Origin of the sequence: Saccharopolyspora terrae (assembly GCF_004348435.1) — a bacterium.
In the GTDB taxonomy this organism is placed as follows: domain Bacteria; phylum Actinomycetota; class Actinomycetes; order Mycobacteriales; family Pseudonocardiaceae; genus Saccharopolyspora; species Saccharopolyspora endophytica.
The window spans coordinates 1-41,174 of the sequence record NZ_SMKS01000054.1 but is presented as its reverse complement, the minus strand read 5'-3'; the positions used below and the strand labels follow the sequence as shown (position 1 = coordinate 41,174).

At 71.2% G+C, this 41,174-nt stretch carries 38 protein-coding genes and 3 riboswitches; of the genes, 26 read left to right on the top strand and 12 right to left on the bottom strand.

From position 1 onward, the window contains the following. Positions 1-112: 112 nt before the first annotated feature. From E1181_RS23955 to E1181_RS23945, 3 genes are read right to left on the bottom strand one after another with little or no spacing between them, the layout of a single operon-like run. The gene (locus E1181_RS23955; RefSeq protein ID WP_132678050.1) at positions 113-298 is read right to left on the bottom strand and encodes a hypothetical protein; all 186 of its coding nucleotides are present in this window, start codon (positions 296-298) and stop codon (positions 113-115) included. Further along, positions 282-599: a type VII secretion target gene (locus E1181_RS23950; RefSeq protein ID WP_132678049.1), complete on the bottom strand. Its 318-nt coding sequence runs from the start codon at positions 597-599 to the stop codon at positions 282-284. Before E1181_RS23950 ends, E1181_RS23955 begins: the two co-directional genes overlap by 17 nt. Further along, positions 596-1,039 carry a YbaB/EbfC family nucleoid-associated protein gene (locus tag E1181_RS23945; protein ID WP_132678047.1) on the bottom strand — a complete coding sequence of 148 codons (444 nt, stop codon included), beginning with the start codon at positions 1,037-1,039 and terminating at the stop codon, positions 596-598. The genes E1181_RS23950 and E1181_RS23945 overlap by 4 nt, the downstream gene beginning before the upstream one ends. 116 nt (positions 1,040-1,155) lie before the next feature. Between E1181_RS23945 and E1181_RS23940 the strand changes: the two genes are divergently transcribed. The 3 genes from E1181_RS23940 to E1181_RS23930 all read left to right on the top strand — a co-directional run bounded on the left by E1181_RS23940 (position 1,156) and on the right by E1181_RS23930 (position 3,835). Then, a complete protein-coding gene (locus E1181_RS23940) occupies positions 1,156-2,676 on the top strand; it encodes a cobyric acid synthase (protein WP_132678045.1) in 1,521 nt (506 codons plus the stop codon). Positions 2,677-2,797: 121 nt separating this feature from the next. Further along, complete coding sequence (locus E1181_RS23935; RefSeq protein WP_132678043.1) at positions 2,798-3,058, top strand: type II toxin-antitoxin system Phd/YefM family antitoxin; 261 nt, start codon at positions 2,798-2,800, stop codon at positions 3,056-3,058. 45 nt (positions 3,059-3,103) lie between these two features. After that, positions 3,104-3,835 carry a Type 1 glutamine amidotransferase-like domain-containing protein gene (locus E1181_RS23930; protein ID WP_132678041.1) on the top strand — a complete coding sequence of 244 codons (732 nt, stop codon included), beginning with the start codon at positions 3,104-3,106 and terminating at the stop codon, positions 3,833-3,835. Here the strand turns inward: E1181_RS23930 and E1181_RS23925 are convergent. The 3 genes from E1181_RS23925 to E1181_RS23915 form a co-directional block, all read right to left on the bottom strand. Then, positions 3,828-5,225, bottom strand: a complete 1,398-nt coding sequence (locus E1181_RS23925) for a mycothione reductase (RefSeq protein ID WP_132678040.1) — start codon at positions 5,223-5,225, stop codon at positions 3,828-3,830. The genes E1181_RS23930 and E1181_RS23925 overlap by 8 nt on opposite strands. 14 nt (positions 5,226-5,239) lie before the next feature. Continuing rightward, on the bottom strand, positions 5,240-6,229 hold the full coding sequence (locus tag E1181_RS23920) for a VanZ family protein (RefSeq protein ID WP_165944727.1): 990 nt from the start codon (positions 6,227-6,229) through the stop codon (positions 5,240-5,242). Positions 6,230-6,349: 120 nt separating this feature from the next. After that, positions 6,350-6,895 (bottom strand): YbhB/YbcL family Raf kinase inhibitor-like protein, encoded by a 546-nt coding sequence (locus E1181_RS23915; RefSeq protein ID WP_132678036.1) that lies wholly within the window; start codon positions 6,893-6,895, stop codon positions 6,350-6,352. A gap of 175 nt (positions 6,896-7,070) precedes the next feature. Here E1181_RS23915 and E1181_RS23910 point away from each other — a divergent pair, with 175 nt between their 5' ends. The 5 genes from E1181_RS23910 (at position 7,071) to E1181_RS23890 (ending at position 14,795) form a co-directional block, all read left to right on the top strand. Further along, on the top strand, positions 7,071-8,057 hold the full coding sequence (locus E1181_RS23910; RefSeq protein ID WP_132678034.1) for a sugar kinase: 987 nt from the start codon (positions 7,071-7,073) through the stop codon (positions 8,055-8,057). 3 nt (positions 8,058-8,060) lie between these two features. Then, positions 8,061-8,654, top strand: coding sequence for a bifunctional 4-hydroxy-2-oxoglutarate aldolase/2-dehydro-3-deoxy-phosphogluconate aldolase (locus E1181_RS23905; RefSeq protein ID WP_235876997.1), 594 nt, complete (start codon positions 8,061-8,063; stop codon positions 8,652-8,654). Positions 8,655-8,698: 44 nt separating this feature from the next. Continuing rightward, positions 8,699-9,610: a D-isomer specific 2-hydroxyacid dehydrogenase family protein gene (locus E1181_RS23900; RefSeq protein WP_132678032.1), complete on the top strand. Its 912-nt coding sequence runs from the start codon at positions 8,699-8,701 to the stop codon at positions 9,608-9,610. 292 nt (positions 9,611-9,902) lie between these two features. Then, positions 9,903-10,021: riboswitch (cobalamin riboswitch) on the top strand. 49 nt (positions 10,022-10,070) lie between these two features. Further along, positions 10,071-13,748 (top strand): cobaltochelatase subunit CobN, encoded by a 3,678-nt coding sequence (gene cobN / locus E1181_RS23895; protein WP_132678031.1) that lies wholly within the window; start codon positions 10,071-10,073, stop codon positions 13,746-13,748. A gap of 243 nt (positions 13,749-13,991) precedes the next feature. Continuing rightward, a complete protein-coding gene (locus E1181_RS23890; RefSeq protein ID WP_132678029.1) occupies positions 13,992-14,795 on the top strand; it encodes a S1 family peptidase in 804 nt (267 codons plus the stop codon). Positions 14,796-14,812: 17 nt separating this feature from the next. Here E1181_RS23890 and E1181_RS23885 read toward each other — a convergent pair whose 3' ends face one another. Together E1181_RS23885 and E1181_RS23880 are read right to left on the bottom strand one after the other, a co-directional pair. After that, positions 14,813-15,724 (bottom strand): LysR family transcriptional regulator, encoded by a 912-nt coding sequence (locus E1181_RS23885; RefSeq protein ID WP_132678027.1) that lies wholly within the window; start codon positions 15,722-15,724, stop codon positions 14,813-14,815. Between the two features lie 225 nt (positions 15,725-15,949). Next, the gene (locus tag E1181_RS23880) at positions 15,950-16,543 is read right to left on the bottom strand and encodes a hypothetical protein (protein ID WP_132678025.1); all 594 of its coding nucleotides are present in this window, start codon (positions 16,541-16,543) and stop codon (positions 15,950-15,952) included. Between the two features lie 305 nt (positions 16,544-16,848). Between E1181_RS23880 and E1181_RS23875 the strand changes: the two genes are divergently transcribed. Beyond that, positions 16,849-18,069 carry an MFS transporter gene (locus E1181_RS23875; RefSeq protein WP_235876996.1) on the top strand — a complete coding sequence of 407 codons (1,221 nt, stop codon included), beginning with the start codon at positions 16,849-16,851 and terminating at the stop codon, positions 18,067-18,069. Here the strand turns inward: E1181_RS23875 and E1181_RS23870 are convergent. Next, entirely contained in the window at positions 17,983-18,609 is a 627-nt protein-coding gene (locus E1181_RS23870; protein ID WP_132678023.1) for a LysE family translocator, read from the bottom strand. The two genes, E1181_RS23875 and E1181_RS23870, sit on opposite strands and share 87 nt — an antisense overlap. Positions 18,610-18,908: 299 nt before the next feature. Between E1181_RS23870 and E1181_RS23865 the strand changes: the two genes are divergently transcribed. From E1181_RS23865 to E1181_RS23855, 3 genes are all read left to right on the top strand, one after another. Further along, positions 18,909-19,727, top strand: coding sequence for a S1 family peptidase (locus E1181_RS23865; protein WP_132678022.1), 819 nt, complete (start codon positions 18,909-18,911; stop codon positions 19,725-19,727). 79 nt (positions 19,728-19,806) lie between these two features. Beyond that, positions 19,807-20,289 (top strand): GNAT family N-acetyltransferase, encoded by a 483-nt coding sequence (locus tag E1181_RS23860; RefSeq protein ID WP_132678020.1) that lies wholly within the window; start codon positions 19,807-19,809, stop codon positions 20,287-20,289. 253 nt (positions 20,290-20,542) lie between these two features. Continuing rightward, positions 20,543-20,715: riboswitch (cobalamin riboswitch) on the top strand. A 35-nt stretch (positions 20,716-20,750) separates the two neighbouring features. Then, complete coding sequence (locus E1181_RS23855; RefSeq protein ID WP_132678018.1) at positions 20,751-22,778, top strand: putative cobaltochelatase; 2,028 nt, start codon at positions 20,751-20,753, stop codon at positions 22,776-22,778. A 351-nt stretch (positions 22,779-23,129) separates the two neighbouring features. On the opposite strand, the gene E1181_RS23850 is transcribed toward E1181_RS23855, so the two are convergent. After that, positions 23,130-24,290, bottom strand: coding sequence for an MFS transporter (locus E1181_RS23850; protein WP_132678016.1), 1,161 nt, complete (start codon positions 24,288-24,290; stop codon positions 23,130-23,132). Between the two features lie 285 nt (positions 24,291-24,575). On the opposite strand from E1181_RS23850, the gene cobO reads away from it, so the two are divergent. The 9 genes from cobO (at position 24,576) to E1181_RS23805 (ending at position 34,384) form a co-directional block, all read left to right on the top strand. Beyond that, entirely contained in the window at positions 24,576-25,190 is a 615-nt protein-coding gene (gene cobO / locus E1181_RS23845) for a cob(I)yrinic acid a,c-diamide adenosyltransferase (protein ID WP_132678014.1), read from the top strand. After that, positions 25,184-26,542, top strand: a complete 1,359-nt coding sequence (locus E1181_RS23840) for a cobyrinate a,c-diamide synthase (protein ID WP_165944726.1) — start codon at positions 25,184-25,186, stop codon at positions 26,540-26,542. The genes cobO and E1181_RS23840 overlap by 7 nt, the downstream gene beginning before the upstream one ends. After that, complete coding sequence (gene cobI / locus E1181_RS23835) at positions 26,539-27,276, top strand: precorrin-2 C(20)-methyltransferase (protein WP_132678012.1); 738 nt, start codon at positions 26,539-26,541, stop codon at positions 27,274-27,276. Before E1181_RS23840 ends, cobI begins: the two co-directional genes overlap by 4 nt. Then, on the top strand, positions 27,270-28,508 hold the full coding sequence (cobM, locus tag E1181_RS23830) for a precorrin-4 C(11)-methyltransferase (RefSeq protein WP_132678010.1): 1,239 nt from the start codon (positions 27,270-27,272) through the stop codon (positions 28,506-28,508). Before cobI ends, cobM begins: the two co-directional genes overlap by 7 nt. Further along, a complete protein-coding gene (locus E1181_RS23825) occupies positions 28,492-29,655 on the top strand; it encodes a cobalt-precorrin-5B (C(1))-methyltransferase (RefSeq protein ID WP_132678008.1) in 1,164 nt (387 codons plus the stop codon). The genes cobM and E1181_RS23825 overlap by 17 nt, the downstream gene beginning before the upstream one ends. Continuing rightward, a complete protein-coding gene (gene cbiE / locus E1181_RS23820; protein ID WP_132678007.1) occupies positions 29,640-30,839 on the top strand; it encodes a precorrin-6y C5,15-methyltransferase (decarboxylating) subunit CbiE in 1,200 nt (399 codons plus the stop codon). The genes E1181_RS23825 and cbiE overlap by 16 nt, the downstream gene beginning before the upstream one ends. Positions 30,840-30,990: 151 nt before the next feature. Beyond that, a complete protein-coding gene (gene cobJ / locus E1181_RS23815) occupies positions 30,991-32,748 on the top strand; it encodes a precorrin-3B C(17)-methyltransferase (RefSeq protein ID WP_132678005.1) in 1,758 nt (585 codons plus the stop codon). Beyond that, positions 32,738-32,920, top strand: coding sequence for a DUF362 domain-containing protein (locus E1181_RS23810; protein WP_132620780.1), 183 nt, complete (start codon positions 32,738-32,740; stop codon positions 32,918-32,920). The genes cobJ and E1181_RS23810 overlap by 11 nt, the downstream gene beginning before the upstream one ends. A gap of 39 nt (positions 32,921-32,959) precedes the next feature. Beyond that, positions 32,960-34,384, top strand: coding sequence for an aminotransferase class I/II-fold pyridoxal phosphate-dependent enzyme (locus E1181_RS23805; protein WP_132678052.1), 1,425 nt, complete (start codon positions 32,960-32,962; stop codon positions 34,382-34,384). Positions 34,385-34,544: 160 nt separating this feature from the next. Here the strand turns inward: E1181_RS23805 and E1181_RS23800 are convergent, their stop codons facing one another. After that, positions 34,545-35,432, bottom strand: coding sequence for a DMT family transporter (locus E1181_RS23800; protein WP_132678003.1), 888 nt, complete (start codon positions 35,430-35,432; stop codon positions 34,545-34,547). A 92-nt stretch (positions 35,433-35,524) separates the two neighbouring features. Between E1181_RS23800 and E1181_RS23795 the strand changes: the two genes are divergently transcribed. Beyond that, positions 35,525-36,379, top strand: a complete 855-nt coding sequence (locus E1181_RS23795; RefSeq protein WP_132678001.1) for a LysR substrate-binding domain-containing protein — start codon at positions 35,525-35,527, stop codon at positions 36,377-36,379. Between the two features lie 100 nt (positions 36,380-36,479). On the opposite strand, the gene E1181_RS23790 is transcribed toward E1181_RS23795, so the two are convergent. Further along, positions 36,480-36,749 carry a DUF1876 domain-containing protein gene (locus E1181_RS23790; protein WP_132677999.1) on the bottom strand — a complete coding sequence of 90 codons (270 nt, stop codon included), beginning with the start codon at positions 36,747-36,749 and terminating at the stop codon, positions 36,480-36,482. A gap of 183 nt (positions 36,750-36,932) precedes the next feature. Then, positions 36,933-37,057: riboswitch (cobalamin riboswitch) on the top strand. A 79-nt stretch (positions 37,058-37,136) separates the two neighbouring features. Here E1181_RS23790 and E1181_RS23785 point away from each other — a divergent pair. From E1181_RS23785 to cobA, 4 genes are read left to right on the top strand one after another with little or no spacing between them, the layout of a single operon-like run. Continuing rightward, entirely contained in the window at positions 37,137-38,189 is a 1,053-nt protein-coding gene (locus tag E1181_RS23785; RefSeq protein ID WP_132677997.1) for a HoxN/HupN/NixA family nickel/cobalt transporter, read from the top strand. A gap of 15 nt (positions 38,190-38,204) precedes the next feature. After that, a complete protein-coding gene (locus E1181_RS23780) occupies positions 38,205-38,816 on the top strand; it encodes a precorrin-8X methylmutase (RefSeq protein ID WP_132677996.1) in 612 nt (203 codons plus the stop codon). Beyond that, positions 38,813-39,718 carry a sirohydrochlorin chelatase gene (locus tag E1181_RS23775; protein WP_132677994.1) on the top strand — a complete coding sequence of 302 codons (906 nt, stop codon included), beginning with the start codon at positions 38,813-38,815 and terminating at the stop codon, positions 39,716-39,718. The genes E1181_RS23780 and E1181_RS23775 overlap by 4 nt, the downstream gene beginning before the upstream one ends. Beyond that, on the top strand, positions 39,699-40,910 hold the full coding sequence (gene cobA / locus E1181_RS23770) for a uroporphyrinogen-III C-methyltransferase (protein WP_132677993.1): 1,212 nt from the start codon (positions 39,699-39,701) through the stop codon (positions 40,908-40,910). The genes E1181_RS23775 and cobA overlap by 20 nt, the downstream gene beginning before the upstream one ends. Positions 40,911-41,174 lie beyond the last annotated feature (264 nt).

Sequence of the window (41,174 nt, the reverse complement as noted above, 5' to 3'; positions counted from 1 at the left end):
AACACCACCGTGCCGTGGCCTGCCGGTACGACAAACTCGCCCTCCGCTACGAAGCCACCGTGCACGTCGCCACCATCGACATCTGGCTCCGCAGCCTCACCAAGATCGGTTCCTAAACAGCTCCTAGGCCGATTGCATTCAGGCCGAGGGTGTCCCAATCGTTGTTCTGGATCGCCAAACTTGCGCCGATGAAGTTCTCGACGCCGCCGGCACCGCTCGCCGCGTTGAAGGTGTTCTTTTCCTTCGCGTCGGCCTCCGACTCGTCGGCTGTGACGACCAGGTCACTTTCCGAACTCAACCTTGACCCCCTCGATGATGCTGGTGCACTCCTCGTCGGTGCGCTGGTACTCCGCTGCTGTCTCGTCGAGGGCGGACTTCAGTTCGCCGAGGGCTTTGGCACCGGATTCGATGACGGACTTGGTCATCTCGCCCTGGGCGATGCATTGCATGGCGATGAACTGGCCGAAGATGCCGAAGGCGTTGGTGTCCATGGTGGTTTCGGCTGCGCTGTGCGCTGTGTTGACGCGGTCTGCGAAGCCTTGGACCTGGTTGCTGTGCTGCTTGATGACCGGGACGTCCGCCCGGAAGCCGTCGCTCATCGCAGGAAGCTCCCGTTGGAGTAGTCGTCATCGTCGTCGGGCGGGGTGGACGGGCGACCGGGCGTCTGCTGCTGGTCCTCGTCGGTGCCATCGCCCGCGTAGCCGTGCGGGAGGTTGCTCTTGACGAAGTCGAGGGCCGCGCCGTCGCCGACGAACTGCTGCATGACCTCGACCATCTGGCCTGCGGCCTGGCGCTGGGCTTCGCGGACGCAGGTCATGATCGCGGCGGCGACCTGATCTGGTTTCGGATGCTGGAAGCCGTTGCCGAAGCGGATGTCCTCCAGGACGCCGCTGCTGTTGACCCGCACCGTGATCTGCCCGTCCGGGGAGCTCGCGGATGCGCCGACCTGCGTGAGTTCTTCCTGCGCGCGGTCGGTGTCGGCTTTGATCTTCTGCAGCTTGGCGTTGTAGTCGCTCAGCCAGTCGTCAGGTGTCGTCATCGGAGTCCGTTGGTCGCGGTGGTCGGGCCAGTCGGGAGCGTAGTTGAGGGGGTTCGTTCCATGTCCGGGTTTCGGGTGTCGGTTCCCACAGCTGGGGCATGGGGTAGGAACGGGGTGTGAATGCGCTGCTGATCGCTGGGACGACGTCGGATGCCGGGAAGAGCGTGGTGACCGCTGGAATCTGCCGGTGGTTGGCGCGGTCGGGGGCGCGGGTGGCGCCGTTCAAGGCGCAGAACATGTCGAACAACTCGGTGGTCACGCCGGACGGCGGTGAGATCGGGCGGGCGCAGGCGGTGCAGGCGGCGGCGTGCGGTGTCGAGCCGTCGGTGCGGTTCAACCCCGTGCTGCTCAAGCCCGGCAGCGACCGGCAGTCGCAGGTCGTGGTGCTCGGACGCGTCGACGGCGAGGTGACCGCGTTGTCCTACCGCGAGCGCAAGGCGGCGCTGCTCGACACCGTCGCGTCCACTTTGGACGAGTTGCGGCGCGACCACGACTACGTCGTGTGCGAGGGCGCCGGATCGCCTGCGGAGATCAACCTGCGGGCCAGTGACATCGCCAACATGGGGCTCGCGCAGGCCGCGAAGCTGCCGGTCGTCGTGGTCGGCGACATCGACCGTGGAGGGGTGTTCGCGCAGCTCTTCGGCACCCTGTCGCTGCTGGACGCCGCCGATCAGGCGCTGGTCGCCGGGTTCGTGATCAACAAGTTCCGGGGTGATCCCGAGCTGCTGCGACCGGGTCTCGACCAGCTGCGGGAGTTGACCGGCAGGCCCGTGCACGGAGTGCTCCCGTGGGCCGAGGACCTGTGGCTCGACGCCGAGGACTCGCTGTCCTACGTCGCCGACGGCGTCGTCGGCCGGCCCGCGCCGCCGCGAGGTGGGCAGTGGTTGCGGGTGGCCGTGCCCCGGCTGCCCCGGATCTCCAACGCCACCGACGTCGAGGCGCTAGCCGCCGAACCCGGCGTGGCCGTGCGGTTCGTGACCGAGCCCTCGCGGCTCTCCGACGCCGACCTGGTGGTGCTGCCCGGCTCGAAGTCCACGGTGGCCGACCTGGCGTGGCTGCGCGAGAGCGGCCTGGCCGAGGCGATCCGCGATCACGCGCGAGCGGGGCTTCCGGTGGCCGGGATCTGCGGTGGGTTCCAGATGCTGACCAGGCGCATCCACGACGAGGTCGAGTCCGGATCCGGGGTGGTCGACGGGCTCGGGCTGCTCGACCTGGAGATCGACTTCGCTCGGGAGAAGACACTGGCCAGGCCGCGTGGTGAGGCGTTCGGTGAAGCCGTCGCGGGCTACGAGATCCACCACGGCGTCGAGGTCCGCCGAGGTGATCTCCCGCCGCTGATCACGCTTCCCGACGGTGAAGCGGAAGGCGGCGTTGCGGGGTCGGTGCTGGGCACGCACTGGCACGGGCTGTTCGAGAACGACGACTTCCGGCGCGAATTCCTCGGCTGGGCCGCCGGTCTGGCCGGGCGGGACGGTTTCCGCGCGGCCGAGGACACCGTGTTCGCCGACATCCGCGACGCGCAGCTGGACCTGCTCGGCGACCTCGTGACCGAGCACCTCGACACCGACGTGCTGCGCCGGCTCCTCGACGGCGGCGCGCCGACGGGTCTGCCGCGCTTGGCCGCCGGGCTGAGCTGACCACGCGTTTCCGGCACATCGGGACGAAAGGGACTTCCTTCGGGGTGGGATGTGGGTAGATCTGCCCAATCGACTACCCGATTTGGTCTCACGAACGGCGTGATGCAGGTAACTTGTGTCCATGGCTGTTGAGTTTTCCGTGGACGAAGCCCGCGAACGGCTGACCGAGCTGCTCGACCGCGCTGAAGCCGGCGAGCACATCGTGATCACCCGCTTCGGCGCCCCGGCGGTGTCGCTCGAACCGACCCCGGTCCCCGCGCAGCGTCGCGGAGGCTTCGCCGCCGGAGTGGTCGCGGCGTCCTGGGCCGCGCCCGCTGCCGACGGCACCTTCGACATGGGCACCGACTACTGGGCCGATCCGGGGACGTCCGCCGGCGCGTGAGCGCAACTGCGGGTCTCTCGGGCGTGTGCTGGATAGCCTCCGGACATGCCCGCTGACGCTCCGACGATCCTCGCCACCAGTGGCGGGATCAGCTCATCCGATCGCCTGCCGTGGGGGATCGGAGCGCTGACCCGGCACGCCGTCGACCTCGCCGGGACCACCGGCCGCGCGCCGCGCGTGTGCCTCCTGGCCACCGCGGTCGGCGACGACTCCGGGCTGATCGGCACCTTCTACGCCAACGCCGTCGCCGAGGGCTGGCAGCCCAGCCACTTGGCGCTGTTCCCCATGCCGAACCTCGACGACGTGCGCGAGCACCTGCTGACCAGGGACGTCGTGTGGGTGTGGGGCGGCAGCGTCGCCGGGTTGCTGGCGATGTGGCGACTGCACGGCCTCGACGAGATCTTCCGCGAGGCGTGGCAGGCGGGGGTCGTGCTCACCGGTGTGTCGGCCGGGTCGATCTGCTGGCACTCGGGTGGCACCACCGACTCGTTCGGGCCCGAGCTGAGGCCCGTCACCAACGGCCTCGGCCTGCTGCCGCACTCCAACGGCGTGCACTACGACAGCGAACCCCGACGGCGTCCGCTCTTCCAGCGCCTGATCGCGGACGGGACGCTGTCTCCGGGCTACGCCACCGACGACGGCGCAGGGCTGCTCTACCGGGGCACCGAACTCGTCGAGGCGCTCTCCGAGAGGCGCCGCGCCGGGGCCTACCGCGTCGACCGCGGCCCGGACGGGACCGCGGTCGAAACGCCGTTGGACGTGCGCCGAATCAGTTGAGCGGCAGGTTGAGCAGAGCGTTCTCCAGCAGCTCCGGCATCGCCGGGTGGATCCAGTACTGGCCGCGAGCCATGCTGCGCGCGTCCAGGCCGAAGTGCATGGCCTGGATGATCGGTTGCAGCAGCGTCGGCGCCTGCGGGCCGATGATGTGCGCGCCGATCAGCTGCCCCGTGTTCGGGTCGGCCAGCAGCTTGGCGAAACCGGTGGTGTCCTCCATCGCCCAGCCGTAGGCGATGCCCGCGTAGTCCTGGGTGGAGGTGACGTACTCGACGCCCCGCTGCTGGGCCTGCTGCTCGGTGAGGCCGACCGCGGCGATCTGCGGACCGGAGAACACCGCGTGCGGCACGAAGCGGTGGTCGGAGGAGATCGGGGCTTCGGGGTGCAGGAGGTTGTGCTGCACGACGCGGGTCTCGTGGTTGGCGACGTGCTTGAGCTCGTGATCGGAGCTGATGTCGCCGAGCGCCCACACGCCCTCGACCGAGGCGCGCTGGGTGTCGTCGACCGCGATCTTGCCCTCGTCGGTGAGCTCCAGTCCGCCGGTCGCCGCGTCGATCAGGTCGGCGTTGGGGGTGCGCCCCACCGCGACCAGCAGCTTCTCGGCTTCGACCGACTCGGCGCCGTCCGGGCCCTCCAGGTTCAGCCGGATCGCGTCACCGGTCTTCTCGGCGGAGACGACCTTGCGGTTGAGCCGCAGGTCCCAGCGCCGGGCGGCGATCTCGGTGAACCGGGCGGCCACGTCGGTGTCCTCGGCGCGCAGCACCTTGCCCGAGCGGCCGATCATGGTGACCTCGACGCCCAGCGAGCTGAACACGTGGGCGAACTCGGCGCCGATGAAACCGGTGCCCATGATGATCACCCGGCGGGGGAGTTCGTCCAGGCGCATCACGGTGTCGCTGGTGTGCACCTCGACCTGGTCCAGGCCGGGGATCTCGGGGATCACCGGGCGGCCACCGGCGGCGACCACGAAGCGGTCGGCGGTGATCGTCTCGGCGCCGTCCGCGGTCTGGACGGTCAGCTGCTTGACGTCGGTGAACGCGGCCTCGCCCGTCAGCAGGGTGACGTTGGGCGAGCCCTCGGCCCGGTAGCGGCGGCCACCTTCGGAGATCGGGTCGATGCGGCCGAAGATGCGGTCCCGGATCTCAGGCCAGCGCACGCCGTGGCGCTCGAGGTCGACACCGAGCCCGGCACCGGCCTCGGGGGCGCCCGCGACGTCGGCGGTGTGCACGAACATCTTCGTGGGGATGCAACCGACGTTGAGGCAGGTGCCGCCGTAGGCGTCGTTGGGGCCGATGCCCTTCTCGACGATGGCCACGTTCCAGTCGGCGAACCGGTCGTCGATGATCGAGTTGCCGGAGCCGGAGCCGATGATGACTAGATCGAAATGCCGCACGGTTCCATCCTGCCTCACTTGGTGCGGGCCGTCGCCGGTCCGCGGACGTCGGTCAGTTCCAACCCGGCGAGCCGCCCGGTGATTCCACGCCGATCTCGGTCCCAGATCACACCGATCGCGTGCGCGGCGCACCACAGCAGGCCGAGCACCGCGCTCGGCGCGCCCCTCGCGAGTTCGCAGGCGCCTTGCAGCAGCGCGAGGCCCCCGGTGCCCAGCGTCCAGCGCAGCACGGCGGCTCGCCCGCCTGGGGAGCGCGCCCGCAGCAGGACCAGCCGCTGGCCGGGCGTGCCCTTCCAGCGCAGGGCGGCCACCAGCAGTAGCAGCGCCGGGATGAGCCACGCCGCGCTCACCTGCAACGCCGTCGAGGGCGGGAGGCCCGCCCAGCGCAGGGCGAAGCCGGTCACGTGGACGCAGGCGACGCCCAGCCACCACAGCAGCAGGCCGTCGCAGCACATCCCCAGCAGCCGACGGCCGACGGTCAACCGACGTGGCTCGGCGGCCCGGCGGCCGCTGCCCGTCGGAATCCGGTTCAGCAGCGGGACCAGCAGGCTCCCGAGCGCGGCACCGGTGGTGTTGGCGATGACGTCATCGACGTCGAACACCCGGTAGGGGCACGGGAACCGGAACCACAGCCCGGTCAGCTGGGTGACCTCGACGAACGCCGACAGGCCCGCACCCGCCAGCACCGCCACCGGCGGGGCCCGGCGCAGCAGCGCGCCCAGCGGGACGAACAGAGCGACGTTGCAGGCGAACTGCTCGACCCCCGCGGCGCTGGTCAGCGCCGACAGCGGGCGCAGCTGCGCGGGGAAGCACGAGGTGCCGGTGGGCGGCAGGACGTAACAAGCCAGCGCGATCGCGTAGAGCAGCGTCGCGAAGCGCAGCACGGCCGTGCCCGCGCGCAGCTCGCCGTGCCGGCGGTAGCGACCGGCGACGAACGACGGCAGCAGCAGCGCGGCGACCCCGGTCGCGATCACCGCGGCGGTGGAACCCGGCAGCAGACTCATCTCTCGCACCTCCCTCATGAAGAAAGAGGCGCGAACACCCCGAACAGATACATCTCCTTCGGGTGATGACGACGTCGCGCCCGCCCGGAGCGGTCCGGGCGGGCGCGACGAAGAGCGGGATCAGTGCTGGTAGGTGGGGGTGATGACGGCCCGCCCGACGGTGTGGAAGGCCAGGTTGAAGCTGACCACCGCCGGCGAGGCGTCCTCGTCCACGCCGAGCTTCTCGGTGTCCACCGCGTGCACCACGAAGTAGTAGCGGTGCGGCCGGTCGCCGGGCGGCGGGGCGGCACCGCCGAAGGCGCGCTCGCCCATGTCGTTGGCGACGTGGAACGAACCCGCCGGGATGTTCTGGCCGCTGCGGTTGCCCGCGTCGGCGGCCAGCTCGGTGACGTCGGCGGGAACGTCGACGAGGATCCAGTGCCAGAACCCGCCGGGGATCGGTGCGTCCGGGTCGAAGCAGGTGACCACGAAGCTCTTGGCGGTCTCCGGGAAACCCGACCAGCTCAGCTGCGGAGACAGGTTCTGCCCGTCCGCGCCCATGCCGTCGTAGGCATGCGCCTTCGGCATCGCCCGGCCGTCGGCCACATCGGTGGAGGTGACGGTGAACGCGGGGACCGAAGGCAGGAACGAGTACGGATCAGGATCGATCGGGCGCTCCAGACTCATGCGAGCATCCTCCTTTTCCTGGTGGCTATGGGGTGATCGTCGTCGATCACCGGGCACAGCCTAGGAGAACCCACGCCGGTGCGGTTCGCCGGTTCTATCGGCAATGTTGCGCTGCGTGCAATGACGAGTGTGCATTTTGCAGCGGCCTCTGGCTAAGCTGTCGCCCGTCCCGGTGATGGCAGGAGGCAACGTGGCGCAGGCGGGCAACGAGACCGAGGTGTTGTGCCTGGGCGAGACCATGTCGTTGGTCGCGCCGGCCGCTCCGGTCCCCCTCGAAGAAGCCCCCGCGTTCACGCTCTCCGCCGGTGGCGCCGAGTCCAACGTGGCCGTTCACCTGGCCTCCCTCGGCCACCGCGTGCGGTGGGCCAGCCGCCTCGGCGACGATCCGCTCGGGCGGCGCGTGGTCGCCTCCATCGCCGCAGCGGGCGTCGACACCGGCCTCGTCGAGATGCGTTCCGAGGCGCCGACCGGCGTCTACTTCAAGGATCCCGGGCCGGACGGAACCCGAGTCCACTACTACCGCGCGGGCTCGGCGGCCTCGACGATGGACCAGGACTTCCTCGCCGACGAGGTCATCGACGACGCCCGCGTCCTGCACATCAGCGGCATCACCCCTGCGCTGTCGGAGGGCTGCGACCGGCTGATCCGGCGGCTGCTGACCCGCCCCCGCCGCGCCCCCATCTCCTTCGACGTCAACCACCGGCCGGCGCTGTGGTCGGCCCGGCAGGCCGCCCCGGTGCTCGCCGAGCTCGCCCAGCTCGCCGACGTCGTGTTCGTCGGACTCGACGAAGCCGCCACCCTGTGGGGCGTGAAAACCGCCGACGACGTGCGGGAACTGCTCGACTCGCCGGTCACCGTCGTGGTCAAGGACGGCGCCGAGGCCGCCTACGCGCTCGGCGAGCGCCGCACCGTCGTACCCGCCCCGACCGTCGAGGTCGTCGAGCCGGTCGGCGCCGGTGACGCCTTCGCGGCCGGGTTCCTCTCCGGCGTGCTGCGCGGCGAGGACGACGAGCGCTGCCTGCGCCGCGGGCACCTGCTGGCCGCGCACAGCCTGCGCAGCACCGAGGACCACACCGCACCGCCCGACGCCGAGTCGCTCGCTCGCTGGCTGGCGCTCGACGAAGAGCAGTGGGGCGCACTGCGATTCGACGGGAGTGAGTGAGAAGTGCCCTTCCTGGAGGAGTTGTTCGCCAAGCCGGTGATGGCGATCCTGCGCGGCATGGACCCGCAGCGGACCGCGGAGCTGGCAGAACGAGCCTGGGACCTGGGCATCGACGCCGTCGAGGTCCCGATCGAGACGCCGAACGCCGAGCCCTCCCTGGCGGCGGCCGTGCGCGCCGGAGTCGAACGCGGCCGCCCGGTCGGTGCGGGCACGATCATCACCCCCGACCAGCTGCGCACCGCCCGCGACCTGGGCGCGGCCTTCACCATCGCACCCGGCCTGGACCCCGAGATCGTGCGGCTGAGCGCCGAACTCGACCTGCCGCACGTGCCCGGGGTGGCCACGCCCAGCGAGGTCCAGCAGGCGCTGCGCCTCGGGTTGTCGTGGGTGAAGGCCTTCCCCGCCGCCGAGCTGGGCAGCAGCTGGTTCCGCGCGATGAAGGGCCCCTTCCCCTCGCTGCGCGTGGTGGCCACCGGCGGGATGAACGCCCGCAACGCTCCCGAGTTCTTGCGAGCTGGAGCCGACGTGGTCGCGGTCGGGTCGGCGCTGGAGGATGAGACCCAGCTGCCCGCGCTGGCACAGCTCGTCGAGGGCTGACCTTCCGCGGTGACGAGTTCGCAGTTCGTGAGGGAGGAAGTGTCGTGAAGGTCCACGTTGGTCCGGTCGCCCAGCCCGAGCTGGAAGCCGCCGTGGTGGCGGCCGGTGCTGAGCTGAGCTCGGCGGAGGAGGCGAACGCGCTGGTCTGGTTCGGCGGGGAACCGAGCCGGTTCGGCTCCTACGACCGCCCGGACCTGGAATGGGTGCAGCTGCCCTCGGCCGGCATCGAGTCCTGGGTGGCCTCCGGTGCGCTGCGCGAGGACCTGACCTTCACCTCGGCCGCGGGCACGTTCGCGCAGACCGTCGCCGAGCACACCCTCGGCCTCATGCTCGCCGGTGCGCGGCAGCTGGCCGCGATGGCGCGGGCCACCACGTGGCAGCGCCCCGAGGGCATGCGCAGCCTCGCCGGATCGACCGTCGGCATCATCGGCGCCGGTGGGATCGGCAAGGCGCTGATCGAGATGCTGCGCCCCTTCGGCGTCCGGGTGCTGGCGGTGAACCGCTCCGGCAAGCCGGTGCTGGGCGCCGAGCGGACCTGGCCGTCCGAGGACGCCGACGGGGTGCGCGAGCTGCTCGCGGAGTCGGACTTCGTGGTGGTGGCGGCTCCGGCGACCTCGGCGACCTCGAAGCTCATCGACGCCGCCGCGTTGCGGGCGATGAAGTCCGACGCGTGGCTGATCAACATCGCGCGCGGTTCGCTGGTCGACACCGAAGCGCTCGTCGAAGCCCTGGACGCGGGCCGGATCGGCGGTGCCGCCCTCGACGTCACCGACCCGGAACCCCTGCCCGAAGGGCACCCGCTGTTCACCCACCCGCGCGCGCTGATCTCCCCGCACACGGCCAACCCGCCGTCGCTGCAGATGCCGGCCCTGGCACGCAGGGTCGAGGAGAACGTCCGCCGCCACATCGCGGGACAACCGCTACTCGGCCTGGTCGACGTCGCCGCCGGGTACTGAGGCCCGAATCAACTCATCTTGCTCGGCGGTGCGGGTGGGGGAACCTGAGCGGCTTCGTGGACTCCGCGCGCCACTCCTGATGTATGTCCAATACACGGCGTCGCGGCGTGCTCGCCACAGCACCGCTCAGAACCCCCGGCGGTGCCGGTTGCGAGGGTGGGGCAAGGAGAAAGCACCTTCGGTGCTTGCCTGACGATCGCGGGGAACGAGATCTTTCTCGCGAAATCGTCGGTGGGGTGGTGGGTGATCGCGGGGTCGATAGGATGGCTGCGCCAGTACGGCGGTGACGTGGAGGAACCCGGTGTGAGGCCGGGGCGGTCGCGCCACTGTGACCGGGGAGCGGATCCCGACAGCCACGGCCTGCGCAGGGCTGGGAGGCGGGGCACCGCGAGGATCCGGGAGCCAGGAACTCCTGCCGCCGTGACCCCCGCCGGGGCGCGCACCCCGAGAGAGGATCACCGTGAGCGAGCCTGCCCGCGACGCCCGAGTTCTGCTGCTGTCCACTGCGGACACCGACCTGCTGGCCGCTCGTGCCGCCGAGGCCGACTACCGCGTCGCCAACCCCTCCCGCGTAACCGCCGAGGACGTTCCGGCGCTGCTCGACGGCGTTGACGTCGTCGTGGTCCGGCTGCTGGGCGGCCGCCGCGCCTGGGAGGAGGGCCTGGACGCGGTGCTGGCGTCGGGTCTGCCGACCGTGGCGCTGGGTGGCGAGGCCACCCCGGACGCCGAGCTGATGACGCTGTCCACGGTGCCCGCCGGTGTGTCCACCCAGGCCCTGGCCTACCTGGTCGAAGGCGGCCCGGACAACCTCGCCCAGCTCGCCCACTTCCTGTCCGACACGGTGCTGCTGACCGGCACCGGGTTCACCGAACCGCAGTCGATGCCGGAGTTCGGCCTGCACGGCGAGCGCGAGCACGACCCGTCGCGCCCGACGATCGGCGTCGTCTTCTACCGGGCGCACGCGCTGGCGGGCAACACCGCCTTCGTCGACACCCTCGCCGACCAGGTCGAATCCGCTGGCGCCAACGTGGTGCCGGTGTTCTGCGGCTCGCTGCGCGGCCTGTCCGACGCCGCCGGTCTGCGCGAACTGCTGGGCGGGTGCGACGCGCTGATCGCCACCGTGCTCGCCGCGGGCGGTGCGGTCGCCGCCGACGCCAGCGCGGGCGGTGACGAGGACTCCTGGGACGCCGGTGCGCTGGCCGAGCTCGACATCCCGGTGCTGCAGGGCCTGTGCCTGACCACCAGCCGCGCGGTGTGGTCCGACAGCGACGCGGCGCTGTCGCCGATGGACGCCGCCATGCAGGTCGCCGTGCCGGAGTTCGACGGCCGGTTGATCAGCGTGCCGTTCTCCTTCAAGGAGGAGGGCCCGGAGGGCATCCCGGTCTACGTCGCCGACCCCGAGCGCGCGGCCCGCGTGGCCTCCACCGCCGTGTCGCTGGCGCGGCTGCGCCACGTGGACAACTCCGCCAAGCGCCTCGGCGTGGTGCTGTCCTCCTACCCGACCAAGCACTCCCGCGTCGGCAACGCCGTCGGCCTGGACACCCCCGCCTCGGCGGTCGTGCTGCTGAGCGCGCTGGAGGACGCCGGCTACGACCTCGGCGGCCTGGACGTGACCGGCCTGGACGGCGACACCCTGATCCACCGCCTGATCTCCGCAGGTGGCCACGACGTGGAGTGGCTGACCGAGGAGCAGATGTCCGCCGCCGCGATCCGCGTCCCGACGACCCGCTACCGCGAGTGGTTCGACGCGTTGCCCGAAGAGCTGCGGGCGTCGATGACCGAGCACTGGGGTGCCCCGCCCGGCAGCCTCTACGTCGACGACGAGGGCTGCCTCTACGTCGCCGCGCTGCGCTTCGGCAACGTGGTGATCCTGATCCAGCCGCCGCGCGGTTTCGGCGAGAACCCGATCGCGATCTACCACGACCCGGACCTGCCGCCCTCGCACCAGTACCTGGCGGCCTACCGCTGGCTGGCCGAGGAGTTCGGCGCGCACGCGGTGATCCACCTGGGCAAGCACGGCACCCTGGAATGGCTGCCGGGCAAGGGCCTGGGGCTGGCGGCGGACTGCGCGCCGGACGCGGTGCTGGGCGACATGCCGTTCGTGTACCCGTTCATCGTCAACGACCCGGGTGAGGGCACCCAGGCCAAGCGGCGCGGGCACGCGACCGTGGTGGACCACATGATCCCGCCGATGGCCCGCGCCGACGCCTACGGCGACATCGCCAAGCTGGAGCAGCTGCTCGACGAGTACGCGCTGGTCACCGACCTGGACCCGGAGAAGAAGCCGGCGCTGCGCAACCAGATCTGGGAGCTGGTCACCCAGGCCGAGCTGCACCACGACCTGCACCAGGAGGGCCAGCCGGACGCGGAGTCCTTCGACGACTTCGTGATGCACATCGACGGCTACCTGTGCGAGATCAAGGACGTGCAGATCCGCGACGGCCTGCACATCCTCGGCCGCGCGCCGCGCGACGAGGAGCTGGTCAACGACGTGCTGGCGATCCTGCGCGCCAAGCAGGTCTTCGGCGGCAAGGTCGGCGCGCTGCCCGGCCTGCGCTCGGCGCTGTCGGACCACTTCGGACTCGACGAGCAGGCGCTGCTGGCCGAGCCCGGTGCCCGCGCGGACGTCCCGGCCGCGCTGACCGAGCTCGTCGAGGGGCCGTCGGCATCGGCGTCGGACGCGGTGGACCTGGTGGAATCGTTGGCGCGCAAGCTGATCCAGGCGCTGGCCGACACCGGCTGGGACTCCGAGCGCGCCGAGCAGGTCGTCACCGACGTGATCGGCACCGGTGTCGCCGAGGTCGTGCGGGTGCTGCGGTTCGCCTGCGTCGAGCTGGTGCCGCGTCTGGCCCGCACCACCGAAGAGGTCGAGCACGTGCTGCACGCGCTCAACGGTGGTTTCGTGCCCGCCGGACCGTCCGGGTCGCCGACCCGCGGTTTGATCTCGGTGCTGCCCACCGGCCGCAACTTCTACTCGGTGGACCCCAAGGCCATCCCGTCGCGCAACGCCTTCGACGTCGGCTCCGCGCTCGCCGATTCGCTGATCACCCGGCACGTCGCCGACACCGGTGAGAACCCGCGCTCGGTCGGTCTGACGGTGTGGGGCACCTCGGCGATGCGGACGCAGGGCGATGACATCGCCGAGATCCTCTGGCTGCTGGGCTGCCGCCCGAAGTGGGACGACGCCTCGCGGCGGGTCACCGGCTTCGAGGTGGTGCCGGTCGCCGAGCTGGGCCGGCCGCGCATCGATGTGGTGGTGCGCATCTCCGGGTTCTTCCGCGACGCGTTCCCGCACGTCGTCACGCTGATCGACGACGCGGTGCAGACCGTGGCCAAGCTCGACGAGCCCGACGAGGACAACTACGTCGCCGCCCACTACCGCGCCGACGTCGACGAGCACGGCGACGACCGCCGGGCCTCGACCCGCATCTTCGGGTCGAAGCCGGGCGCCTACGGTGCCGGGCTGCTGCCGCTGATCGACGCCCGCAACTGGCGCAGCGACGCCGACCTCGCCGAGGTCTACGCGACCTGGGGCGGCTACGCCTACGGCCGGGGGCTCGACGGTCGCGAGGCGCGCGGCGACATGGAGACGGCCTTCAAGCGCATCCAGGTGGCGGCCAAGAACGTCGACACCCGCGAGCACGACATCGCCGACTCCGACGACTACTTCCAGTACCACGGCGGCATGGTCGCCATGGTGCGCTCGCTGTCCGGCCAGAGCCCCGCCGCCTACGTGGGTGACTCGGCGGTGCCGCACGCGGTCAAGACCCGCACGCTGGGCGAGGAGACCAAGCGGGTCTTCCGGGCTCGGGTGATCAACCCGAAGTGGATCTCGGCGATGCAGCGGCACGGGTACAAGGGCGCCTTCGAGCTCGCGGCCACGGTGGACTACCTGTTCGGGTTCGACGCCACGGCCGGGGTCGTCGACGACTGGATGTACGCGAAGCTGGCGGAGTCCTACGTTTTCGACGAGCAGGTGCAGCAGTTCCTGCGCAACTCCAACCCGTGGGCGCTGCGAGGCATGACCGAGCGGCTGCTGGAAGCCGCTGACCGCGGCCTGTGGGCCGAACCGGACGAGCAGGTCCTCGACGATCTGCGGTCGGTCTACCTGGAGCTGGAAGGCCAGCTGGAAGATTGATCGGCCACCCGGGACCGGACGCGCCGGTCCCGGGTGGAACGTACCTCCCCTTGTCCATCCACAGTGGACCAGAACGTTGGGCCGTCCGAGTGGAAAGTGGCTTGAAATTCCACTCGTTCGTGTTGAGCTCCTGGCCGAGGTGTATCTGACAGAGGGTTCGTTTCCTCTTACTCGTGGACACTTTGGACGAGCCGGAGCGGCGGTCGGACGGCCGCCGGGAGGCTCCGGGGGAGGAGACGAACCATGGCGGAGAACAAACTCGGGATGCGGGCGGCGGCCGGGACGCTGGCGGCGATGAGCCTGATCGGTGGTCTGCTGGCCACCTCGGCCAACGCCGGCGAGCAGGGGACCGCTGCGCCACCGATCGTCGGGGGACAGGCGGCTGCGATCGCCGACCACCCGTGGGTGGTCTACCTGGCCGATGACCAGGGCAACCAGTTCTGCGGCGGCACCATCGGCGCGGCGAACAAGGTCATCACGGCGGCGCACTGCGTCAAGGGCGAGCGACCCGCATCGGTGCGGGTGGTGGCAGGACGGGAGAGCAAGTCGTCCACCGACGGCGTCGAGGTCCCGGTTTCCGGCATCTGGGTCCACCCTAACTACCAGGACGCCAACACCGGGTCCGACGTGGCGGTGCTGACCCTCGAGCAGCAGCTCCCGCAGGCCCCGCTGCCGGTGGCCACACCGGCCGACACCGCCTCCTACGAGGCGGGCCGGATGGCGACCGTGCTCGGCTGGGGCGCCACCTCGGAGGGCGGCGAGGCCTCGGACACCCTGCAGAAGGCCGAGGTCCCGCTGACCTCCGACGCCGACTGCAAGCGGGCGTACAACCAGTACGACCCGCAGGCGATGGTCTGCGCCGGATACCCCGAGGGCGGCATCGACAGCTGCCAGGGCGACTCCGGCGGGCCGCTGGTGGTCGACGGCAAGCTCGTCGGCATCGTCTCCACCGGCAACGGCTGCGCGAGGCCGGGCAACCCGGGCGTCTACACCCGCACCGCCGCGTATGAGGCCGACATCCGGGCCCAGCTCACGGCGCAGCACTGATCACGGGGCAGCACCGATCACGCCGGGGTCAGCCGCAGCCCGGGGCCGAGTTCGCGGGCGAGTCCGGTGGCCAGGGTCCGGAAGGCGCGCACTTGCGGATCTTCGTCACCGGCGCGGCTGACCAGCACGCTGTGCTCCCACGGCGCGTCCGCCACCGGAACGCACCGGGTTCCGGGCCACGGGTAGAAGCGCTCGAAGGACTCCAGCGCCGAACCCGCACCCCGTCCGGCGGCCGCCGTGGCGAGCACCTCGTGCGGGTTGACCGCGTCGTCCTGGCCGCGGCGCGGGGCCTCACCGCCCCGCGCCGCGGTGAAGTACAGGTAGTCGGTGAACGGGCGCGGCGTGCGCTCGGGAAGCCGGATGAACGGCAGGTCGAGCACATCGGCCAGCCGCACCTCGGGTGCGTCGGCCAGCTCCCAGCGGGCCGAGACCACCACGATGCGCCGCTCGGTCGTCAGCACGTCGACCTCGACGCGCTCGTCCACCGGTGCCGGGCGCACGAAGGCCACGTCCACGCGGTGCTCCAGCAGCGCGGACACGTGCTCGGTGAAGTCCAGCGGCACCAGCCGGAGGTCGATCTCGGGGTGGGCCATCCGGAACGCGTGCGCGATCGCGGGCGTCAGCTCCGCCGAGCCGTGCCCCATGACCCCGACCCGCAGCGTCCCGGGTTCGGCCGATGCGGCTTCGGCGACGTCCGCGCGGGCGAGGTCGGCGGCGGCGAGCAGCGCGCGGGCGTGCCGCGCGAGCCGATGTCCCGCGGGGGTCAGACGCACCGGGTTGCGGTCCAGCAGCGGCGTCCCGAAGTCCTGCTCCAGCTGCTTGACGTGCTCGGTCACGGTCGCCTTGGCCAGGAACAACCGCTCGGCGGCCCGGCCGAAGTGCCCCTCCTCGGCCACCACCAGCAACGTCTCCAACCGCCGCAACTCCATGCGGGCAAGGTAGAACCCGAGCAACTCCGAAACCAGCGAAAGAGGCGCGCATAACGACACATGCTCGCCAACGCGTGGTAAGTCGATCGTGTCATGGAAGAGCGCGGCAAAGCGCGTTAAGCTTTTCGCAGGAGTCCGGCATCGTGGGTGTCGGGCGAGTCGCAGGGCCAGGTGCACCCGGGGTAGACCGGGACCCTGGCCTTACGCATGTCAGGGTGAGGTGAGTCAGCAGTCGGTCGTGACATCTACTTCATGGAGGATGTCGCCCAGTAGCGGCTGGTAATCCGCACGCCCCTCATGCTGAGCACGAACGGCTCCGGCGGCGATGTCAGCGGTCCACAGCAGCGCTTCCTGCTTCCCCGGAAGATGATCGATGCGGAATATCGTCCCTTTTGGCAGGCAGAATCGGGCGCCGCGGACGGTGTTGACATCGCGTTGGTTCAGTTCAGGGGTACGCGATTCCATGCACAGATCAGTCACACCCAGGCCGTGAAGTTCGAACGTGAGCTGGACCAGACACGCGGCACGTGCCCGTTCCTGCCGCCGCGTCGGTACGGGTGAGCCGATCGCCACCACGTAGAACCCGTCGAGATCAGCGATGGCTTTTACTGCGTTACGACGCAGCTGTTGATTCATCTCGTTCCAGTGCAGCTTCAGCGGTGCGCGCTTGCCCTGCAAATCCCGCATGGCATCGCGGGCCGCATCTTCGGAATCAGGCTCGAAGATCGCCGCAGCCAAGACGTAGAAGCCTCCGAGTCCTGCCTCGCGGAACGATTCGTCGGCGAATGCCTTAAGGCTGCCGGGTGATGTGGTGATCACTTGTGGAGCTTAGAACTGCTCTGATCAGCGCCCCATTTCGGCGATAGCGAGAGCGGAAGGAATGGACGAACAGTGAGTTTCGAGGACCGCGAGAAGGAAGAGGCCTGTGAAGGTGAACCGATCGTGGAACGCGGACGAACGGGCGGTCCACCGCAGAGCGTGGACTAGGTGCAACGGATCGACCGGGTCCTCGATGAGGAGCTTCAGCGCTTCGCGGTGGCCTTCGAGCGCTTGCGGAGCTGAAGCTGTTCGGGAAATCCGAACGGTTGGTGTTTGGGGTGGGGGCTGCGCGTAGAACGTTAGGTGTGCGAAACGTGTGGGTGCCGGCTGCTCTGCTGTTGATGGTGGCCGGGTGGGGTGCGAACCAGTTCTCGCCGCTGCTGGGGGCTTACCGGGGTGAGCTGGGGCTGAGCCCGTCGGCGGCGACCGGGTTGCTGGCGCTCTACGTCGTCGGGCTGGTGCCCGGCTTGTTGTTCGGGGGTCCGCTGGCCGATCGGCGCGGGCGCAAGCCGGTGGTGATCTGGGCGATCGTGCTCAGCGCGCTGGCCACGGTGGCGCTGATGCTCGGGGCGCACGTGGTGCCGTGGCTGATCGTCGGGCGGCTGGTCGTCGGGGTGAGCACCGGTGCCGTGCTCGCCGCGGGGAGCGCCTGGGTGCGCGACCTGTCGCACCCGCCGTTCGGGACCGCGACCGAGGACGGCGCCGGTGCGCGCAGGGCGGGTGTGCTGCTGGCGGCCGGTTTCAGCGTCAGCGGCTTGGTGTCCGCGCTGGTCGCGACCTGGGGGCCGTTCCCGCTGGTCAGCGCCTACGTTCCGCACTTGGTCCTGTGCGCGGTGACGCTGCCGCTGGCGTTGCGCTGCCCGGAGACGCGCGTCGAGCCGGCGGCCGGAGCACCGCGCGGCAGGGGAGTGCGCGATCCGCGGTTCCTGCGCCGGGTGGCGCCGGTCGCGCCGTGGATCTTCCTGTGCCCCACGGTCGGCTTCGCCGTGCTCCCCGCCCAGGTCACCGTCCACGCGCCCGGCTACGAGGTGCTCTACGCGGGGGTGTCGACGCTGTGCGCGCCCGGTTTCGGCGCGGTCGTGCAGCCCTGGGCTCGCCGGATCGCCCGGCGCGGGGTGCGGGCGACGGCCGTGTTCGGGTTGCTGGCCATCGCCGCCGGGCTCGTGCTGGCCGCCGTCGCGGCGTGGCAGGCGCAGCCGTGGCTGGGCCTGCTCGCCGCGCTGACGCTGGGCACCGGCTACGGCTTCGTCTCGACCTACTGCCTGACCATGGTGGGCCGCATCGCCGGACCGTCCGAGCTGGCAGGGTTGACCGCGATCATGTGGGTGCTGGCCTACCTGGGGTTCTGCACGCCGTTCGTGATCAGCCTGCTCTCGGATGTGGTCGCGGTGCCGGTGGTGCTGCTCGTGCTGGCCGGGTTGGCGCTGCTGACCCTGCTGTCAGCTCGCGACGAGACCGATCGAGATGGTCACGAAAGCCGTCGCGCTCAACGCGTCCAGCGACTTCGAGACTCGGGGGTTCTTTAGCCGGTCGGCGATCCCGGCGGCGGCTAGCACGATGGTGACCTCCCAGATCGCCGCCAGCACCAGGAACAACACGCCCAGCGCGACCAGCTGGAGCGCCGGCTGCGTGGACGCACCGACGAACTGCGGCAGGAACGCGAGGCTGAACAGCAGCATCTTCGGGTTGGTCAGGTTGCTGAGCAGGCCGCGCAGGTAGGGGTTGGTGTCATCCGGCGGCGGAACGTCCAGCGAGCCGGACTCGCGCCTGGTCAGCCAGTACCCGCGCACGATGGTGGCCGCGAGGTAGAGCAGGTAGGCCGCGCCCACCCACTTCAGCGCCACGAGCACGCCCGGCGCCTGGGTGATCAGCGCGCCCAGCCCGGAGATGACCAGCGCGACCTGCAGCGCGCTGGCGGTGTGGATTCCGGCCAGCGCCAGCAGTCCCGCCTTGCGGCCGTGGTTCAGCGACGTGCGCAGCAGCAGGAAGACGTCCACTCCCGGTGTGATGATCACGACCGCGCTCGCCAGCAGGAAGGCGGGCAACGGCGTCGTGTCCAGGAGCACGGCGATTTCCTCTCCACTTCGGGCAGCACGCACTGCCACATCGCTTGATCAGGTTCTTCTCGTCATCCGGTCAGGTGAGATCGGCGGGTGCCGGTGGTGGAGGTACCCCGGTTCCGCGATGCCCTGGGATGGAGGTGCGACTGCCAACGGCGACATTCGCGAAAGGATTTGCTTCCGGAGTCGAGTTTAACGAAATATTTTCCGGCGAAACTGTGAGTTGCGACTCGTGATGTTTCGGTGTGCGTGCGATTACGGTGTGTCCGCTCCGCCGATGACCGCGACAGCTGGAGGCACCGACTTTGGGCCGCGACGAACAGGGATCCGCCGACAAGACCCGTGCGCTGCGCGCGCTCGCCATCGCCGGAGCGGTCACCGCCCTGGCGGGCGCGAGCCCCGCCGCCCACGCGGACCCGGCGATCACCGGAGACGACCAGCCGCAGTCCCGGATCCTCGGCGGCTCGGGCAGCACCACCGACGACGCGCCCTGGGTGGTCGCGCTGACCGACCGGTACGGCAACCAGTTCTGCGGCGGCACCCTGATCCGCGCGGGTGAGGTCGTCACCGCAGCGCACTGCGCGCACGATCCGCTCACCGGGGCCGAGCGCTCGCCCGAGGACGTCCGCGTGATCGCCGGGCGGACCGACCTGCGCAGCTCGCAGGGCAGCGAAGCCGAGGTCGACGACGTGTGGGTGCACCCGGGCTACGAGGACTTCACCACCGGCGACGACCTCGCCGTGCTCAAGCTCAGCGCACCGCTGCCGCAGCGCCCGCTCCCCGTGGTCGCGCCCGGTGAGACCGCGCCGTACGAACCGGGTGCCATGGCCCGCGTCTACGGATGGGGCCGGACCAGCGAGAACGGCCCCAACTCGGACAGCCTGCGCTCCGTCGAGGTGCCCGTCGCCGCCGACGAGGCCTGCCGCTCGGCCTACCCGAACTACGACCCGCGCAGCATGTTCTGCGCCGGATACCCCGAAGGCGGGCGCGACGCCTGCGCCGGCGACTCCGGCGGGCCGATCGTCGCGGGCGGGCGGCTCATCGGCGTGGTGTCCTACGGCACCGGTTGCGGTCGTCCCGGCACGCCCGGCGTCTACACCAGGCTGTCGAACTACCCGTTGTGAGCGGCGGGCGAGTGGTCTGCACAACTCCCGCCGCTGGCGAGTGCGGGAAACCGGGAAGTCCTGTGATATCCAGGTAAGGGTGACCCTTCAGCCGCTCGCGACCGCCGTGCAACGCGCCTACACCGCAGACCTCGACGCCTCCGACTTCTACCGGATGCTGCGGCTGCGGGTCGACGTCTTCGTCGTCGAGCAGGAGTGCCCCTACCCCGAGCTCGACGGGCGCGACCTGGAGGACTCCACCCGCCACTTCTGGGTCGACTCCGCCGACGACTACGTGCTCGGATACCTGCGGCTGCTGGAAGACCCCGACGGCACCTACCGCATCGGCCGCGTCTGCACCTCCCAGAGCGCCCGCGGCCTGGGCATCGGCCGCAAGCTGATGCGCGCCGCCGTCGCCGAGGTGCAGAACTCGCCCGCCGTGCTGTCCGCCCAGACCTACGCCAAGGACTTCTACGCCTCCTTCGGCTTCGTCGAGACCGGGGACGAATACCTCGAAGACGGCATTCCGCACGTCGACATGCGCCGCGAACCCCGCCGCGCGGGCGTGACCGCCGGACGCTGAGGTGCCTTCAGGGATGCGGTGTCCGTTTTAGGCGTGGGACTCAGCTGGCACCGCCGCGGGTTCTCCAGCGGCTTCGTGGCGAGTACGCCGCGACGCCGTGTATTGGCTATACATCAGGAGTGGCGCACGGAGTGCACGGAGCCGCTCAGGTTCTGCTGCTGGCACCGCCAAGCAAAGCAACCACCCCCAACTCCGAACTGTGAGTTGGGGCGCCGGAAGGTTGGGCGCTTGATCGACGTCTGGGACGATGTCGGTGAATCCGTTTGCAAGGGGTGTTGGCAGGAAGCCGGTGCGAGTCCGGCACGGTCGGCGCCACTGTGACCGGGGAGCGGACCTCCCGCGCGAGCCACCGGGGTGACCTGGGAAGGCCGGAGGGACGTGACGATCCGGGAGTCAGGACACTGCGGCCCCTTGTTCCCGACAGCGGGGCGTCCGCACCCCGAGGAAGGAACCACACCGGCATGTCCGCTGCCCCTCGCTTCCCCTTCTCCGCCGTGGTCGGCCACGACGACCTGCGGCTCGCGCTGCTGCTCAACGCGGTGCACCCGCGCATCGGCGGTGTTCTGGTGCGCGGCGAGAAGGGCACGGCCAAGTCGACCGTCGTGCGCGCCCTCGCCTCGCTGCTGCCGGCGCTGGACGTCGTCGACGGCTGCCGCTTCGGCTGCGACCCCACCGCGCCCGACCCGCAGTGCCCCGACGCGCCGCACGGCGACACCGCCACCCGGCGGCCCGCGCAGCTCGTCGAACTGCCCGTCGGTGCCACCGAGGACCGGCTCATCGGCTCGCTCGACCTCGAACGCGCCCTGACCGAAGGCGTCCGCGCCTTCCAGCCCGGCCTGCTCGCCGGAGCGCACCGCGGCGTGCTCTACGTCGACGAGGTCAACCTGCTGCACGACCACCTCGTGGACCTGCTGCTCGACGCCGCCGCCATGGGCCGCGCCCACGTCGAGCGCGACGGCGTGTCCGTCTCGCACGCCTCGTCGTTCCTGCTGGTCGGCACCATGAACCCGGAAGAGGGTGAGCTCCGGCCGCAGCTGCTCGACCGCTTCGGGCTCACCGTGCAGGTCGCGGCCTCCCGCGAGGTCGGCACCCGCACCGAGGTCGTCCGCCGCCGGCTCGCCTTCGAAGCCGACCCCGCCGGGTTCGCCGCCCACTGGGCCGACGCCGACGCCGAACTCGCCGAGCACATCCGCGCCGCCCGCGCCCGCGTCGAGGACGTCGTGCTGCCCGACTCCGAACTCCGCCGGATCTCCGCGCTGTGCGCGGCCTTCGACGTCGACGGCATGCGCGCCGACCTGGTGCTGGCGCGCACCGCCATCGCCCACGCCGCCTGGCGCGGCGCCGACGCCGTCACCGAGGAGGACGTCGAAGCCGCCGCCCGCCTCGCCCTGCCGCACCGGCGCCGCCGCGACCCGTTCGACGAACCCGGCATGGCCGAGGACCAGCTGCAGCAGGCCCTCTCCGACGCGGCCGAGCAGGCCGAGGACCAGCCGCCGGAAGACCCCGACGACGACCCCGACGGAGGACCCGACGGCGGTCCCGGCGGAGGCGGCGAACCCCAGGACGAGCCCACCGGCCCCACCGGAGGCGGTGGCGGCGAGGAGCAGGACCAGCAGCCCGGTGGCGGCGACTCCGAACGCGCCCCCGTCGGCGCCGGGCAGTCGTTCCGCGCCCGGTTGCTGGAAGTGCCCGGACTCGGCGAAGGCGCACCCGGCCGCCGGTCTCGCGCCCGCTCCCGCAGCGGGCGCACCACCCGCGCCACGACCGTCGACGGGCACGGACTGCACGTCACCGCCACCCTCGCCGCGGCCGCGCCCCACCAAGCCGCGCGCGGACGCAGCGGACCCGGCCTCGTCCTGCGCCCCGACGACGTCCGCCGATCCCTGCGCGAAGGCCGTGAGGGCAACCTCGTGCTCTTCGCCGTCGACGCCTCCGGCTCGATGGCCGCCCGCGACCGGATGACCGCCGTCAGCGGCGCCGTCCTGTCCCTGCTGCGCGACGCCTACCAGCGGCGGGACAAGGTCGGCGTGATCACCTTCCGCGGCGACCAGGCCGAAGTCGCCCTGCCGCCCACCTCGTCGGTCGACATCGCCGCCGCCCGGCTCCGCCGGATGCGCACCGGCGGACGCACCCCGCTCGCCGACGGACTGCTGCGCGCCCAGCACGTCATCCAGACCGAGAGCACCCGCGACCCGCAGCGCCGGCCGCTCGTCGTGCTGCTCACCGACGGCAAGGCCACCGTCGGCGTCCGAGGAGCCACCGGCAGCAAGCAGGCCGTCGACGACGCCCTGCGCGCCGCACGCGTGCTCGCGGGCACCGGAACCGCCTCCGTGGTGGTCGACTGCGAGAACGGTCCCGTCAAGCTCGGACTGGCGAACCAGGTGGCCGCAGCCCTGGGCGGACCCAGCCTGCGGCTCGAAGAGCTCTCCGCCGAACACGTCGCCGGAGTCGTGCGCGCCGTCAGCGGTGACAGCGGGTTGGCCGCTTAGTCTCGTTTTGGTTACGAGATTCAACCCTGTGAGTACCGACCCAACGGTCGGATTGGTACGGTGACCGCCAGTCCACCTGACCCCCAGGGGTGGACCTCCAAAGTGCCCCGCGCTCCCAGCGACCCCCAGGCCGGTTGAGCGCGGGGCTCTTTCTTTTTGTCTTCCGTGGCTGAGTTGCTCAGCGGTGCGGGTGGGGGAACCTGAGCGGCGCTGTGGACTCCGCGCGCCACTCCTGATGTATGCCAATACACGGCGTCGCGGCGTGCTCGCCACAGCACCGCTCAGAACCCCCGGCGGTGCCAGCTGCTCAGGTGGTGAAGGAGAAAGCACCTTCGGTGCTTGCCTGACGGTTCATGCTGGGGTTGGTTGTTTTTGGTGGTAGCGGTGTCTTGCGTAGGTGGCTGTGGCTACCAGGGGGATTGCTGTTGCTCCTGCTGTGGTGAACAGGATCGTGTAGTTGCCGTGGTCTGCTAGGGGGCCTGCTGCTGCGGAGGCCGCTGCGCTGCCCAGGAACAGGGCGCAGGCGAAGAGGGCCACGGCCGTTCCTCGTGCTTCCGGGGCGACCGAGGTGGCCCAGGCTTGCAGGGAGGAGTGCATGAAGGACCAGCCTCCGCCCAGCAGGAGGGCCGTGATGATCACCGTGGCGAGGTTGGTGTCCACGGAGACCAGGGCATAGCCGACGATCATCTGCGTGCCGCCGATGGCGATCAAGCGGGGGACCGGGACCCGGGAGTTGATGGCCTTGACGACCCGGGAGAACACCAGCACGCCCACGCCGTAGGCACCCGTGGCCAAGCCCGCCACAGCGACGTCCAAGCCCTCGTTGACCAGCGCCGACGCCAAGAAGGTCATGGTGCCCAGCAGCACCGCGCCCTCCACGAAGACCAGGCCGAACACCAGCAGCGCCCAGCGGTTGCGCAGGACTCCGCCGATGTGGGAACCCACCCCGCCCGACACCGCCGCGCGGTCGGGTTCCGGGAGGCCGCGCAGCAGCAGCGCGCAGACCGCCGCGCACAGGGCAGGGACCGCGAAGACCACGCGCCAGTCCAGCCAGTGGGCCAGCACGCCGCCGACCGCCGTCGCCATGGCGGTGCCCACCGCCTGGGCCGCCATCAGGTCCGACAACGCGCTCTGGCGCTTCTGCTGGGAGACCGTGTCGCCGACGTAGGTCAGCGTCGTGGGGACCACCGCGCCCATGAACGCACCCGCCAGGACGCGCGCCGCGATCAGCACCGGCAGCGACGGCGCGAACGTCGAGATCAGGCCCGTGGCAGCCGCCGCCAGCAAGGTGGCGCGCATGATCGGGATCCGGCCGAAGCGGTCCGAGAGGATTCCCCACAGCGGTTGCGAGAGTCCGTAGGCCAGGAAGTAGCCGCTGGCGACCGTGACCGCCGAGGCGATCGGGACGTGCATGCTCAGCGCGATCAGCACCAGCATCGGGGTCACGGCGAACCGGTCGAAACTGCTGATGAACGAGGCTGCGGAGAGCACCAGAGGCGGTCTGGTGGGCATGCGGCGGCTCCTAGTTCTGGGACGCTCGTCCATCTTCACGCGTCGAACGCCGGTCGCAGCGGTGAAGTTGCCCACCTCATGCGGGGCCGTGCCCTGGGACCTTCGCATTTCGGCCACCTGGGCAACTTGCACCGCCGCGGGTTCTCACACGCCCTCTGGGGAGGACAGCCGCAGCGCCGTGCATTGGCATGCATCAGTCGCGGATCCCGGAGCCAGAGGGCGTGTGAGGTTCCGCTACCTGCACCGCCACGCAGGTCACTGTTAGCAACCTCTTAGGGTCGGTGCATGCCTCAGGGACAGCCTTCTTCCGTGCCAGCTGATGGACTCACGACCCGCCAGCGCCGCAACCGGCCGCTGGTCGTCGTGCACACCGGTGAGATGAAGGGGAAGTCCACCGCCGCCTTCGGCCTCGCGCTGCGCGGGTGGAACCAGGGCTGGTCGATCGGGGTCTTCCAGTTCGTCAAGTCCGCCAAGTGGAAGGTCGGCGAGGAGTCGGCGTTCCGCGCGCTCGGCAAGGTCCACGAGGACACCGGCGAAGGCGGTCCCGTCGAGTGGCACAAGATGGGTGAGGGCTGGTCCTGGACCCGCAAGAAGGGCACCGAGGAAGACCACGCCGCCGCAGCGCTCGAAGGCTGGCAGGAGATCTCCCGCCGCCTCGACGAGCAGCGCCACGGCCTCTACGTCCTCGACGAGTTCACCTACCCGCTGCACTGGGGCTGGGTCGACGTCGACGAGGTCGTCGCCAAGCTGCGCGAGCGCGAGGGCCACCAGCACGTCATCATCACCGGCCGCTACGCGCCGCAGGCGCTGATCGACGCCGCCGATCTCGTGATGGAGACCGGCAAGGTCAAGCACCCCATGGACGCCGGGCAGAAGGGTCAGAAGGGCATCGAGTGGTGAACCTCGATCGGGTGGTCTTCGCCGCTCCGGGTTCGGGGCAGGGCAAGACCACCGTGGTCACCGGCCTGCTCGGTGCGCTGCGCAGACGCGGCGATCGCGTCGCGCCGTTCAAGGTCGGGCCCGACTACATCGATCCCGGCTACCACCGGCTCGCCGCCGGGCGGACCGCGCGCAACCTCGACCCCGTGCTCGTCGGAGCCGACCGCATCGCGCCGCTGCTGCACCACGGATCCGCCGGTGCCGACATCGCCGTGGTGGAAGGCGTGATGGGCCTGTTCGACGGCCGCATCGGCGGCGACGAGGAACTGGCCTTCGGCTCCACCGCGCACGTCGCGCAGCTGATCGACGCTCCCGTCGTGCTCGTCGTCGACGCCAAGGGGCAGAGCCACAGCCTCGCCGCGCTGCTGCACGGCTTTCGCGGCTACCGGCCGCAGGTGAAGGTCTCCGGCGTGGTGCTCAACCGCGTCGGCTCGCCGCGCCACGAGCAGGTGCTGCGCTCCGCGGCCGACAACGCGGGCTTACCGGTGCTGGGCGCCATCCCGCGCACCGACGACCTCGAAGTCCCCTCCCGGCACCTGGGACTGGTCACCGCCGTCGAGCACGGCGCCGAGGCGCTGCGCGCCGTGGAGGCGATGACCGACGTGATCGAGCGGTCCGTGGACCTCGACGCCGTCGCCGCGCTCGCCCGCACCGCCGGTGACCTGCCCGGAGCCGCCTGGGATCCAGGTGTCGAAGTGCAGCCGCAGGGACGGCCGGTGGTCGCCGTGGCGGGCGGGCACGCGTTCAGCTTCGGCTACGCCGAGCACGTCGAACTCCTCGAAGCCGCCGGAGCCGAGGTCGCCCTCGTCGACCCGCTTCGCGATGAACGACTTCCCGACCGGACCGCCGGACTGGTGCTGCCGGGCGGGTTCCCGGAGCAGCACGCCGCCGCGCTGTCGGCGAACACCGCGCTGCGCAACGAGATCCGCGCCTTCGCCGGCGGTGGAGCCCCGGTGCACGCCGAGTGCGGTGGGCTGCTCTACCTCGGCGAGGAGCTCGACGGCGAACCCATGTGCGGGGTGCTGCCGGTGCGCGCGGCCATGTCGCCGCGGCTGACCCTGGGATACCGGGACGCCGTCGCCGCCACCGAATCCCCGCTGTTCGCCGAGGGAGCCCGCATCAGCGGGCACGAATTCCACCGCACCGCAACCGAACCCGGTCACGGCGAGAGCCCCGCGTGGTTCTGGCGCGGGCCTTCCGGGGTGCACCGCGAGGGATTCGTCCACGGCGGGGTGCACGCCTCCTACCTGCACACCCACCCGGCCGGAAACCCCGGCTCGGTAGCCCGATTCGTCACGAGGTGCCTGCGATGAGACTCGTCGGTGTCGGGGTCGGCCCCGGCGATCCGGAAATGCTGACCCTGGCCGCGCTGCGCGAGATACGCGAAGCGGACACCGTGTACGTGCCCGTCCTCGCGCCCGACGAGCAGGGCCGCGCGGAGGCCATCGTGCGCGCGCACCTGGGCTCCGACGAGCGGGTGCAGCGGCTGGTGTTCGCGCTCGCCGACCCGGTCGACGGACCGCAGGAGCGGCGCCGCAGGCACTGGGACGACGCGGCCGAGACCGTCGCGAAGCGACTGCGTGATCAGGGCGGCACGGTGGTCTTCGCCACCTTGGGCGACCCCGCCGTGTACTCGACGTTCAGCTATCTGGCAGCGGCCGTCGCGGAGCTGTTGACCGAGGTCGAGATCGTGACGGTGCCCGGCATCACGGCGATGCAGGCGACCGCGTCGCACGCGGGCATCGCGCTCACCGAGGGCTCGGAGCAACTCACCGTGATTCCCATGCTGCGGGATGTCACCGCGCTGCGGGAGGCGTTGCGAGCGCGCGGTACGGTCGTTGCCTACAAAGGCGGGCGACGCCTGGGTGAGCTGCGCGATGCGATCGACGACTGCGGAGCTCTGGACCGCTCGGTCTACGCCGAGCACCTGGGCACGCCGGATGCGCGGGTACTACCGCTTGCTGAAGTGTCCGATGTGGACGATGCGCCTTACTTGTCGACAGTGGTAGTGCTGCCACCCCGAGGCGGAAGAGGAGAGCAATGGTGACTGGCCGGATCTCGTTCATCGGCGCCGGACCCGGCGCGGCCGACCTGATCACGGTCCGCGGCGCCAAGCGAATCGCCGAAGCCGACATCGTGGTCTGGGCCGCGAGCCTGGTCACGCCGGAGTGCGTGCAGGAGCACGCGCGCTCCGATGCCGAGCTCGTCGACTCCTCCCGGCTCACCCACGAGCACGCGGTGGAGATCTACCGGCGCGCCGAGCGCGACAAGCTCAACGTCGCGCGCGTGCACTCCGGTGACCCGTCGCTGTGGGGTGCGGTCCAGGAGCAGTACGACGCCGCGGTCCGGATGAACGTCGAGGTGGAGATCGTCCCCGGCGTTCCCGCCTTCTCCGCCGCAGCGGCGGCGATCGGCCGCGAGCTGACCGTCCCCGAGGTCGCGCAGTCGCTGGTGCTGACCCGCCTGGAGGGCGGCAAGACGCCGATGCCCGACGGCGAGAAGGTGCGCGAGTTCGCCAAGCACGGCACCACGATGGCGCTTTTCCTGTCCGCCGCGCGGACCGGTCAGCTGGTCGAGGAGCTGCGCGCGGGCGGTTACCCGGACGACACGCCGGTGCTGGTGGCCTACAAGGTGACCTGGCCGGACGAACTGCTGGTGCGCAGCACGCTCGGCGAGCTCGAAGCCGACTGCAAGAAGCACAAGCTGTGGCGGCACACGCTGTTCATCATCGGCAAGGGCCTCACCGCGGGCGGCACCCGCTCGCACCTGTACCACGCGGGCCACTTCCACACCTACCGCAAGGCCGACAAGGAAGCCCGTCGCGCGCTGCGCGCCGAGCGCTCCGTCCGCCGCGTCGAGAAGCCGCGCGAGCAGCCCGAGGAGCCCGACTCCGCCAAGATCAAGGAGTCCGAGGCGGCCAAGCTCCGCGAGTCCGACGCGGCGTGGTGGGCCGTGCGCGACTGGCAGGAGACCGCGCGCGGCGCAGCGCGTTTCGGCGCGAACCGCTCGATCCCGATCCCGCAGGTCGACGAATCGCAGTCGCAGCTGTTCACCGAGGAGCCCGCCGAGCCCGAACCCGTTGCGCCGCAGCAGGAGTCGGCCACGTCGAGCACCACGACCGCGCAGGCCACCGCCACCACCGGCACCACGCGCAAGTCGACCGGGGCGGCGAAGTCCGGCTCGACCAAGCGCAAGGCCTCGGCCAAGCCGAACACGGCGAAGAACAAGCAGTCTGCCAAGCGCAAGCCCGCGGCGAAGCCGGATGAGCAGTCAGAGTGATCCGCAGCCGCCGCTGCGCGAGCCGGACCTCCCGCGCACCGCGAAGGTCCGGCCCAAGGCGCTGCGCACCGGTTTCACCACCGGTGCCTGCTCCGCAGCGGCGGCCCGAGCGGCGGCCGAACTGCTGGTCACCGGGGAGCTCCCGGCCACCGTGGACATCGGCTTCCCGGACGGCAAGCGCCGCCGGTTCCAGGTCGACTCCGGCAGCGCCGAACCGGCGACCGCCGTGGTCGTCAAGGACGCGGGCGACGATCCCGACGTCACGCACGGTGCCCGGCTGACGGTCAGCGTCGTGCCTCGCGAGGACGGCGAGGTCCTGCTGCACGGCGGGGAGGGCGTCGGGACCGTCACCAAGCCGGGTCTGGGCCTGGAGGTCGGTGGCCCGGCGATCAACCCGGTGCCGCGGCAGATGATCGGCGACGCCGTGCGCGAGGTGCTCGGCGAGCGCGGCGCGGACGTCACGATCACCGTGCCCGGTGGCGAGAAGATGGCCTACAAGACCACCAACCGGCGGCTGGGCATCTTCGGCGGCATCTCGATCCTCGGCACCACCGGCATCGTCCGGCCCTTCTCCACCGCCTCGTGGCGGTCCAGCGTCGAGCAGGCCGTGTCGGTGCTGTCCGCGCAGCAGGGCCGGGTGGCCGTGCTGTCCACCGGCGGACGCACCGAGCGGGTCGCGATGCGGCTGCTGCCCGACGAGCCCGAGGTGGCCTTCATCGAGGTCGGCGACTTCACCGGCGCCGCCGTGCGCAGGGCCGTGGAGCACGGGCTGGACGAGCTCGTGTTCGTCGGCATGATCGGCAAGCTCACCAAGCTCGCCTCCGGCGTCGTCATGACCCACTACACGCGGTCCAAGGTGGACACCGGACTGCTGGGGCGGCTGACCGCGGAGTTCGGCGGCAGCGAGCAGGACGTGACCGAGGTCAGCGAGGCCGCCACCGCCCGCCGCGCGTACGAGGTGTGGCAGCGCGGTGACTGCTTCTCGGCGTGTGCGCACCGGTTGTGCGAGCTGGTGGCAGCAGTATTGGAGCGGTTCAGCGAGGAGTGCGGTCGCAAGCTGCGTGTTCGGGTCGCCATGGTCGACTTCGAGGGAGAGCACGTGGTCGCGGCCACCGAGGCGAGGTGGGTGACGTGGCAGTCACGGTGATCGGGGTCGACGGGGCAACGCTGCCGCCGGGTGGAGCCGAGGCTCTGGAGCAGGCGCGACTGGTCGTGGGAGGTAAGCGGCACCTCGACGCGCATGCTCCCGACCAGGCGAAACGACTTGAACTGGGTCCTCTGGAACCGGCTTTGAACGCGCTGTCCGCGCTGTCCGGGGACGAGCAGGGCGTGGTGCTGGCCTCCGGCGACCCGGGGTTCTTCGGCGCCGTGCGCGCGCTGCGCGAGCGCGGCGTCCGGTGCTCGGTGCTGCCCGCGACCTCCAGCGTGCAGCGGCTGATGGCGCGCGCGGGGCGGTCCTGGGACGACGTCGTGGTGGTCAGCGCCCACGGGCGCGACCTCGGCGCGGCGATCAACGTGTGCCGGGCGCACCCGGCGGTGGCGGTGCTGACCGCGCCGAAGTCGGGTCCGGCGCAGATCGCGTCTGGGCTGGCCGGCTGGCGGCGCACCATGATCGTCGGTGAGGACCTGGGCGGGCCGAACGAGTCGGTGGTGACCATCGACCCGGCGGACGCGGCCAAGCGCAGCTGGTTCGAGCCGAACGTGGTGCTGTGCCTGGCGGACGCCGACGAGGTGCCCCCGCGCGGCTGGATCGCCGGCGGGGAGCCGGTTCCGCCGGCCACCGGCTGGGCGCTGTCGGAGGACGAGTTCTCGCACCGCGACGGCATGATCACCAAGGCCGAGGTGCGCGCGGTGGCGCTGGCCAAGCTCGCGCCGCGCCCCGGCACGCTGGTCTGGGACGTCGGCGCCGGGTCGGGTTCGATGGCGGTGGAGTGCGCCCGGATGGGCGCGGCGACCATCGCGATCGAGTCCGACGAGGCCCAAGTGGTCCGGATGGTCACCAACGCCGCAGGTCACGGCGTTGACGTGCGCATCGAGGAGGGCAAGGCCCCGCAGGCGCTGCGCGAGCTGCCCAAGCCGGACTCGATCTTCGTGGGAGGCGGTGGCAACGAGGTCGTCACCGCCTGCGCTCACGCCGGAGCCACCCGCGTCGTGGTCGCCCTGGCGGCCCTGGACCGGGTCGGGCCGACTCGCGAGACGCTGCGCTCGGCGGGCTACGAGGTCGAGGGCGTCCAGCTCGCGGCCTCCCGCTTGGCGGAACTCCCGGACGGCTCCTCCCGGCTGGAGGCGGCCAACCCTGTGGTCCTCATCTCCGGTCGCAAGAAGGCGTGATCCCTCGCGCGGCAGCGGGCGGTTTCGGGCCGAGGTGACCAGGCGAAACGGGTATTGATCATGGGCGGTTCGGACCAGAACCGCCCGTCCGGGAGTGTCGTAGGGTGTTTTCACCCGATCCGGGCATGTGACGACGAATAGGGGAGTAGCAGTGATCGGTCTGTTCGCGGTGACCGCGGCGGGACGGCGGGCGGCCGCCGAACTCGCCGGACGGCTGGGGCCGGAGGCCCTGGTCGCCGACGGTCCGATCGGACCGGCCGTCCGACGCCTCTGGGACCACCTCGACGCCGCCGTGTTCTTCCTGGCCAGCGGCGCCACGATCAGACTGGTCGCGCCGCTGCTGCAGGACAAGCACACCGATCCCGGCATCGTCAGCGTCGACGAGGCGCAGCGCTTCGCCATCGCCCTGACCGGAGGTCACGGCGGCGGCGCGAACGCGCTGGCCGAGCAGGTCGCCGACCTCTTCGGCTGCACCCCGGTGATCACCACCGCCACCGACTCCACCGGCACCACCGCGCTCGACGAGCTGGTCGAGCAGCTCGACGCCACCGTCGACGGTGATCTGCCGTCCTGCGGCGTGGCGATCCTCGACGGCGAACCGGTCCGGCTGGTCAACCCGCACGGCTTCCCGCTCCCGGCGCTGCCGCCCAACGTCGGCGCCGACGTCGCGAACCCGCAGTGGACGGTGGTGATCGACGACCGCCGCCCGACCGAGGACGAGGAGCGCACGCTGCGCCTGGTCCCGCGCACGCTGGTCGTCGGGGTCGGCTCCGCGCGCGGTGTGTCGCGCACGGCGGTCGCCGAGACCATCGCCAGGCTCGACAGCGAGCACGGCCTGGACCCGCGCGCCATCCGCGCCTTCGCCAGCGTCGACCTCAAGGCCGACGAGGCCGGCATCCTCGACGCGGTGCAGGACCTGGGCTTCTGGCACTCCAAGGACGGCGGCGACGAGCTGTCCCTGCTGACCTACCCGGCCGAGGTGCTGGCCGGCGTGGAGGTGCCCAACCCGAGCGAGGTGGTGCGCAGCGAGGTCGGCACGCCCAGCGTCGCCGAGGCCTCCGCGCTGCACGCCGCCGACGAGCTCGCCTACGGCGCCCCGGTCGAGCTGGTCGCGGACAAGATCAAGGGTGACAACGTCACCGTCGCCGCCGCCCGGATCAGCCCGCGCGGCAGGCTCGCCATCGTCGGCATCGGGCCCGGTGCCCCCGACCTGCGCACGCCGCGCGCCGACGCCGAGCTGCGCCGCGCGTCGGTGGTCGTCGGCCTCGACCAGTACCTCGACCAGGTCCGGCACCTGCTGCGGCCCGGCACCGAGGAGCGCGCCACCGGCCTGGGTGCCGAGGAGGCCCGCGCGGCCGAGGCGGTGGAGCTGGCCAAGCAGGGCCGCGCGGTCGCGCTGATCGGTTCCGGCGACGCGGGCGTGTACGCGATGGCCAGCCCGGCGCTGGAGAAGGCCGACGTGGACATCGAGGTCGTCGGCGTGCCGGGCGTGACCGCCGCGCTGTCGGCGTCGGCGCTGCTGGGCGCCCCGCTCGGCCACGACCACGCGCTGATCAGCCTGTCCGACCTGCACACCCCGTGGGAGATGATCGAGCGCCGGGTCCGCGCTGCCGCCGAGGGCGACCTGGTGGTCTGCTTCTACAACCCGCGTTCGGTGCAGCGCCACTGGCAGCTGGGCCGCGCTCTGGAGATCCTCGCCGAGCACCGTCCGGCGACGACCCCGGTCGGCGCGGTCCGCCAGGCCAGCCGCGCGGACCAGAAGGTCTGGTGCGCCTCGATCGACGAGTTCGACCCGGCCGACGTGGACATGTTCACCACGGTCGTCGTCGGCTCCTCGCAGTCCACTGTGGTCGGTCGCCGGATGGTCACCCCGCGCGGCTACCGCTGGATGGCGGGCGATGTCCGTTGATCCGCTGACCATCACCGACGCCTGCACCGCCTGCGGCGCGTGCCTGCTCACCTGCCCGGAACACGCCCTCCGCCCGGCCCCGGGCCGCCCGTACGTCCTCGCAGAAGCCTGCACGTCCTGCGGAGAATGCGTCGAAATCTGCCCCAGAGACGCCATCGACCTCCTGCGCTGATCGCGTGCGGGGTGGCAGGGTGGTCGGGTGGGTGGTGACATGTCGCCGGAGGAGTTCCGGCGGGTCGGCAAGCAGGTCGTGGACTGGATCGCGGACTACCGGGCGGGGATCGAGTCGTTCCCGGTGCGCTCGCAGGTGGGGCCGGGGGAGGTTCGGGACGCGCTCCCCGCTCATCCTCCGGAACGGGGCGAGGACTTCGACCAGGTCCTGCGGGACCTCGACGAGATCCTGCTGCCGGGTGTGACGCACTGGCAGCACCCGGGCTTCTTCGCCTACTTCCCGGCCAACTCGAGCGGCCCGTCGATCCTCGGTGATCTGCTCTCCAGCGGTCTCGGCGTGCAGGGCATGGTGTGGGCGACGAGCCCGGCCTGCACCGAGCTGGAGACCGTCGTCGTGGACTGGCTGGCCGAACTGCTGGGTCTGCCGGCGCATTTCCGCACCGACGCGGCCGGCGGCGGGGTCATCCAGGACTCCGCGTCCAGCGCCGTGCTCGTCGCCTGCCTGGCCGCGCTGCAGCGGACCGGTGAGGACGTCGCGCGCAGGGGCATCACCCGCCGCCACGCGCTCTACGTCTCGGCGCACACCCACTCCTCGCTGGAGCGGGCGGCGCGGCTGGCCGGTATCGGCGCGGACAACGTGCGGGTGGTCGACACCGACCCGGAAACGCTCGGCATGGACCCGCGCCACCTCGACGAGCTCATCGCCGCGGACGTGGAAGCCGGTGCGGTGCCGACGATGGTGTGCGCGACGATCGGCACCACCTCGACCACCGCCATCGACCCCGTGCGCGAGATCGGCGAGGTCTGCCGGAGGCGCGGCGTCTGGTTGCACGTCGACGCCGCTTACGCCGGTGTCGCGGCGGTGTGCCCGGAGCTGCGCTGGATCAACGACGGGGTCGCCGAGTTCGCCGACTCCTACTGCACCAACCCGCACAAGTGGCTGCTGACCAACTTCGACTGCAGCGCCCTGTGGCTGGCCGACCGGGCTCCGATGATCGAAGCGTTGTCGATCCTGCCGGAGTACCTGCGCAACGAGGCCAGCGAATCCGGTGAGGTGATCGACTACCGGGACTGGCAGGTCCCGCTCGGCCGCCGGTTCCGCTCGCTGAAGCTGTGGTCGGTGCTGCGCTGGTACGGCGCCGAAGGGCTGCGCGCGCACATCCGCGACACCGTCGCGCTGGCCCAGGAGTTCGCCGGATGGGTGCGCGGGGACCCCGATTTCGAGCTGCTGGAACCGCACCCGTTCGCGCTGGTCTGCTTCCGGCCGCGCTACCCGGACCTCCCGGTGGACGAGGCCAACGAGCGCACGCACCGGGTGATGAACGCGCTCAACGACTCGGGCGACCTCTACCTCACCCACACCAAGATCGGTGGGCGAACCCTCCTGCGACTGGCCATCGGCTCACCGGCGACCGAGCGCAGGCACGTCCAGGACGCCTGGGAGCGGATTCGACGAGCCACGTGACCTCGCGCACGCCACGTCTCGGACGCGGCGCAGGTAGCCGCGTCGGGCTTCGGGTCGCAGACCCGTCCCGGATTTCAGTGGAAGCCCGGGTTCCGATTTCCACTGAAATCGGGCAGCCACCGGTGTCGGGCCGGGGTCGTGGTGGCTGATCGCGGGTGAGTCAGGTCCGGACGGGTTCGCGGGTTTCGGTGCGGGTGCCGAGGACGCACGCCGTGGTCGCCAATGCGATGCCGAGAACCACTGCGACCGACGGTGTTTCGCCGAGCAGCGGCCAGGCGAGCACGGCGGTGAACGGTGGTACGGCGCTGAACAGGGCGCTCGCCCGGGCCGCGCCGCCGACCGCCACCGCCCGCAGGTAGCAGCTCACGCCCAGCACCGACCCGGTGATCACCAGCCACAGCACGGAGATCCCGGCCTGCGCCCAGTGCGTGACGTGGCCGTGCTCGAACAGCGCGATCACCCCGATCACCAGCGCCGCGGCCGCGGTCTGCACGGCCGCGCCGGAGCGCAGGTCGATGCCGCCGCAGTAGCGCTGCTGGTAGAGCCCGCCCGCCGAGAAGCCCAGCAGGCCGATCAGCGTGAGCAGGATCGCCGGGTTCCACTCGCCCTCGGCCGCGACCTGCCCGCCCAAGGTGACCAGCACCGCCAGCACGCCCAGCGCGAGGCCGAGGAGCCGCCACCGGCTCAGCCGCTCCCGCAGCAGCACCGCCGCCAGCGCGGCCGTGAGCACCGGGTTCATCGAGATCACCAGGGCCGTCACCGAGGCGTGCACCCCGGCGGCCATGCCGCCGTAGCACCCGCCGAACTGCATCGCGTGCGTCAGCAGACCGGCCGCGGCGCTGTGCCCGAGGCTGCCGCCGGTCGGCCAGACCGCCCGGCCCACCAGCGCGATCGCCGTGAGCACCGCAGCCGCCAGCGTCAAGCGCACGGCGGTCAGCAGGAACGGCGGTGCGGCGGCCACGCCCAGAGCTCCGGTCGGATATCCGCTGGCCCAGAAGAAGACGATCGGTGCGGCGAGCGAGAGCGGGATCGACCGCGACGTGTGCATGCTCAAGAGAATTCCGGCCCTGCGCCGCCACGTCCAACAACGATAAGCAATCGCGATCGATCGCGTTTCCTGATCGGTCTAGGCTGGACGGCATGAGTGCAGTGCTCGACGTCGTCGCGCTGCGCAGCCTGGTGGCCGTCGCCGACTGCGGCGGGTTCCACCGGGCAGCGGCGGCGCTGTACCTGACGCAGTCCGCGATCAGCCAGCACCTGCGCAAGCTCGAACGCGCGCTGGACCGCAAGCTCGTGGTCCGCGAGGGCAGGCATGCCCGGTTCACCGCCGACGGCGAGCTGCTGCTGGCCGAGGCCCGCCGCATCCTCGACGTCCACGACGAGGCGGTGCGCAGGCTCGGTGCCGAAGGGCGCGGCACGCTGGTGTTCGGCTCCACCGAGCACGCCGCCGACCGCCTCCTGCCCGAACTGGCCTCGGGGATGCGCACGGCGTTCCCGGACCGCGAGATCCGCTTCCGGCTGGACCGCACGGCCCGGCTCGCCGACTCGGTCGACCGCGGCAGCATCGACATCGCGTTGCTCATCGACGACACCGTGTGCTCCCGCAGCATCGACGCGGGTCGTTTCCGGCTGGAGTGGTTCTCCGCCCCGGACTGGCAGCCGCCGCCCGAGGACCGGCCGCTGCCGATGGTCGTGTTCGACCAGCCCTGCACGCTGCGCAGGCACGCGATCGAGGCGATGGACGCGCTCGGCAGGGGACCCGACCTGGTCTGCGAAGCGGCCGACCTCTCCGGCGTGCTCGCCGCTACCCGCGCCGGCCTCGGCGTGACGCTGCTGCCCTCGACCAAGACCCGGCCGGCCGGGCTGGTCGAGCGCCGCGACCTGCCGCGCCTGGACCCCGTTCAACTCCGGGTGCGCGCCAGGCCGGGCCTGCCCGTGGACGTCGCCGAAGTCGCCGCGCACGTCGTCCGCGACGTCCTCGCCGAGGTCGCGTGAACACCCCGGGTCGTCATCAGCGGGGTGGAGGTTTCAACTGGACCCTCCAGCGGGTGGTGGAAGTTTCGGTTGAAACCTCCACCACCGAGGGTGCGACGTATCAGGCGGGTAGGTGGACGCGCCTGTGGAGTCGGTCTCCGATGTCGTTGGAGGCGTTGTCCAGGAGCTTGTGGGCGAGTTCGAAGAGGGCTCGCGCGATGGCGATCTCGTCGCCGATCTGCGGTACCTCGGGGTCGTCGGGGTGCCTGCGGGCCGTGCCGTGACCGTGCAGCGCCTGGCCGGCGGGAGTGGTGAACCCGACGTCCGCGGTCGTCTTCGCCCCTGCCTCCACGACCTGCAGGTTCAGTGTGATCGAGTGCGTCTCGTTCATGGTGGCCTCCTTGACGCAGCATCGAGCCGGAGCACTGTGCTCACCCGACCGGGTACCCCTGATTGAGCCGGTTGAAAGCGCCATCGGCCGACGGGAGCAGCCCGTAGATCACGCAACGTGATCGATTTCACCAGGTTTGACCTCGGACCGTAGATCAGGCAAGGATGACTGTCGCCGACAGTGCAGGAACCCGGTGCGAATCCGGGACGGTCCCGCCACTGTGACCGGGGAGTGGTCCCCACCCATCGCCACGGCTGTCACCAGCTGGAAGGCGGGGGAACCACGTCGATCCGGGAGTCAGGACACTGCGCGCCGGCCCCGTGCCGCGAACCCGCGGCGCGCGGCCACCGAACCCCGGGCGGGAGAACCCAGGAGGTCGGAGATCCCATGAGTCGGGATGCCGAAGTGAGCCGGCACACCACCGGTTGGGGCGCGCGCGAGCGCCGGAAGTCAGCGGTCCTGTTGGCCGCCATCGGAGCACTCCACCTCGCGGGATGGGGTGCCTACCTGCTGCACGAGCAGGCGTTCAGCGCCGCCGGAGGCCTCGCCGCCGCCGGCACCACCGCTTACCTGCTCGGCCTGCGGCACGGCTTCGACGCCGACCACGTCGCCGTCATCGACGACGCCACCCGGCTGCTGATGCAGCGCGGCAGGCGTCCGGTGTCCACCGGCATGTGGTTCGCCCTCGGCCACGCCAGCGTCGTGATGCTGCTGGCCTGCGCGGTCGCGTTCATCGCCGGACCCGCCGCCCAGCAGTGGGCCGAGCAGACCGGCGTGCGCATGGCCACCGCCGTCGACCTGATCGTGGTCGCCGTGCTGACCACCCTCGCCGTGCTCAACGCGCTCGTGCTGCGCGACGCGTGGCGGCTGCTGCGCCGCGCCCGCAGCGGCGCCATCGACGAAGCCGAGGTCGAGATCGTCCTCGGACGCCGCGGCCTGCTCGCGCGGGTGCTGCGGGGCCGGATGCAGGGCGTGGCCCGGTCCTGGCACCTGTTCGGCATCGGCCTGCTGTTCGGCCTCGGCATGCAGACCGCCACCGAGATCACCGTCCTGGCCATGGTCACCCCGGGCGCGAACCTGTCGGCCATCGCCGTGCTGAGCCTGCCGCTGCTGTTCGCCGCCGGGATGTGCACAGTGGACAGCGTGGACGGAATCCTGATGTCCCGCGCCTACACCTGGTCCCTGGCCCGGCCGCTGCGGCGGCTGTGGGTCAACGTCACCACCACCGCGCTGACCGTGGGGCTCGCCGCGCTGGTCGCCTTCGTCGTGCTCTGCGGAGTCCTGGCCGAATCGGGACTGGACTTCCTCGGCGGGGTCGCCGCGATCGCGGACCAGTTCGAGCTGCTCGGATACCTGACCCTGGGCCTGTTCCTGCTGGTCTGGGGCGGTGCGGCGGCGTGGTGGCGGTTCACCGCCCGCAAAAGCGCGGAAATCGCATAGGAAACAGGAACGACCATGAGGCGCACAGTCCATCCGATCGAGACCGAGTCCTACCGGATCATGCGGTCGCGAGCCGACTTCGACCGGTTCGAACCGCTGACCCGGGCGGTCGTCGAACGCGTCGTGCACACCACCGCCGATCCCAGCTGGACCGGCGAGGTCGTCGCGGACGAACCCGCGCTGCGGCAGGGTCGCGACGCCCTGCTGGCGGGTGCGCCGCTGATCACCGACGTGCGCATGGTCGCCTCCGGCATCACCGCCCGCGAGGTCCGCATCGGCCTGGACTTCCCGGGCGTCACCGAGCTCGCCGCCTCGGAAGGGCTCACCCGCTCCGCGGCCGGGATGCGGCTCGCGGCGGCCGAACACCCGCGCGGCGCGGTGTGGGCCGTCGGCAACGCCCCCACCGCGCTCCTCGAACTGCTCCGGCTCGCCGAGAACGGCGAACTGGAACCGGCGCTGATCGTCGGAGTCCCGGTCGGCTTCGTCGGCGCCGTGGACAGCAAGGCCGCACTGCGGCGCAGCGGCCTACCGGCCGTGAGCACCCTGACCGAACGTGGTGGTGCGGCGATCGCCGCCGCCGCCATCAACGCCCTGCTCTACTGGGCAGAACCTGGAGGTAACCGGTGACCGAACCGCTGCTGGTCGTGGGCCACGGCACGGTGGACGAACGAGGCGTCGCGCAGTTCCACGCCTTCCTCGAACGGCTCAAGGCCCGGATGTCCGCAGCCGGTGTCGACAGCTCGGGCGGGTTCATCGAGCTGTCCGCCCCCGCGGTCACCGAAGCCTGGACCGAGCTCACCGACAAGGGCCACCGCCGGATGGCCGCGGTGCCGCTGGTGCTGGTCGCCGCCGGGCACGGCAAGGGCGACATCCCCGCCGCGCTGGAACGCGAAGTCCGCCGCCACCCGGGCACGTCCTTCGTCTTCGGACGCCCGCTCGGCCCGCACCCGATCCTGCTGGAGCTGCTCGCCGAGCGGATCGCCGAGCAGGTCCCGCGCGACGAATGGGCGGACACGGCAGTGGTTCTCGTGGGCCGCGGTTCGACCGACCCCGACGCCAACGCCGAGGTGTGCAAGGTCTCACGCCTCTTGCAGGAGACCTGCGGTTTCGAGACGGTTGAGACCGCGTTCATCTCCCTGGCATCGCCGGACGTCCCTGGCGGGCTGGACCGGGCTCGCAAGCTCGGGGCCAAGCGCGTCGTGGTGGCCCCGTACTTCCTGTTCGACGGCGTGCTGCCGCAGCGCGTCGTGACGCAGGCGCGCGAGTGGGCCCAGACCGCACCGGAGCTCCCGCTCCACGTCGCCGGATATCTGGGAGACTGCGACGCCCTGGTCGACCTCGTCGTGGAGCGATACCACGAGGCCCTGCACGGCGACATCCGGATGAACTGCGACACCTGCGCGTACCGGGTGCTGCTGCCGGGCTTCGAGGACAAACTGGGTGCACCGCAGACGCCGCACCACCACCCTGACGACCCGACCGGGCACGGTCACGCACACGGACACGCACATGGCCACTCAAACGGATAACCACTACCTCGCCGGACTCGACCTCGCCGGTCGCCGCGTGGTCGTGGTCGGTGCCGGACCCGTCGCGCAGCGACGGCTTCCCCGGCTGATCAACGCAGGCGCCGCCGTCGAGGTGATCGCCCCGCAGGCGACGCCCGCGGTGGAAGCGCTGGCCGACTCCGGCGAGATCACCTGGAGCCGTCGCGAGTACCGCGACGGCGACCTCGACGGCGCCTGGTACGCCGTCGCCGCGACCTCGTCCGACGAGGTCAACGCCGCCGTCGGCGCCGAGGCCGAACGCGACCGGGTGTTCTGCGTCCGCTCCGACAACGCCACCGAGGGCAGCGCGGTCACCCCCGCCGTCGCCGAGCACGACGGGCTGCTGCTCGGCGTGCTGGCCGGCGGAAAACCGCGCCGCAGCGCCGGAGTTCGCGACGCGCTGCTGGAAGCGATGCAGTCCGGCGTGATCGACGAGCACCCCGAACCGCACGCCCCCGGCGTCGCGCTGATCGGCGGCGGCCCCGGTGCCCCGGACCTGATCACGGTGCGCGGACGGCGGCTGCTCGCCAAGGCCGACGTGGTCATCACCGACCACCTGGCGCCGCGCGAGCTGCTGGAGGAGCTGGGCTCGCACGTCGAGGTCATCGACGCCTCGAAGATCCCCTACGGCCGCTCGGCGAGCCAGTCGGTGATCAACGAGACGCTGATCGAGAAGGTCCGCGCGGGCAAGTTCGTCGCCCGGCTCAAGGGCGGCGACCCGTACGTGTTCGGCCGCGGCTTCGAAGAGCTGCTGGCCTGCGCCGAAGCCGGAGTCCCCGTGACCGTGGTGCCCGGCATCACCAGCGCCTTCTCGGCGCCCGCGATGGCCGACGTGCCGGTCACCCACCGGGGCGTCGCGCACGAGGCGGTCGTGGTCTCCGGCCACGTCGCCCCGGACGACGAGCGGTCCCTGGTGGACTGGGAGGCCCTGGCCCGGTTGCGCGGCACGCTCGTGCTGCTCATGGCGGTCCAGCGCATCGAGGCGTTCGCCGAGGTCCTGATCAAGAACGGCCGACCGGCCGACACCCCGGTCGCGGTCGTCCAGGAAGCCACCACCGGAACCCAGCGCTCCCTGAAGACCACCCTGGCCCAGGTCGCCGAAGACGTCCGGACCCACGACATCAAACCCCCCGCGGTCGTGGTCATCGGTCCGGTGGCCGGCCTCAAACCCTGACCCACCGACCCCGAAGTGCCCCTTGCGAGCACAAGCTCGAAGGGGCACTTCACGTAACCACACCCCCACCAGCACCAACGGATTTCAGTGGAAATCAGACCCCCGAACCCCGCTGAAACCGGGTACCGGATTTCCACTGAGGTGATCTCAGTGGATTCGGTTGTGTTCGTGGTGGGTGAGTACGAGTGCGGCTTGGACGATGTTTCCGATTTTTCGGGGGCTGGCGGCGATGTGTTGCAGGGTGCGCCAGCGGCCGGTGAGCAG

Bases quoted from the DNA above. Each gene is read 5' to 3' on its own strand.
- E1181_RS23950 (WP_132678049.1), bottom strand. From the start codon at position 599: ATGAGCGACGGCTTCCGGGCGGACGTCCCGGTCATCAAGCAGCACAGC.
- E1181_RS23945 (WP_132678047.1), bottom strand. From the start codon at position 1,039: ATGACGACACCTGACGACTGGCTGAGCGACTACAACGCCAAGCTGCAG.
- E1181_RS23935 (WP_132678043.1), top strand. From the start codon at position 2,798: ATGGCTGTTGAGTTTTCCGTGGACGAAGCCCGCGAACGGCTGACCGAG.
- E1181_RS23930 (WP_132678041.1), top strand. From the start codon at position 3,104: ATGCCCGCTGACGCTCCGACGATCCTCGCCACCAGTGGCGGGATCAGC.
- E1181_RS23920 (WP_165944727.1), bottom strand. From the start codon at position 6,229: ATGAGTCTGCTGCCGGGTTCCACCGCCGCGGTGATCGCGACCGGGGTC.
- E1181_RS23915 (WP_132678036.1), bottom strand. From the start codon at position 6,895: ATGAGTCTGGAGCGCCCGATCGATCCTGATCCGTACTCGTTCCTGCCT.
- E1181_RS23910 (WP_132678034.1), top strand. From the start codon at position 7,071: ATGGCAGGAGGCAACGTGGCGCAGGCGGGCAACGAGACCGAGGTGTTG.
- E1181_RS23890 (WP_132678029.1), top strand. From the start codon at position 13,992: ATGGCGGAGAACAAACTCGGGATGCGGGCGGCGGCCGGGACGCTGGCG.
- E1181_RS23885 (WP_132678027.1), bottom strand. From the start codon at position 15,724: ATGGAGTTGCGGCGGTTGGAGACGTTGCTGGTGGTGGCCGAGGAGGGG.
- E1181_RS23855 (WP_132678018.1), top strand. From the start codon at position 20,751: ATGTCCGCTGCCCCTCGCTTCCCCTTCTCCGCCGTGGTCGGCCACGAC.
- E1181_RS23850 (WP_132678016.1), bottom strand. From the start codon at position 24,290: ATGCCCACCAGACCGCCTCTGGTGCTCTCCGCAGCCTCGTTCATCAGC.
- cobO (WP_132678014.1), top strand. From the start codon at position 24,576: ATGCCTCAGGGACAGCCTTCTTCCGTGCCAGCTGATGGACTCACGACC.
- cobI (WP_132678012.1), top strand. From the start codon at position 26,539: ATGAGACTCGTCGGTGTCGGGGTCGGCCCCGGCGATCCGGAAATGCTG.
- cobM (WP_132678010.1), top strand. From the start codon at position 27,270: ATGGTGACTGGCCGGATCTCGTTCATCGGCGCCGGACCCGGCGCGGCC.
- E1181_RS23825 (WP_132678008.1), top strand. From the start codon at position 28,492: ATGAGCAGTCAGAGTGATCCGCAGCCGCCGCTGCGCGAGCCGGACCTC.
- E1181_RS23810 (WP_132620780.1), top strand. From the start codon at position 32,738: ATGTCCGTTGATCCGCTGACCATCACCGACGCCTGCACCGCCTGCGGC.
- E1181_RS23805 (WP_132678052.1), top strand. From the start codon at position 32,960: ATGTCGCCGGAGGAGTTCCGGCGGGTCGGCAAGCAGGTCGTGGACTGG.
- E1181_RS23800 (WP_132678003.1), bottom strand. From the start codon at position 35,432: ATGCACACGTCGCGGTCGATCCCGCTCTCGCTCGCCGCACCGATCGTC.
- E1181_RS23795 (WP_132678001.1), top strand. From the start codon at position 35,525: ATGAGTGCAGTGCTCGACGTCGTCGCGCTGCGCAGCCTGGTGGCCGTC.
- E1181_RS23790 (WP_132677999.1), bottom strand. From the start codon at position 36,749: ATGAACGAGACGCACTCGATCACACTGAACCTGCAGGTCGTGGAGGCA.
- E1181_RS23785 (WP_132677997.1), top strand. From the start codon at position 37,137: ATGAGTCGGGATGCCGAAGTGAGCCGGCACACCACCGGTTGGGGCGCG.
- E1181_RS23780 (WP_132677996.1), top strand. From the start codon at position 38,205: ATGAGGCGCACAGTCCATCCGATCGAGACCGAGTCCTACCGGATCATG.
- cobA (WP_132677993.1), top strand. From the start codon at position 39,699: ATGGCCACTCAAACGGATAACCACTACCTCGCCGGACTCGACCTCGCC.